At 61.0% G+C, this 52,218-nt stretch carries 66 protein-coding genes and 1 pseudogene (1 of these 67 only partly in view); 47 read left to right on the top strand and 20 right to left on the bottom strand.

The window, feature by feature from the left end:
* From PSEMO_RS18335 to PSEMO_RS18290, 10 genes are all read left to right on the top strand, one after another.
* Positions 1 to 842, top strand: partial view of a phage replication protein gene (locus tag PSEMO_RS18335; protein ID WP_075804388.1) — the 3' portion only. 151 nt of this gene lie to the left of the window's left edge; 842 of the gene's 993 nt are visible here — the last part of the coding sequence; the start codon falls outside the window, past its left edge; its stop codon occupies positions 840 to 842.
* A complete protein-coding gene (locus PSEMO_RS18330) occupies positions 829 to 1,629 on the top strand; it encodes a hypothetical protein (protein ID WP_256721157.1) in 801 nt (266 codons plus the stop codon). The genes PSEMO_RS18335 and PSEMO_RS18330 overlap by 14 nt, the downstream gene beginning before the upstream one ends.
* Positions 1,626 to 1,880 carry a hypothetical protein gene (locus tag PSEMO_RS18325; RefSeq protein ID WP_075804386.1) on the top strand — a complete coding sequence of 85 codons (255 nt, stop codon included), beginning with the start codon at positions 1,626 to 1,628 and terminating at the stop codon, positions 1,878 to 1,880. Before PSEMO_RS18330 ends, PSEMO_RS18325 begins: the two co-directional genes overlap by 4 nt.
* Positions 1,873 to 2,343, top strand: coding sequence for a hypothetical protein (locus PSEMO_RS18320; RefSeq protein ID WP_075804385.1), 471 nt, complete (start codon positions 1,873 to 1,875; stop codon positions 2,341 to 2,343). The genes PSEMO_RS18325 and PSEMO_RS18320 overlap by 8 nt, the downstream gene beginning before the upstream one ends.
* On the top strand, positions 2,343 to 2,945 hold the full coding sequence (locus PSEMO_RS18315; RefSeq protein ID WP_178392019.1) for a recombination protein NinG: 603 nt from the start codon (positions 2,343 to 2,345) through the stop codon (positions 2,943 to 2,945). Before PSEMO_RS18320 ends, PSEMO_RS18315 begins: the two co-directional genes overlap by 1 nt.
* On the top strand, positions 2,942 to 3,628 hold the full coding sequence (locus PSEMO_RS18310) for a hypothetical protein (RefSeq protein ID WP_075804383.1): 687 nt from the start codon (positions 2,942 to 2,944) through the stop codon (positions 3,626 to 3,628). Before PSEMO_RS18315 ends, PSEMO_RS18310 begins: the two co-directional genes overlap by 4 nt.
* Positions 3,629 to 3,919: 291 nt before the next feature.
* Complete coding sequence (locus tag PSEMO_RS18305) at positions 3,920 to 4,429, top strand: acyloxyacyl hydrolase (protein ID WP_075804382.1); 510 nt, start codon at positions 3,920 to 3,922, stop codon at positions 4,427 to 4,429.
* Between the two features lie 62 nt (positions 4,430 to 4,491).
* Positions 4,492 to 4,863 carry a chemotaxis protein gene (locus PSEMO_RS18300; RefSeq protein ID WP_075804381.1) on the top strand — a complete coding sequence of 124 codons (372 nt, stop codon included), beginning with the start codon at positions 4,492 to 4,494 and terminating at the stop codon, positions 4,861 to 4,863.
* Complete coding sequence (locus PSEMO_RS18295; protein ID WP_075804380.1) at positions 4,863 to 5,180, top strand: hypothetical protein; 318 nt, start codon at positions 4,863 to 4,865, stop codon at positions 5,178 to 5,180. Before PSEMO_RS18300 ends, PSEMO_RS18295 begins: the two co-directional genes overlap by 1 nt.
* A 45-nt stretch (positions 5,181 to 5,225) precedes the next feature.
* Positions 5,226 to 5,417 (top strand): hypothetical protein, encoded by a 192-nt coding sequence (locus PSEMO_RS18290; RefSeq protein ID WP_075804379.1) that lies wholly within the window; start codon positions 5,226 to 5,228, stop codon positions 5,415 to 5,417.
* Positions 5,418 to 5,424: 7 nt separating this feature from the next.
* Here PSEMO_RS18290 and PSEMO_RS33870 read toward each other — a convergent pair whose 3' ends face one another.
* Entirely contained in the window at positions 5,425 to 5,667 is a 243-nt protein-coding gene (locus tag PSEMO_RS33870; RefSeq protein WP_075804378.1) for a Pathogenicity locus, read from the bottom strand.
* A gap of 44 nt (positions 5,668 to 5,711) precedes the next feature.
* Between PSEMO_RS33870 and PSEMO_RS18280 the strand changes: the two genes are divergently transcribed.
* The 15 genes from PSEMO_RS18280 to PSEMO_RS18205 all read left to right on the top strand — a co-directional run bounded on the left by PSEMO_RS18280 (position 5,712) and on the right by PSEMO_RS18205 (position 16,485).
* The gene (locus PSEMO_RS18280) at positions 5,712 to 6,362 is read left to right on the top strand and encodes a putative metallopeptidase (protein ID WP_075804377.1); all 651 of its coding nucleotides are present in this window, start codon (positions 5,712 to 5,714) and stop codon (positions 6,360 to 6,362) included.
* A 31-nt stretch (positions 6,363 to 6,393) separates the two neighbouring features.
* Positions 6,394 to 6,870, top strand: a complete 477-nt coding sequence (locus tag PSEMO_RS18275) for a DUF2280 domain-containing protein (protein WP_009397127.1) — start codon at positions 6,394 to 6,396, stop codon at positions 6,868 to 6,870.
* Entirely contained in the window at positions 6,845 to 8,173 is a 1,329-nt protein-coding gene (locus PSEMO_RS18270) for a phage terminase large subunit family protein (RefSeq protein WP_075804376.1), read from the top strand. Before PSEMO_RS18275 ends, PSEMO_RS18270 begins: the two co-directional genes overlap by 26 nt.
* Complete coding sequence (locus PSEMO_RS18265; protein WP_075804375.1) at positions 8,173 to 9,621, top strand: DUF4055 domain-containing protein; 1,449 nt, start codon at positions 8,173 to 8,175, stop codon at positions 9,619 to 9,621. Before PSEMO_RS18270 ends, PSEMO_RS18265 begins: the two co-directional genes overlap by 1 nt.
* On the top strand, positions 9,548 to 10,639 hold the full coding sequence (locus tag PSEMO_RS18260) for a minor capsid protein (protein ID WP_081430277.1): 1,092 nt from the start codon (positions 9,548 to 9,550) through the stop codon (positions 10,637 to 10,639). Before PSEMO_RS18265 ends, PSEMO_RS18260 begins: the two co-directional genes overlap by 74 nt.
* Positions 10,640 to 10,967: 328 nt before the next feature.
* On the top strand, positions 10,968 to 11,741 hold the full coding sequence (locus tag PSEMO_RS18250) for a hypothetical protein (RefSeq protein WP_075804373.1): 774 nt from the start codon (positions 10,968 to 10,970) through the stop codon (positions 11,739 to 11,741).
* Between the two features lie 3 nt (positions 11,742 to 11,744).
* Positions 11,745 to 12,722 carry a major capsid protein gene (locus PSEMO_RS18245; protein ID WP_075804372.1) on the top strand — a complete coding sequence of 326 codons (978 nt, stop codon included), beginning with the start codon at positions 11,745 to 11,747 and terminating at the stop codon, positions 12,720 to 12,722.
* Positions 12,723 to 12,769: 47 nt separating this feature from the next.
* Complete coding sequence (locus PSEMO_RS18240) at positions 12,770 to 13,204, top strand: HeH/LEM domain-containing protein (protein WP_075804371.1); 435 nt, start codon at positions 12,770 to 12,772, stop codon at positions 13,202 to 13,204.
* A gap of 3 nt (positions 13,205 to 13,207) precedes the next feature.
* Positions 13,208 to 13,585, top strand: coding sequence for a hypothetical protein (locus tag PSEMO_RS18235; RefSeq protein ID WP_075804370.1), 378 nt, complete (start codon positions 13,208 to 13,210; stop codon positions 13,583 to 13,585).
* Positions 13,586 to 13,588: 3 nt separating this feature from the next.
* Positions 13,589 to 13,981, top strand: coding sequence for a hypothetical protein (locus PSEMO_RS18230; protein ID WP_075804369.1), 393 nt, complete (start codon positions 13,589 to 13,591; stop codon positions 13,979 to 13,981).
* Position 13,982: 1 nt separating this feature from the next.
* Complete coding sequence (locus PSEMO_RS18225) at positions 13,983 to 14,657, top strand: hypothetical protein (RefSeq protein WP_075804368.1); 675 nt, start codon at positions 13,983 to 13,985, stop codon at positions 14,655 to 14,657.
* Complete coding sequence (locus PSEMO_RS18220) at positions 14,654 to 15,082, top strand: phage tail terminator-like protein (protein WP_075804367.1); 429 nt, start codon at positions 14,654 to 14,656, stop codon at positions 15,080 to 15,082. Before PSEMO_RS18225 ends, PSEMO_RS18220 begins: the two co-directional genes overlap by 4 nt.
* 39 nt (positions 15,083 to 15,121) lie before the next feature.
* Positions 15,122 to 15,778, top strand: coding sequence for a phage tail protein (locus PSEMO_RS18215; protein ID WP_075804366.1), 657 nt, complete (start codon positions 15,122 to 15,124; stop codon positions 15,776 to 15,778).
* Between the two features lie 9 nt (positions 15,779 to 15,787).
* On the top strand, positions 15,788 to 16,171 hold the full coding sequence (locus PSEMO_RS18210) for a phage tail assembly chaperone (protein ID WP_075804365.1): 384 nt from the start codon (positions 15,788 to 15,790) through the stop codon (positions 16,169 to 16,171).
* Positions 16,099 to 16,485 (top strand): DUF1799 domain-containing protein, encoded by a 387-nt coding sequence (locus PSEMO_RS18205; RefSeq protein WP_372239126.1) that lies wholly within the window; start codon positions 16,099 to 16,101, stop codon positions 16,483 to 16,485. The genes PSEMO_RS18210 and PSEMO_RS18205 overlap by 73 nt, the downstream gene beginning before the upstream one ends.
* Positions 16,486 to 16,694: 209 nt before the next feature.
* Here the strand turns inward: PSEMO_RS18205 and PSEMO_RS18200 are convergent, their stop codons facing one another.
* The 3 genes from PSEMO_RS18200 to PSEMO_RS18190 all read right to left on the bottom strand — a co-directional run bounded on the left by PSEMO_RS18200 (position 16,695) and on the right by PSEMO_RS18190 (position 17,721).
* Positions 16,695 to 16,994: a hypothetical protein gene (locus PSEMO_RS18200; protein WP_075804364.1), complete on the bottom strand. Its 300-nt coding sequence runs from the start codon at positions 16,992 to 16,994 to the stop codon at positions 16,695 to 16,697.
* Between the two features lie 64 nt (positions 16,995 to 17,058).
* Complete coding sequence (locus PSEMO_RS18195; protein WP_075804363.1) at positions 17,059 to 17,313, bottom strand: hypothetical protein; 255 nt, start codon at positions 17,311 to 17,313, stop codon at positions 17,059 to 17,061.
* Between the two features lie 108 nt (positions 17,314 to 17,421).
* Positions 17,422 to 17,721 carry a hypothetical protein gene (locus PSEMO_RS18190; RefSeq protein ID WP_075804362.1) on the bottom strand — a complete coding sequence of 100 codons (300 nt, stop codon included), beginning with the start codon at positions 17,719 to 17,721 and terminating at the stop codon, positions 17,422 to 17,424.
* Positions 17,722 to 17,921: 200 nt separating this feature from the next.
* On the opposite strand from PSEMO_RS18190, the gene PSEMO_RS18185 reads away from it, so the two are divergent.
* The gene (locus PSEMO_RS18185) at positions 17,922 to 18,476 is read left to right on the top strand and encodes a Panacea domain-containing protein (RefSeq protein WP_075804361.1); all 555 of its coding nucleotides are present in this window, start codon (positions 17,922 to 17,924) and stop codon (positions 18,474 to 18,476) included.
* Positions 18,477 to 19,001: 525 nt separating this feature from the next.
* Complete coding sequence (locus PSEMO_RS18175; RefSeq protein WP_075804359.1) at positions 19,002 to 19,430, top strand: hypothetical protein; 429 nt, start codon at positions 19,002 to 19,004, stop codon at positions 19,428 to 19,430.
* Between the two features lie 118 nt (positions 19,431 to 19,548).
* On the opposite strand, the gene PSEMO_RS18170 is transcribed toward PSEMO_RS18175, so the two are convergent.
* From PSEMO_RS18170 to PSEMO_RS18160, 3 genes are all read right to left on the bottom strand, one after another.
* A complete protein-coding gene (locus PSEMO_RS18170) occupies positions 19,549 to 20,310 on the bottom strand; it encodes a hypothetical protein (RefSeq protein WP_144443592.1) in 762 nt (253 codons plus the stop codon).
* Positions 20,311 to 20,382: 72 nt separating this feature from the next.
* Complete coding sequence (locus tag PSEMO_RS18165; RefSeq protein ID WP_075804357.1) at positions 20,383 to 20,682, bottom strand: hypothetical protein; 300 nt, start codon at positions 20,680 to 20,682, stop codon at positions 20,383 to 20,385.
* A 99-nt stretch (positions 20,683 to 20,781) separates the two neighbouring features.
* The gene (locus PSEMO_RS18160; RefSeq protein WP_075804356.1) at positions 20,782 to 21,231 is read right to left on the bottom strand and encodes a helix-turn-helix domain-containing protein; all 450 of its coding nucleotides are present in this window, start codon (positions 21,229 to 21,231) and stop codon (positions 20,782 to 20,784) included.
* A gap of 133 nt (positions 21,232 to 21,364) precedes the next feature.
* On the opposite strand from PSEMO_RS18160, the gene PSEMO_RS33030 reads away from it, so the two are divergent.
* The 14 genes from PSEMO_RS33030 to PSEMO_RS18095 all read left to right on the top strand — a co-directional run bounded on the left by PSEMO_RS33030 (position 21,365) and on the right by PSEMO_RS18095 (position 34,260).
* Positions 21,365 to 21,532, top strand: a complete 168-nt coding sequence (locus PSEMO_RS33030; protein ID WP_144443591.1) for an Arc family DNA-binding protein — start codon at positions 21,365 to 21,367, stop codon at positions 21,530 to 21,532.
* Positions 21,496 to 22,482 (top strand): phage antirepressor N-terminal domain-containing protein, encoded by a 987-nt coding sequence (locus PSEMO_RS33865; protein WP_081430276.1) that lies wholly within the window; start codon positions 21,496 to 21,498, stop codon positions 22,480 to 22,482. The genes PSEMO_RS33030 and PSEMO_RS33865 overlap by 37 nt, the downstream gene beginning before the upstream one ends.
* Before the next feature lie 98 nt (positions 22,483 to 22,580).
* The gene (locus tag PSEMO_RS18150; RefSeq protein ID WP_075804355.1) at positions 22,581 to 22,886 is read left to right on the top strand and encodes a hypothetical protein; all 306 of its coding nucleotides are present in this window, start codon (positions 22,581 to 22,583) and stop codon (positions 22,884 to 22,886) included.
* Between the two features lie 56 nt (positions 22,887 to 22,942).
* Entirely contained in the window at positions 22,943 to 25,672 is a 2,730-nt protein-coding gene (locus tag PSEMO_RS18145) for a phage tail tape measure protein (RefSeq protein WP_075804354.1), read from the top strand.
* Between the two features lie 16 nt (positions 25,673 to 25,688).
* Positions 25,689 to 26,273: a hypothetical protein gene (locus PSEMO_RS18140; RefSeq protein ID WP_075804353.1), complete on the top strand. Its 585-nt coding sequence runs from the start codon at positions 25,689 to 25,691 to the stop codon at positions 26,271 to 26,273.
* The gene (locus PSEMO_RS18135; protein ID WP_075804352.1) at positions 26,273 to 26,875 is read left to right on the top strand and encodes a hypothetical protein; all 603 of its coding nucleotides are present in this window, start codon (positions 26,273 to 26,275) and stop codon (positions 26,873 to 26,875) included. Before PSEMO_RS18140 ends, PSEMO_RS18135 begins: the two co-directional genes overlap by 1 nt.
* Positions 26,876 to 26,877: 2 nt before the next feature.
* Positions 26,878 to 27,276 (top strand): DUF6950 family protein, encoded by a 399-nt coding sequence (locus PSEMO_RS18130; protein WP_075804351.1) that lies wholly within the window; start codon positions 26,878 to 26,880, stop codon positions 27,274 to 27,276.
* Positions 27,276 to 30,626, top strand: a complete 3,351-nt coding sequence (locus PSEMO_RS18125; RefSeq protein ID WP_075804350.1) for a phage tail protein — start codon at positions 27,276 to 27,278, stop codon at positions 30,624 to 30,626. Before PSEMO_RS18130 ends, PSEMO_RS18125 begins: the two co-directional genes overlap by 1 nt.
* A complete protein-coding gene (locus tag PSEMO_RS18120) occupies positions 30,626 to 31,684 on the top strand; it encodes a hypothetical protein (RefSeq protein WP_075804349.1) in 1,059 nt (352 codons plus the stop codon). The genes PSEMO_RS18125 and PSEMO_RS18120 overlap by 1 nt, the downstream gene beginning before the upstream one ends.
* A gap of 10 nt (positions 31,685 to 31,694) precedes the next feature.
* The gene (locus tag PSEMO_RS18115) at positions 31,695 to 32,456 is read left to right on the top strand and encodes a phage tail protein (protein WP_075804348.1); all 762 of its coding nucleotides are present in this window, start codon (positions 31,695 to 31,697) and stop codon (positions 32,454 to 32,456) included.
* Positions 32,456 to 33,052 carry a tail fiber assembly protein gene (locus tag PSEMO_RS34055; RefSeq protein WP_305955597.1) on the top strand — a complete coding sequence of 199 codons (597 nt, stop codon included), beginning with the start codon at positions 32,456 to 32,458 and terminating at the stop codon, positions 33,050 to 33,052. Before PSEMO_RS18115 ends, PSEMO_RS34055 begins: the two co-directional genes overlap by 1 nt.
* 58 nt (positions 33,053 to 33,110) lie before the next feature.
* A complete protein-coding gene (locus PSEMO_RS18105; RefSeq protein ID WP_075804347.1) occupies positions 33,111 to 33,542 on the top strand; it encodes a lysozyme in 432 nt (143 codons plus the stop codon).
* Positions 33,539 to 34,042: a DUF2514 domain-containing protein gene (locus tag PSEMO_RS18100; protein WP_075804346.1), complete on the top strand. Its 504-nt coding sequence runs from the start codon at positions 33,539 to 33,541 to the stop codon at positions 34,040 to 34,042. Before PSEMO_RS18105 ends, PSEMO_RS18100 begins: the two co-directional genes overlap by 4 nt.
* Positions 34,043 to 34,056: 14 nt before the next feature.
* On the top strand, positions 34,057 to 34,260 hold the full coding sequence (locus PSEMO_RS18095; RefSeq protein ID WP_075804345.1) for a hypothetical protein: 204 nt from the start codon (positions 34,057 to 34,059) through the stop codon (positions 34,258 to 34,260).
* Here PSEMO_RS18095 and PSEMO_RS18090 read toward each other — a convergent pair.
* The 3 genes from PSEMO_RS18090 to PSEMO_RS18075 all read right to left on the bottom strand — a co-directional run bounded on the left by PSEMO_RS18090 (position 34,244) and on the right by PSEMO_RS18075 (position 36,359).
* Entirely contained in the window at positions 34,244 to 34,909 is a 666-nt protein-coding gene (locus PSEMO_RS18090; RefSeq protein WP_075804344.1) for an SOS response-associated peptidase, read from the bottom strand. The two genes, PSEMO_RS18095 and PSEMO_RS18090, sit on opposite strands and share 17 nt — an antisense overlap.
* Positions 34,910 to 34,937: 28 nt before the next feature.
* Positions 34,938 to 35,342, bottom strand: coding sequence for a hypothetical protein (locus PSEMO_RS18085; RefSeq protein ID WP_075804343.1), 405 nt, complete (start codon positions 35,340 to 35,342; stop codon positions 34,938 to 34,940).
* An 801-nt stretch (positions 35,343 to 36,143) separates the two neighbouring features.
* The gene (locus PSEMO_RS18075; protein WP_075804341.1) at positions 36,144 to 36,359 is read right to left on the bottom strand and encodes a hypothetical protein; all 216 of its coding nucleotides are present in this window, start codon (positions 36,357 to 36,359) and stop codon (positions 36,144 to 36,146) included.
* A 145-nt stretch (positions 36,360 to 36,504) separates the two neighbouring features.
* Here PSEMO_RS18075 and PSEMO_RS18070 point away from each other — a divergent pair, with 145 nt between their 5' ends.
* Entirely contained in the window at positions 36,505 to 36,708 is a 204-nt protein-coding gene (locus PSEMO_RS18070; RefSeq protein WP_075804409.1) for a hypothetical protein, read from the top strand.
* Between the two features lie 248 nt (positions 36,709 to 36,956).
* On the opposite strand, the gene PSEMO_RS33530 is transcribed toward PSEMO_RS18070, so the two are convergent.
* Both PSEMO_RS33530 and PSEMO_RS18060 read right to left on the bottom strand, forming a co-directional pair.
* Positions 36,957 to 37,127, bottom strand: coding sequence for a hypothetical protein (locus PSEMO_RS33530; protein WP_178392017.1), 171 nt, complete (start codon positions 37,125 to 37,127; stop codon positions 36,957 to 36,959).
* A 99-nt stretch (positions 37,128 to 37,226) separates the two neighbouring features.
* Positions 37,227 to 37,916, bottom strand: coding sequence for an SOS response-associated peptidase (locus tag PSEMO_RS18060; RefSeq protein WP_075804408.1), 690 nt, complete (start codon positions 37,914 to 37,916; stop codon positions 37,227 to 37,229).
* Between the two features lie 101 nt (positions 37,917 to 38,017).
* Here PSEMO_RS18060 and PSEMO_RS18055 point away from each other — a divergent pair, with 101 nt between their 5' ends.
* Positions 38,018 to 38,446, top strand: coding sequence for a LexA family protein (locus tag PSEMO_RS18055; RefSeq protein WP_075804339.1), 429 nt, complete (start codon positions 38,018 to 38,020; stop codon positions 38,444 to 38,446).
* Positions 38,436 to 39,713 (top strand): translesion error-prone DNA polymerase V subunit UmuC, encoded by a 1,278-nt coding sequence (gene umuC, locus PSEMO_RS18050; RefSeq protein ID WP_075804338.1) that lies wholly within the window; start codon positions 38,436 to 38,438, stop codon positions 39,711 to 39,713. Before PSEMO_RS18055 ends, umuC begins: the two co-directional genes overlap by 11 nt.
* Before the next feature lie 158 nt (positions 39,714 to 39,871).
* Here umuC and PSEMO_RS18045 read toward each other — a convergent pair whose 3' ends face one another.
* The 4 genes from PSEMO_RS18045 to PSEMO_RS18030 all read right to left on the bottom strand — a co-directional run bounded on the left by PSEMO_RS18045 (position 39,872) and on the right by PSEMO_RS18030 (position 41,219).
* On the bottom strand, positions 39,872 to 40,306 hold the full coding sequence (locus PSEMO_RS18045) for an HIT family protein (RefSeq protein ID WP_075804337.1): 435 nt from the start codon (positions 40,304 to 40,306) through the stop codon (positions 39,872 to 39,874).
* A gap of 3 nt (positions 40,307 to 40,309) precedes the next feature.
* Positions 40,310 to 40,639 (bottom strand): DHCW motif cupin fold protein, encoded by a 330-nt coding sequence (locus tag PSEMO_RS18040; RefSeq protein WP_075804336.1) that lies wholly within the window; start codon positions 40,637 to 40,639, stop codon positions 40,310 to 40,312.
* Between the two features lie 128 nt (positions 40,640 to 40,767).
* Positions 40,768 to 40,974 (bottom strand): DUF6434 domain-containing protein, encoded by a 207-nt coding sequence (locus tag PSEMO_RS18035; RefSeq protein WP_075804335.1) that lies wholly within the window; start codon positions 40,972 to 40,974, stop codon positions 40,768 to 40,770.
* A gap of 8 nt (positions 40,975 to 40,982) precedes the next feature.
* Positions 40,983 to 41,219, bottom strand: coding sequence for a hypothetical protein (locus PSEMO_RS18030; RefSeq protein WP_075804334.1), 237 nt, complete (start codon positions 41,217 to 41,219; stop codon positions 40,983 to 40,985).
* Positions 41,220 to 41,531: 312 nt separating this feature from the next.
* Between PSEMO_RS18030 and PSEMO_RS18025 the strand changes: the two genes are divergently transcribed.
* Positions 41,532 to 41,714 (top strand): hypothetical protein, encoded by a 183-nt coding sequence (locus tag PSEMO_RS18025; protein ID WP_075804333.1) that lies wholly within the window; start codon positions 41,532 to 41,534, stop codon positions 41,712 to 41,714.
* On the opposite strand, the gene PSEMO_RS18020 is transcribed toward PSEMO_RS18025, so the two are convergent.
* Positions 41,705 to 42,148, bottom strand: a complete 444-nt coding sequence (locus tag PSEMO_RS18020; protein WP_075804332.1) for a hypothetical protein — start codon at positions 42,146 to 42,148, stop codon at positions 41,705 to 41,707. The genes PSEMO_RS18025 and PSEMO_RS18020 overlap by 10 nt on opposite strands.
* 70 nt (positions 42,149 to 42,218) lie before the next feature.
* Here PSEMO_RS18020 and PSEMO_RS18015 point away from each other — a divergent pair.
* Positions 42,219 to 42,860: pseudogene (locus PSEMO_RS18015) on the top strand (response regulator); the annotation flags it as partial.
* 256 nt (positions 42,861 to 43,116) lie between these two features.
* On the top strand, positions 43,117 to 45,864 hold the full coding sequence (locus PSEMO_RS18010; protein WP_075804330.1) for an RHS repeat domain-containing protein: 2,748 nt from the start codon (positions 43,117 to 43,119) through the stop codon (positions 45,862 to 45,864).
* Between the two features lie 193 nt (positions 45,865 to 46,057).
* Here PSEMO_RS18010 and PSEMO_RS18005 read toward each other — a convergent pair whose 3' ends face one another.
* The 3 genes from PSEMO_RS18005 to mexE are packed head-to-tail and all read right to left on the bottom strand — an operon-like array spanning position 46,058 to position 51,918.
* Positions 46,058 to 47,467 carry an efflux transporter outer membrane subunit gene (locus PSEMO_RS18005; protein ID WP_075804329.1) on the bottom strand — a complete coding sequence of 470 codons (1,410 nt, stop codon included), beginning with the start codon at positions 47,465 to 47,467 and terminating at the stop codon, positions 46,058 to 46,060.
* 11 nt (positions 47,468 to 47,478) lie between these two features.
* Positions 47,479 to 50,658 carry an efflux RND transporter permease subunit gene (locus tag PSEMO_RS18000; protein WP_075804328.1) on the bottom strand — a complete coding sequence of 1,060 codons (3,180 nt, stop codon included), beginning with the start codon at positions 50,656 to 50,658 and terminating at the stop codon, positions 47,479 to 47,481.
* 15 nt (positions 50,659 to 50,673) lie between these two features.
* The gene (gene mexE, locus PSEMO_RS17995; protein WP_075804327.1) at positions 50,674 to 51,918 is read right to left on the bottom strand and encodes a multidrug efflux RND transporter periplasmic adaptor subunit MexE; all 1,245 of its coding nucleotides are present in this window, start codon (positions 51,916 to 51,918) and stop codon (positions 50,674 to 50,676) included.
* Positions 51,919 to 52,218 lie beyond the last annotated feature (300 nt).

The raw sequence follows: 52,218 nt of genomic DNA, 5'->3' as shown, positions 1-52,218 counted from the left end.
CGAAGATCATCGAGGAACTGCCGCTGCTGACCGACAAGCCTGACACTGCGTACCGCCTCTTGAAGGCGCTGAGCGAAGTCGGCTTGATCGAACTATCGAGCACTTCCAGCGTCACGCTGATCAGGCTGACCGCGAAAGGGAAGGAGTGGAACCGAAAGCAAGATGGGTCGGAAAAATTTCCGACCTCTAAGAAGGCGAGGGTCGGAAAAAAATCCGAGGTGGTAGGTCGGAAAAAAATCCGATCAGGGTCGGAAAAATCTCCGAGCGAGGTCGGAAAAAATTCCGATCCAAGGTCGGAAAAATCTCCGACAAATCAGGATACCAGTGATCATGGTACCAATCAGGGTACCAGTCACAATTTGCAGGACGCTCCGGCTGCGCCGCAGCAACCTGCCGTGCTGGCGGTCGTTCCGGTCGAGACGCCACGGTGTGAAATCCCAGCCGACATGCCGGGCCCGAAAGATCCATCCTGCAAGACCTACAAGTCCTGGGCCAACTACGCGATGGCCTACCGCAAGCGCTATGACGCCTGGCCAGTATGGAACGCTCGGGTCGCAGGACAGATGGGTCAACTCGTCGACCGCTTGGGCGTCGCTGTCGCGCACCACGTCGCTGCTTTCTTCGTAGGCATCAACGACTCCAAGCTCATCAACGGCTGCCATGGACTTGGCGACTTGCTTGCGAGGGCTGAGGCCTACCACACCCAGTGGGCGACCAACCGCCAGATGAATTCGACGACGGCCCGTCAACTGGAGCAGACCCAAGCCAACCTGAACGCCGGCCTCGAGGCCGCGCAGCGAATCATGGACCGCGCCGGAGGTCAGTCGAATGAGTTCCTCTAACCGCATGGCACCTGACCAGATCGCCCGTCTCGCCCTGGCCATCTGCGCAACCGCCGAGGCTTTGGGGCAAACCGTCACGCCGACGGCAGCCGAAGTCATGGCCGACGACCTGGCTGACTTCCCTCCGGATGTCGTCGCCGCTGCGCTCAAGGCCTGCCGCCGGGAGCTGACGAGCAGGCTGACCATGGGGGCGATCCTGCAGCGCATCCAGGCTGCTGACGGTCGCCCTGGGAAAGACGAGGCCTGGTCCATCGCGCTCTCCGCGAGCGACGAGTTCGAAACCGTGGTGCTCACTCCGGAGATCCGCCAGGCCATGTCCGCTTCGAGCCCGATCCTTCGCGCCGGGGACAAGGTCGGAGCGAGGATGGCGTTCATGAGTGCCTATGAGCGCTTGGTGACCTTCGCGCGCTCCGAGGCTGAGCCGGTGAAGTGGGAGGTTTCTCTGGGATGCGACCCCCAACGGCGAGTCACCGCGATCGAGGGTGCGGTTCGTTCGCAGTTAATCAGCCACGAAACCGGAACCCGGTATCTGGCTGACCTTCGCCTGGAACCGATCACCAGCGAAGGGCAGGCCATCGCTGGCTTGCTCACCGGCGAGGTGCGCCCGCAGGTGTCGCCTGAGCTTCGCGCAAGGCTGGACCAGGTCCGCGCAATTCTCTCGGCGAGCAATATCCGGAAGGACCAAGCCCGTCGCAAAGAGGCCCAGCGCCGCCGGGTCGAAATATACCTACGCAAGCGCAAGGCTCGTGAGGCAATCGAGGCCAAGGGCCTGAAGGTGAAGCAATGATCATCCTGAACAGCATGTCGCCTGCAGCCAGGTCCGCAGCAATGCGCGGAGGCATGGGTGGCTGGGGCCAGATCGGCGGCCTGCCGGGCCAGATCCGGTATCACGAGCCCGTCGACGCAAAGTCTCGCCGCCGTTGCGGCTGTGGCTGCCGCCGGCGCGCCACACACCGCGGCATGGCCAATGGCGTCTGCCTGACTATGGGTTGCGACCTATCGATGCGCCGCTGGGTGAAGGAGCCGAATCGTGACTGAAAAGATCAGCGTCAATAGCCAGGCCAAGCTGTCCGAGGCCGTGACCATGCTCACCCGCATGTTCCGCGACAAGAAGTTCGTCGTGGTCAGCATGCGCCCGGGCAAGGACCGCACCCTGGACCAGAACGCTCTTTGGTTCGCGATGTACGACCGGATCGCGAAGTCCACCGAGATGGGTGATGTGGAGGACGTCCGCCGGTACTGCAAACTTCACCACGGTGTGCCGATCATGCGCTCGGTCAGCGCCGAATTCCGTGAAGGCTACAACCTGGCGCTGCTGCACCTGCCGTACGAGATCAAGCTCCGCTGGATGGGCGCTTGCGCCATGTTCGGTCCCGACGGGTTCCCGGTGACTCGCCTATTCAATCGCGAGCAGGGTTGCATGTACACCGATCGCATCGCTGTCGAGTTCACAGCCAAAGGCGTGTTCTTCGGCGATCTGCTAGGGGAGGAGGCCGCATGATCCTTGCCAAGGAGATCAAGCCGAAGAAGTGCAGGGCGCCAGGTTGTGGAAAGCCCTTCAGGCCAACCATGAGCACCCAGAAGGTGTGCAGCATCGCTTGCGCCCGAGCCATAGCCAAAGACCCGAAGCTCCAGAAGATCGCGGCTAAGGCCATCACCAGGCAGGCCCGGGAAGACCTCAAGGAGAGACGGGAGAAGCTCAAGGATCGGCGCGAGCATATAGCCGAAGCACAGAAGGTGTTCAACGCGTACATCCGCGAGCGAGACGCTGGCCTGCCATGCATCAGCTGCGACTCGCTCCCAAGCGACCAAGACCTCATCACCGGCAGCCGTTGGGATGCCGGCCATTACCGGTCGGTAGGCGCTTGCCCGGAGCTGCGCTTCGAGCCGCTTAACGTCCACCGGCAGTGCGTCAAGTGCAACCGGAACCTGTCGGGTAACGCGATCGAGTACCGCATCCGCCTGGTGAAGCGTATCGGCGCCCACCAGGTCGACTGGCTAGAAGGGCCTCATAAGCCCCAGCGCCTGACCATCGAAGACCTGCAGGCCATCAAGGCGCTGTACAGGCAAAAACTTAAGGACCTTAGGAGGGCAGCAGCATGATCTACTCGAGTGTATCCGGAGCAGTGGTTGCCGCCCTGGCGGCAGGTGAGAAAGGCGCGGCGAAGGGCCAGGCCTGGCAGAAGCTTTACAACCCGAACGAGGAGGAGGGCGGCTGCCTCGCTTCGCTGTCGTCCACCAGTGGAGATCTGGACCGAACCCAAGTCGACTACTGGTTGGCGGCGCGCATTCACCACCAGCTGATCCCGCGTCACTGGGACGCCTTGGTGGCGAAGTACGGCACCAGCAAAGCAATGAAGGTCAAGGCGATCGCTGCGGTGAAGCCGTTGATCCCGAGCCCCGCCAAGCCACTGTTCGTGTTCAAGGCAGTCACGGCCTGGGCCATTCCTAAGCTACCAGGGGCATCGCGAAAGGGTGCCAAGGCGGTATCTGTGGACATTCCACTGGATACTCCGGCATGGCGTCGAGAGGCCCTCATCAGGGCCGCGGTTGCTGCTGGAGTCGCTGGCAAGAAGCGCGTCGAGGCCGTGGAGGAAGATGTGATCATCCTGCCCGACAGTTTCTACGACATGAACACATGGGATCTGGATGCCGCACCTGAGTCCACCCGGCGGCGCTGGAGGGCAGATATCAACGAGAGGTTGAACGAGCTGGTGGCAGAAGCGCTAGGGGAGGTTCAGCGCATTCTGGAAGCAGAAGGGTTGCTCATGAGTCACGCCGCGTAATTGGCTGTTGACACCGGTGAGCGATTGAGCGAAATTATCACCATCCTGTCATTCCTGCGCGTGTTGAGGAGTGGCACACATAACCCGGCCATCGTGTCGGGTTTTTTGTTGCCCGTAGGAAAGCGCATGCGGTTGTCTACCACGGCTATTTCAAGCATCTTCGCCGCTGATCGCTATAACAGCCAAACCTCGCGGCATAGACGCCAAAAAAGTGGTTCAAAGGTGCTGAACGTTTTGATCTCACTTTGCTTCTGATAGCTTGCTAACAAACAACCATGGAAGACCGTGATCATGAAAACATGTATCGCTGCGGCGATTTTCAGCCTCTTTGCCGCCTCAGCTGGCGCGGCCGAACTCTCTGGCGCCATCGGCGCAACTGGCCAAGGTGGCATCACTGCCCGCATAGGCCTTGGCTTCAACTGGGATAAAACCTGGCTCGAGTCGAGCACCGGGCGCCTAACTGGCTACTGGGATGCAGGTTACACCTACTGGGAAGCAGGCGATGCTTCTGGTGGTGCGCATTCGCTGTCCTTCTCCCCGGTCTTTGTTTATGAATTCGGCAGCGGTAACGTGAAGCCATTCGTTGAGGCTGGCATCGGCCTTGCGGTCTTCTCTGGTACATCTGCAGGTGACCAGGACTTTGGTTCGGCCTTCAACTTCGAAGACCGCATCGGTGCGGGCTTGAAGATCGGCGAGACGCAGAAGGTTGGTATCCGAGCGGTTCACTACTCCAACGCTGGTATCAAGCAGCCGAACGACGGCATCGAGTCGTACTCCCTCTTCTACAGCCACCAGATTTAACATTTTCTGCGTAGCTCCCGTTGCCCGCCTTGTGCGGGCTTTTTCATTTCTGGAGATCTTGGATGGACCCGACCGACCTCGGCCCAGGCACAGCCACCTGGCTGGGCGGCACGGGCACTGTATTGCTGGGTGGCTTCCTCTGGCTGCGCAAGTGGCTATCCCGGGATGCCACCGACAGGGCGATGGAGACCGCCGACATTGGTGTCGTCCGGCGTCTGAACGAGCTGCTCGACATCGAGCGCGGGGCCCGGAAAGAGGCCGAGGCCCGTGCTGACCAGTTCGCCAAGGAGCGAAATGACCTGGTAGCGACAGTGGGGCGCCTGGAGGGGAAGATCGAAGCCCTGTCCAGCCAGGTCGGCCAGCTCAACGAGCGTGTAGCCGCGCAAAGCGATGAGATCGCCCGTCTGCGCGGAAAGCTGGGAGGTGCTTCCTGATGGACAGATGCGCACTTGAATTCATCGCCCGCCGCTGGTGGCGCCGAGCAGAGGTCTGGATCATTGCCGCACTGCTGGTCAGCGGTGGAGCGGTGCTGGGCTGGCAGTCGGCCTACTGGGCCATGACCAGCACCCAGGCCAACCAGGTAAAGCAGATCCGCGAAGCCTATGACGCTGCCATGGCTGAGCGCGACCAGCGCCTGGATGAACTGACCTGGAAGGCGGAGAACGCCGCAGCCAAGGCATCCAAGGCCGCAACGACCGCCAACCAGGCAGCCGATAAGGCGGACGAGGCCCTCAATCGGGTATCGCCGTAGTCGCGCCACATTCCAAGCAGGCGCCGTTCGTGGCGCGGAGATCCTATGACGAATATCACTCGCCTCCAACACGCCTTGCCGCTCTCGTCCGATGTGGCTGCCGCAACCAATGAGCTCGATTCAGCGCTGATCAAGGCGATTGATTCAGCCAAGGAAGCCGGGCTGCCTCAGGGCCTGATCGTCGCCATCCTGCACGGGCATGCCCATGCCGAGACGCACAGGATGGTGATCAAGTGATGCTGCGCTATTCGCTAAGTGAGCTTTTCGCAAAGTCGACGGCGGCGGTAATTGCTGCTTTTGCTTGAGGGCTATTTCTCCAGCATGTCGAACCCAATGCGGCAGATGCCCGGATCAGGATGTCGTTAACGCTGGCCCTGCTTAGCTCAGACAGGGATTCAATTCCCATCTGCTCAAGCCGGGTAATGACCGTTGGCCCTACGCCCTTGAGCTCCAATAGTGCAGCACGTTCCTTCGGTGGAAATGGCATTAGTGAAATCCTTATCTGATTAATGGGCTCCGGAAGATTGCCTCATGTTGGAAGTTGCTGCCACAACCGGCTGGAGGACAAGCACTTTGGTTAGACCATTACCACCGGTTGACCTGCTCGAGTCACTGCAGCTCGTGCTTCGCCCGGCTCCCGAGGTATGGGGGTGGATACAGCGCGAGATCCTCGCTGACACCGGAAGCATCCATAACCCTGAGCATGCCCATCTGATTGACGCCAACATCGGCGTGCTCTGGGCATCGACAGGGTTCGCTAAGCAGGGGCGGGTGGTTCTGGGGCAAGCCGAACAGCTGATGTTCCGCGCCGGTGGATGGCAGAAGGCCCGGCAAGAGCAGCAGATGCGCCAGTGGTTCGGTGAGGAGCCGACCTACCTCATCACGCTGGCAGCCGACTACTGCGCCCAGTGCACCGACGCTGAGTTCTGCGCCCTGGTCGAACACGAGCTGTACCACATAGCCCAGGCGACTGATGAGTACGGCGCCCCCAAGTTCACCCAAGACGGTATGCCCAAGCTCTACCTGCGCGGCCACGACGTAGAAGAGTTCGTCGGGGTGGTTCGCCGCTACGGTGCCAGCGATGACGTACAGCAGCTGATCGACGCTGCAAGCCGGTCGCCCGAGGTGGCCAAGATCAACATTTCGAGGGCCTGCGGAACCTGTCTGCTCAAGTCGGCCTGATGTGAGACAGGCATGAGACGGAACCCAATCTATGGCAGCCCTGAAAAGCGATGTGAAAGCCTTCATCGTTCAGGCTTTAGCGTGCTTCGACACGCCCACCCAGGTCTCACAAGCTGTAAAGCAAGAGTTTGACATCGATGTGACCCGCCAGCAGGTGGAGCAACACGACCCGACCAAGCGCGCCGGAGCCAACCTGGCAGCTAAGTGGCGGACCTTGTTCGAGGACACTCGCAAGCGCTTCCGGGAGGAGACGGCGGAGATCCCAATCGCCAATCGTGCATTTAGATTGCGTGCCTTGGGTCGGATGGCTGAGAAGGCCGAGAGCATGAGGAATATGGCGCTGACTGCCCAACTGCTGGAGCAGGCCGCCAAGGAATGCGGCGACATGTACGTCAACCGCAAGATCGAACCCGACAAGCCCCTGGGCTCCCAGGCGGACCAGCAGCACGCAGTTGCTGAGTACAAGCTGGAGCCAGACGAAGGTGTCCCGACTACCCCGTACCTATGACCCGCCGGTAAAGTTGACGCCGAAGCAGGCGAACATCTACGTCTGGGGCTTTCAGCCTGAGGCGCGCTTTCGTGATGCGGTGTGCGGGCGTCGATTCGGCAAGACCTTCCTCGGTAAGGCGGAGATGCGCCGCGCGGCCCGGTTGGCTGCGGAGTGGGGTGTGAGCGTCGAGGACGAGATCTGGTACGGCGCGCCGACGTTCAAGCAGGCCAAGCGGGTCTTCTGGCGCCGGCTGAAGCAGGCCATCCCTGAAGCGTGGCGCGCGACCCGGCCGAACGAGACCGAGTGCTCGATCACACTGAAGTCCGGGCACATCATGCGTGTGGTCGGCCTGGACAACTACGACAACTTGCGGGGCTCCGGCCTGTTCTTCGTCCTGGTGGACGAGTGGGCGGACTGCCCGTGGGCAGCCTGGGAAGAAGTGCTCAGGCCAATGCTCTCGACCTGCCAGTACACGATCCCCCAGACCGGGGAGTCGAGAAAGGGCGGGCATGCGCTGCGGATCGGTACGCCGAAAGGGTTCAACCACTGCTACGACACCTATCGCGACGGGCAGCCGGGCGGCGAGCCGGACCACAAGAGCTGGCAGTACACCTCGCTGCAGGGCGGCAACGTCCCGGCCGATGAGTTGGATGCCGCCCGCCGCAAGATGGACCCACGAACATTCCGCCAGGAGTATGAGGCCGGGTTCGAGAACTACGCCGGGGTGGTGTACTACACCTTTGATCGGGCCGAGTGCCGCACCAGCGAGCGCGTCAAGCCGGGCGAGGCGGTGCACATCGGCATGGACTTCAACGTCATGAAGATGGCTGCGGTCGTGTACGTGGTCCGGGACGGCCTGCCGCTGGCGCTGGATGAGTTCCACTCGGTCCGGGATACGCCCGAGATGATCGAGAAGATCAAGGTTCGCTTCTCCGGCCACAGCGTCTCCGTGTACCCCGACGCCAGCGGGCAGAACACCAGCAGCAAGAACGCCAGTGAATCGGACCTGTCCCTGCTCAAGAAGGCCGGCTTCACTGTGGTGGTCGACTCGCAGAACCCCGGCGTCAAGGATCGCATAAACGCGGTCAACTCCATGTTCCTCAATACCTACGGGGAGCGGCGCCTGAAGGTCAACATTGACCAATGCCCGCAGCTGACCCAGTGCCTGGAGCGGCAGACCTACACCGACAAGGGTGAGCCGGACAAGGATCCGAAGAAGGGGCACGACCATATGAACGACGCCGCGGGCTACTTCATCGCCAAGCGGTTCCCGATCAAGACTCAGTCCGCCGGCACCCGCCGCATCGGAGGTTTGGCGTAATGCCTGTTCAATCCAGCAACCCAGACTACGACGCTCACATCGAAGAGTGGCGGATGATGGACGACGCCCTGGAGGGCGAGGGCGCTATCAAGCGCAGTCCGCGCAACCTGCCCAAGCCCAGTGGCATGGTCGAGGCGGAGAAGCTCGATGGCCAGGCCAATGCCTACCTGTACCAGAACTACACTGCTCGGGCGCAGTACGAGCATTGGGTGCGGGATTCGCTGCGTTCGATGATGGGCCTGGTCTCGCGGCTGATCCCCGAGGTGAAGCTGCCTGCGGGCCTGAAGGGTCTGGAGGACAACGCTACGGCCGACGGCTTCGGGCTGACCCAGCTGTTCCTGCGAATCGTGCGTCAGGCCATATCCCACGGCCGAGTGCCGCTGGTGGTCAACATCGACGATGCCGGCCAGCCGTACTTCGCCACCTACGCAGTACGCAACGCCATCAACTGGGATACCGCCGATCAGGGTGGCCGTCAGGACCTGGTGCTGTCCGTCTTCCGCGAGTTCCGGCGCAAGGAGCAGGACCGCTACAGCCACGAATGTGAGACGGTTTACCGCGAGTTCTACATGGACGGAGCGGTCTGCCGCACAGGTGTGCGCAACGAGGCTGGCGAGCTGATCGAGGACGACCGCCCGCTGGGTACCGTCGATGGCAGTAACAACCTGGTGCGCGGCCTGGACTACATCCCGGTCATCTACTGCGGATCCACCGACAACTCCCCGGACGTGGACGAGATCCCGTTGCTGACCATGGCCCGGGCGGCGCTGAAGTCGTACCAGCTCAGCGCCGACTACTTCACGGCGCTGCACCAGACCAGCCACCCGCAGCCGTGGGTGTCCGGCCTAGACGAGAGCGTTGAGCTCAGCGTCACTGGCCCGTCGGCAGCCTGGGACTTGGGCCCCAGCGGGTCGTGCGGCTACTTGGAGTTCCAGGGCGCTGGCATCCAGGCCGTCCGCACGGCGATGGAAGACCAGAAGAACGCAGCCCTTGAGGCTGGCGCCAAGGTCATGGACGTGTCCGGCACGGAATCGGGTGAGGCCCGCAAGACCCGGCAGAACGACCAGCACGCCACGCTGCACAGCATTGTCATCACTGCTGCGGCCGCGATCGAGCAGGCCCTGCGGTATGCGGCGGAGTGGACAGGCTACGACCCGGACGACGTCGTCTTCACGGTCAAGCCCGAGTTCGTGATCCCAGAGGTCAACGCCCAGGTCCTGGCAGAGCTGCAGAAGAGTGTCATGGCCGGCACCATCAGCGCCGAGACTTACTGGCAGTACCTCACCACTGGCAAGCTGCCCGAGCGCCCCTACGACGAAGAGGCTGAACTGATCGGCGACGAGCACGGCGCGGGCGTCAATCTGGACAAAGACGATGACGACGAAACCGGAGCAAACGGCGGACGAGAAGCTGCTGGAGCAGGTCAGCCGCCACTCGGTGCTGCTTGAGCGGCTCAAAGCCGGCGAGGTCAAGAAGTTCGAGACCTACCTGCGCCGCGCTGACACCCATGTTCGCGACCAGCTCACCCGCAAAGAACTGACCACCTATGGCCGGAGCCGGCTTGAGGAGTTTCTCGGACGGGTGGGCGGCAAGCTTCTGGAGATCTACAAGGCCTTCAGCGACCGGATGCAGTCTGACCTCGTCGACATCGCGCAATACGAAGCTGCATTCGAGGGGCGCAGCCTGGCGAAGGCGCTGCTGATTGACGCGGTCATGCCGGCGGACTCGCTGCTCAGGGCGGCGATCAACACGCAGCCCCTGCAGGTGGCCGGGGTAGATGGCGGCAAGCTGCTCAAGCCATTCCTGAATGGATGGACGCGCATCGAAGCGGACAGGGTAACCAACACCATTCGAATGGGGGTCGTCCAGGGCCAGACCAACGCCGAGATCACCCAGGCCGTGCGCGGCACTGCGGCGCAGAACTTCACCGATGGCGTGCTGGCCGTCACGAACCGGAGCGCCCGGGCAGTCGTCCAGACCGCAGTCCAGCATGTGGCCACCACGGCGCGCATGGAAACGCTCAAGGCGAATGCCGAGGTGGTACCTGGCTATCGGATCGTCGCCACCCTGGACCGGAAGACCAGCGCGCAGTGTCGGAGCCTCGATGGTCGCGAGTTCGAGATGGGCAAGGGGCCGGTGCCTCCGTTCCACATCCACTGCCGGACCACCATCACGCCGATTACCAGGTTGTCGGCGCTGTTCGGGCAAGGCGCTACGCGGGCGGCCGTTGGAGCAGGCGGTGGCGGGCAGGTCTCGGCAAGCCTCAGCTACTACCAATGGCTTAAAACGCAGCCTGCGGCGTTCCAGGACGCTGCGCTGGGGCCGGTGCGGGGCAAGCTGTTCCGCGATGGCGGGCTGACGGCCGAGCGCTTCGCCGCCTTGCAGCTGGACAAGAACTTCAAGCCACTGACGCTGGACCAGCTGAAGGAGCTGGCGCCGCTGGCCTTCGAGATGGCAAGGTTGTAGCCTATTGGATCCAACCTTTTGAGGTCCCACAATGTATATCCCGTTCAAAGCCAATGACTCCGACGGAAACATCCATCACCTGCGCGTAGAGTACGCTAACACTGACGAAACTCTCAGCAACATGCTGCGCGTGGTCGATCGAATGGAGCAACCGGTCCAATTCAACCGATCCGTGCATGGCATCGGAAGATTTGTTCTACAGGATGGGACCAAGTTGGACTCTAACGATAAGTACAGCCCCACCTGATAGCAGCTTCAACAAAAACCCGCTTCGGCGGGTTTTTTTATGCCCGCAAGGCGGGCCCATCAGTCCCAAGGGGATAGCCACATGCCTTTTGACTTTGACCCGGCCGCCCACGGCCTCACCCTCGACGAAGCCCAAACCGCCGCGCTGAAAGCGGCCCTGAGTGGCGACGTACAGAAGTACCTTGACAGCGAGGTCTCTGGCCTCAAGGCCAAGAATCAGGAGCTGATCGGCTCCAACAAGACCATCAAGACCGAGCTGGACAAGCTGAAAGGGCAGTTCGATGGCCTGGACATCGACGCGGTCAAAGGCCTGCTGGCCAAAGCCGGCCAAGATGAAGAGACCAAGCTGATCGCCGAGGGCAAGCTGGACGAGGTCATCAGCCGCCGCACTGAACGCCTGCGCACCGACCTGGACAAGCAGGTGAAAGCCGCCAACGAGCGCGCTGACAAGGCCGAAGCCTTTGCTGCCAAGTACAGCGACAAGGTGCTGGCTGACTCCATCCGCGCTGCCGCCATTAAGGCCGGCGCGCTGCCCGAGGCTGCCGAGGACATCATCCTTCGCGCCCGCGGCACCTTCAAATTGAGCGAAGACGGCGAGCCCGTTGCCACCGACCGTGCCGGCGAAGTCGTGTACGGGAAGGACGGCAAGACCCCGCTGTCTCCCCTCGAATGGGCGGAATCGCTGCGCGAAACCGCTTCCCACCTGTGGCCAAGGGCGCAGGGTGCCGGGCAGACCGGCGACAACGGTGGCAAGGCCACGAAGAAATGGGGCGAGTACACCGAGGCGGAGCGCGCTGCGATCGCCCGTGACAACCCTGAAGCGTACAAAAAACTTCAAGCCACCCGAGGGACCTAACCCATGGCATCTACCCAACTGTCGGACATCTTCGTTACCGACTACTACAGCACCCTGGAGCCGGTGAACTCTCCAGAAAAGACCGCCGTTTACGAGTCGGGCATCATCACCCGCTCGGCCACCCTGGATAACATTGCCAAGAACGGCCAGGGCACTTCCGAGATCAGCTACTGGCAGGATCTCGACGCCGACGAGGCGCCGAACATCTCCAACGATGACCCTGATGACCAGGGCGCTGTCGGCAAGGCCGAGCAGGGCAGTATGCGTGCTCGAACCCTGTATCTCAACAAGGGCTACGGCGTATCCGACCTGACTGCCGAGCTGGCTAACTCCGAACCGATGCAGCACGTCCGCAACCGTTTCGGCACCTACTGGACCCGTCAGTGGCAGCGTTACCTGATGGGCGCCGGCCGCGGCATCATCGCAGCCAACATCGCCCAGAACGGCGGCGACATGGTCAAGGATGCGGGTGCCTCGATCAGCGCCAATGCCTTCCAGGACGCTGCCTTCACCGCAGGCGATGCGGCCGACATGTTCGGCGCGATCGGCGTGCACTCGGTGGTCATGAACCAGATGGTCAAGCAGGACATGATCGAATACCTGCGGGACTCGCAGGGCAAGATCATCCTGGCTACCTACCTGGGCAAGCCGGTGTTCATGGATGACGCCCTGACCTACGCGCCTGGCCAGTTCCTCTCGCTGTTCTTCGGCCAAGGTGCTTTCGGCTACGGCGTTGGTAGCCCCAACAAGCCTGAAGAGCTGGAGCGCAAGCCCGGCGGCGGCAATGGTGGCGGTGCCGAGGTCCTGTGGGAGCGCAAGACCTACATCCTCCAGCCGGCCGGTTTCAGCTGGCAGGGCAGCGAGAACCTCAACCTGAGCCCGACCGCTGTCCAGTACGCGTCGGCAGCCAACTGGAAGCGCGTCTTCGACCGCAAGCAGGTTCCGTTCGCCGCCGTCATCAGCGGCACCGCCACCCCTTGACCCCATGATGCGGGGCGTCGGCCTGGCGCCCTGCGCAGGAGATCAGCATGAAAGTCATCTACACCAACACCCCGGGCAGCGAGCGCGGCACCTGCTATCGCCGCCTGGATCAGTTCTTCGGCGTGATCGACGGCGCAACGTCGGTGTCCGTGCAGGGCGATGCTCCGCACATCGGCGAGGCGTACCAGCGCCAGGGCATCAGCGTGAGCGAGATCGAGGAAGGCCTGCGCCTGGACGGTCCAACCGTCGCTCAGTGGGTTGCGGAGGGCTATAAGGCGTCGGCCTACCCGCCGAACGGCTATGCCCCGGTAAGCTGCCAGGCTGAGATCGACAAGGCGATCGAGGAAGAGGGCGGCGACGAGACCGACCCTCACAAAATGAAGGTGCCGGAGCTCAAGGAGTGGCTGACCGCCCAGGGCATCACCTTCGACTCCGCCCTCAACAAGCCCGATTTGCAGGCCCTGATCCCGTCGAAGGAATAAGCCATGACCGACTTCATCACCGTCGCTGACGTCGACCAGAAGCTCGGGCAGGGCTGGGCAGGTGACGGTGATGCAGTCCTCGCCGTTACCATGGCGAATGCTTGGCTCACGGCCAAGATCAAGCGAGCAGTGCCAGAGCCGGTGCCGGACGCAATCACCACCGCCGGCGCTCAGGTCGCGAAACTTGCGGCCGAGGGAAAGTTGTACAAGGACACTCAGCGCGAGATCCAGAGCAAGACAGTCTCGGCCCAGTCTGGCACGTCGACCAGTAAGACCTATGTTGCGGGCTCCGTCGATAGATCCACTGGCGAGAACTTCGCCCTCGATCTGGTTGCCCCATGGATGCGCCGCTCAGGCACCGTGATGCTCAAGAGGATTTGACCTATGGGCATGCGCGAAGAGATCCAGGCCGACCTGGCGGAAGCGTTTGATGATCCTGACGGCCTAGCTGATGCCGTGCGACCAGTAGCGGGCAGTCGGACCATTAAGGGCGGATATGACCCGGAGATCGGCGGAACGGTGCCAGCGTCGACCATCCATTACACCGGGCGCGGGGTGTTCGGCAGCTACTTAGCCAAGGAGATCGACGGCACACGCATCCAAACAGAGGACGTGAAACTTCTGATGCTCCAGAACGAGCTGGTTTTGGCAGTGGACGGATCTCCGTCCGAGACCACGGCCACTCCCAAGATCGGCGACCAAGTTAGCGGATACCGCGCCCTGAACGTGTCCGAGGACCCGGCCCAGGCGACCTGGACTATTCAGCTGAGGAAGTGATATGGCGCGCGGCTCACACATGGCCCAGCGGTACGGCGGGCAGCAGGGCGGCTTTGCTGAAGCAATACGGGCATTCGCCGAGCAGGCGGAGCAAGCCCTGGACGCCACCTTCCGCGAGATTGTGATCGAGATCGGCAGCAGCGTGATCCGCATGTCGCCGGTCGGTAATCCGGAGCTGTGGGCGGCCAACGTGGCCCATCGGGCCAAGGCCAACAAGGCTGCCGATGACTACGACTTCAAGGTCGCGGTACGCAACACTCTGATCAACCTGAACCAGGACAACTTCACCAAGGCCGGCAATCTGCGCAAAGGCGTGAAGTACGCCAAGCCCCTGACCAAGACCGAGCGCGAGCAGAACTTCGCCACCAATGGATTGGTAGCGGGCCAGGGCTACGTCGGCGGACGGTTCCGCGGCAACTGGCAGTTCTCCATCGATTCGCCGGCGACCGAGGAGCTCGACCGAATAGACCCGTCGGGCAGCGAGGCTATTACCGCACTCATTACCCAGGTGCAGGCGCTCACCATCGGCCAGACCGCGTACATCGTGAACAACTTGGTATACGCGGTTCCATTGGAATATGGACATTCAACCCAGGCGCCGGCCGGCATGGTCAGGGTGACCCTGGCCAACTTCCAGCGCATCGTCGACGAAGCCATCAGGAACAACAGCGTATGAGCCAAGCACGTGCCAGGCAGGCCATCGAGATCAAATTGATGGCCTGGGCCTCGGCGCGCCCGATCCGGGTCGCGAACTTCGAGCAAGGATTCGAAGCCGGGCCCGACGAAACCTATCTGCAAGCATTCCAACTGCCGGCGGGCACCACCTGCCGCTACCTGGGCGGCGAGGCCTATGAGTACACCGGTGTCTACCAAGTGAGCATCGTCTGCCCTGCGGGCCAGCCACTGGCAACCGCGGAGACCCTGGTCGATGAGCTTTCGAGCCTCTTCCGGGTTGATTCGGCGCTCAGTCGCAACGGTTTCGAAGGCCTGGTCACCGAGCCAGTTGACCAAGGACCAACCATCACCGAGACGGCGACCTACACGGTCCCGACCAGCTTGACTTACCGCGGTGTCGCGGACCAACCGCCCGCTGGGGCATAACCAACCGCCGCCCGGCGGGCTTTCAAGAGGAACCACACCATGGCCGCACGTTTCCCGCTGCCGAACGGCGCTATCGTTGAGATCGCCGCGACCCTGGGGGCCGCCGTCCCCTTCACCGCAATCACCAACGCTGCGCCGCCAGTGCTGAGCACCGTCGGCCACGATCTCACCGCGCAGGATGTCGTGCTGATCGACTCCGGCTGGGCCAAGCTCACCGACCGCGCAGCGCGCGTGGTTAACCCGCTGACCGACAGCTTTGGCCTGGGCAGCATCAGCACCGCCAACGCCGAGATCTACACTCCGGGAGCCGGCCTGGGCTCGGTGATCCCGGTCACCGACTGGGTGCAGATCTCGAAAGTCACCGGCTTCACCCCCTCGGGCGGTGAGCAGCAGTTCGCCACCGTCGGCTACCTAGAGGACGATGACGACCGCCAGTTCCCGACCAACCGCAACCCGCTGAGCCTGGCCATCGTGGTCGAGGACCAGCCGGCGGCTGCATACGTGGACGCCGTCGAAGGCTTCGACGAGTCCAAGGAGCTGACCGTGGTCCGCCTGAAGCTGCGCAACGGCGATCAGATCCTCTACCCGGGCTACGTCAGCATCACCACCACTCCTACCATGGAGCGGAACAACATCATGACCCGTACCATTAGCGTCGGCCTGTCCGGTCGTCCGCTGCGCTACCTGGCCGCCTAAGGAACCACCATGCCGAAGATTAAGATCGCGCAGAACCCGACGTTTACCGCCGAGGTGAAGATCCCTCGAGTGGGTGCCGAGCCGGTGGCGGTGGCGTTCACGTTCCGGTACTTCGATCGCACAGCACTGTCCAAGCTGTACGACGGCTGGAATCAAGCCTTCGAGGCGCATGCCGAGAAATGCAAGGCTGAGGGCGCAAGCCTCGAGCAGTTCACCGCTGGCCAGGTCCAACTGCAGGCCGAGCAGGTTAAGGCCATCACTGCCGGCTGGGGCTTTGACGACAAGTTCACCGATGAGGCAATCCTCGACTTGGTGATCACTTGCGTCGGTGCGCCGCAAGCCGTTCTCGACGCCTACCAGGAAGCCTACAACCCGGCTCGCCTGGGAAACTGAAGGCGGCGGCGCGAGCCCTGTACGAGCAGGGTCCGTCCGCCGAGCAGCTAGCGTTTCTGGGGCTCACCCTGGACGACATTGACACCGAGGATGTGGAGGTCTGGCCGGATGTATGGCCGGCCTTCTGCCTATTTGAAGCGCTGGGCACCCAGTGGCGCTTGGGGCCGGGCGGGCCGTCAGGGCTCGATTACGCCGCTATCCCCGGAACCGCCAAGATGCTCGGCCTGAAGCGGCGTGATTTGTCCGAGGCGTTTCACGACCTTCGCTTCATGGAGAACGAGGCGCTGGCAGTGATGGCCGAGGCAGCGGAGTAGGGCAGGCCAGCAAATCACCCTGTGCGGCGCACCCTGGTTCAATCGGACGCGTCTTGCGTTGCGTCATCGGGACGCAAAATGAAGCGGCTTGGCCGCAGGAGAGAGTGAGATGCAGCAGGCCACAAAGGAAAGCCATGATCCGTTCGTGCTGGTTTCGGTTCATGGCTTGCGTATCGATTTACGAAAAGGAACGATGACCTTCCCTGGAATCACTTCCCGCGGAAAAACGAGCGCGCCTCTTGCTGATCATTCAGCAGGAATCGAAGCGGAGCGGAAAACGCTGTCTCCGTTACTTCGTTGTTCGGGATGTTCGTAAGCGGCCACCCATGCTTAAGGGTATGGGTAAGCATCTGCTCCATGACCTTTGGTGAATAGCCTGGGATTTCACGAAGGGCCGCTGAAATTGAGGCGAGAGCTGCTGCGTTGCCGGCCTTCAATGCTTCGAATTCATCCTTCAGGCTGCTCAACTCAGCTTTCAGCTGAGCGATTTTCCCATTTTCGTCTTGCACATTGACCTCCTAGGTCATCGTTCCCCAGTCCACGGGCTTTCCGGCAACGAACCGGGGCGTTTGGTTAGTTCGTGACGGCCATCCCTTCATAAGGGAGCAGAGTGATATCTATCTGCTGGAGATGCCCGTCTTCGCCTCTTACGATTTCGAGAGGTACACCTGGATGCAGAATCTGGGTTACTACCCATCCGCCGTTGAAGGTGTATTTCACTTCAACGGGTGTTGGCACCCCTCGGAAATTCATCGTCAGTTTCTTGCCGACCGGAGTGTTGTGCAGCGCATTCGCAATCTGAACGGACATATCTTCGTTGCGATTCATGGTTGGCTCCTACTGAGTAAGGCACAACGCTACTACGCCGCTTGCCGGGCCGGTTACTGGCTTTCCATCCACGCTGGATGGGTGGACAGCGAGGCGAACGGCAAGGCTTTACCTATAATGCCGCTGGTATAACAGTTCGGAGCAACGTTGCGCGATTTTCAAAAAATGCCAGCCAGCCACTGCCATCAATCCAGTGGCGCTGTAAGCTGCGATCCCTAAAGCAGTGAGCCCAACCTGGTCCGTCGCATGCATGAGGTCAGGTGTTACCTTAACTGCTCCAGCGGCATAATAGCTTCCAATCACAAAGCTTGGACCGCCAATGAGCGCAAGCGCCCAGCTGTTGACTTCCGACCAAGGCCGCTTGCTTTCGTTTCGGATCAACTGGACTGCTTTCTCGAGCATCTTCACTTCAGCCTCCAAACATCTCTAGTCGTCTTGAAGGCCAAACGCTACTACGGCGGCGGTCGGGCGGGTACTGGGTTTCCGTCCAGGGTGGATGGGCGGACAGCGACGAAGTTGCGATGCTCGAAGATCAAACCGTCTGACAGCCTGTCGCTCAAGCATGAGGGCCTATAGCCATCAAGCGTCCTAAGAGCTATGCTCAGCCCATGCTAATCGAACACGAACGGGAAAAACTGATCCAGGCGGTCAAGTTTTTTGCCAAAAACACACGCAAATTAGGGAAGGTGAAGCTTTTCAAGCTTCTCTATTTCCTTGATTTCACTCATTTTCGCGATACAGGACGTCCGGTTACCGGTCTTGACTACTTTGCATGGAAGATGGGGCCGGTGCCAAAGCTTTTGTTTGAGGAGCTTGCGGCCCCCCACGGCGATTGGCAGGGCCATTGCTCGTTCAAAACGATCAAGACCGCTAAAGGTGACATGCTGTCGGTAAACGCTATTGGTGAGTTTGACTCTACTCATTTTTCAAAGCGTGAGCTTCGCCTGCTGCAGCAGTTGTCCACCGAATTCAAGGACAGTGATGCAGAAGAAATGGTCGAAAAAACCCATCTGGAAAACCTGCCTTGGCATCAGATTTATGAGGTTGAGCGGCGTAAACAGGCGCAAATCCCCTACTTGATGTCACTCAGAAAGCAAGAGTACGAGCTTATGCTCGAGTCGGTCCGCGACCGTGATCTGGTGATCTCAAGCTTGGGGCGTTAATGTGAAGCCAGGGACGATAATATTTCACAAGGATTTCAAATTTTCCGACGGCGCCACAAAAGACAAATATCTTGTGGTTTTGGGGCGTCGGGACGACGGTGTCGTTCTAGTTGCAAAAACGACCTCTAAAGGTCACCGATATCGTTTGGATTTCGGCTGTCAGAGCGGTAACCGTTACCCAGCATTTTATCTTTCCCAAGGCTCATGTTGCTTTCCAGTATGTACCTGGATATGTTTGGACGAATTCTATGAGTTAAAACAGGCGCTGCTGATGCAGAGCATGGTCGCTGGAAGCGTGTTTCGGTTTGGGGAAATAGAAAGTACTCTAGCGCGTGACCTCCAGTTTTGTGCCAAAGACTCAGATGACATTTCTACTCATCAGGAAGCGATCATAGATGGAGATCTATCTCCTGTATGACCTAAGGCAAGCTCAATACGCCCAGCCCCGCGCTGGGCTTTTTGCATCTGACAGCGCGCGGATGGCGCTTGTGATATCGTTTTGCCTCTAAACAATGGAGGCGATCGATGAAAGTCAAAAATTGGGAAGGCTGGGAGCCTGAGTGGCTGAAACTTGTAGATCACTATCAGAGTGCGCCTGCAGTGCCTGGTGTCTACATCATCTGTGCTGACCGCGCGATCACCCGTGCGGTCGGGATTGATGACAACGGTATCCTGACTGTTGGTGAGTCGGATAACTTGAAGCGTCGGCTTGCAGACTTCGTCCGCTGCGCGAGAACGAATGGAGCGACAGGGCACATGGCCGGCTGGCGATTCAGCTTCGCGTCGTTCGAGAAAATGTTCCCTCTGGACACGCTTTATGTGAGCTGGTGCCCCACCGTCGACAAGGCAACTGCTTATACAAAGGAGGGTGAGATGCTTGGTCTGTACTTAGCCGATCATTACGAGTTGCCACCGCTCAACTACAAGTTTAACTGGTCTCCCCAAGAGCAGTAATCGCTAAGCCCAGTCCCGTGCTGGGCTTTTTGCACCCCTTGGGCGGTAGGAATTAGCTCGATTTTGTCGGCTAATGTTTTTAACTGATAACAGCCCCACTCTGAAGCAGACTAGAGTGTTATTCTAATAGCAGCTTTCCATTGCTAGCCCAGAGCATTGCCCAAAACTGCTGCCCCCAGTCAGTGGAGTGGCCATCTAAATACTCCGACTTGCCGAGGGCTTCCCCGAGTCTGAATATTAATGCCGAAAACTCAGTGTCCTGGGGGTTTGCTGCGATCCAGATTCTGCCTAGCGCAAAGGTCAAAATAGCGTGGAATAATGAGATTCGAGTTGCTTTTTGAGGATCGTATGCTCGTGGCGCGATCTCTATTTGTGCAGTAATAGATCCATCACTCTCACTAGTTACGGTTTTTAAAAGCTGCTGCCACTGTGCTAAGTCCCTGCAATAGTGAGCGTATGGTTGAATTGCTTTAGCGAATTCTCTCATGAATTCGCTCCAAGGCTCGTTCCATAGTCCGGGTCCGTAGGTCTGCCAGACGTTATTTTGGAGCCAAGCTCTTAGATTTCCAGGTTTTAGATTGTCGCCGTTCCATTTGGCTAGAGCCTCTTCAGCACCTTCTTTCTTGCAGATACCCAGTTCCACCACACCCAAGGCTTCAATGGATTGGCGCGTGAGTGCGAGAGCGTTGGCATGCATGCCCTTCTGGTTTACTTCACAGGCAAGGTAGAACGAGTCACACATAAACCAATAGGCGAGCAAGGGAGAATATTTCGTTTGCATGCTTAGCTGACTGTTCTCAACTGCATCGCCGATACGTGAAAATGTTTGAGGGGTGAGTACCTCAGTTAGACGAAACCATTCTGGGACGGTGTATTCCATTTAAGTTAGGCCTGAGTTGTGGCGGTAAAGTGCTTATGCGTCGCATAGCCAAGCGTTTGGCTAGGCTTGGAGCTACTTAAAATTACGTTCGTAGATCAGTTCATAGCAGCGGCGCGCGACGGTCGCGAAATATAGGCCGCTCAAGCTGAGAAGGCCTAGAAAACCTAAGGCTATGACTGCGTCGAGCGTCATGGCATGGTTTCGTGACCAGTTGAGCATCTCAACGGTCATGTTTCCCGAGATCCACAAATAGTAGGCGCCCACCAAGAAGCTGGAGATCCCGATGAGCGATAGCATCCAATCGTTCAGCTCTGCATAGGTGTATTTTTTGCGATTACGGAAAGCGGTAGCCATCTTCTTCAGTAGCTTCATGTACTTACCCTGTTTGCCATACACGAATTGGGTTGAAGCAAACCTGAACCCGCGAAATATCTTGGGTTAAAAAATGATTTGAATTGAGTGGCCGAGAGCTCATTCGTGTAGGTCCACGCCGTAGTCCTTGACTACCGATTTGAGTACTTCCTCGAAGGGTAGTGGAGTACCGCTTTTCTCAGCCATAAACCAACGCATTACAGTCATAAGCATCACATCTGGTGATACGCCATACCTTTCTGACTCGCTGATCATGTACTCATACATCGCGCGAGGCATGGCAATTGGCTCATCTGGGTAGCCTTCAGTCACTAAGGTGATTTCTGTAATTGCTTCTTCTTCAGCAGCATTTTCTAGATCTGAAACCTCACAACCCAAGGCACTGGCTAGCTTCACTAGTGCAGTCATGCGTGGCTTGGAGGTACCCATTTCGTATCGGCCAATTTGAGGCAGGCTTATGCCGCTAGCCTTGGCCAGGTCGCGTTGAGTCATTCCCGCGTCTGCGCGCAGCCGAACGAGCTTAGAAGGAAAACCTGTGGGGTGATGCATGAGTGCTCCGATTTGAACTCCAGTTCAATCATCTATGGTAACGCCGAGCCGAGCAAGAAAATGATTGGAAATGATGTTGACCAAGGATCTAAAATGATGCTTAATGATGTCAAATGATTGGTAAGGAGGCTAAATGATGACCATCAAGGCTAGGTATCCATTGAGTATTGAATTTCAGGTTAAGGAGCAGGTGGCAAAGGAGGCGAAGAAACATCGTAGAAGCCTTAACGCAGAGCTTGGGCTTCTCATTGAGGAGGGTTTGAGATGGCGGGAGATGCAGAGCAAGCAGGCTGCGGCCTGAAACGAAGAAGCCCCGACGAGGTGAGAGTCGTCAGGGCTTCGGGAAACGAGATCAACTTCGGAGAAGAAATCGTCATGGCGAATAGTAGCACAGCTGTATCCAGTGTCATCCCGTTCCGTTCGGCAAAACTTCTGCTCATCGAGCGCGATGGCCAACCTTTCATCCCAATGAAGCCTGTTGTAGAAGGGATGGGACTGGACTGGAAAAGCCAGCACGCGAAGCTTCAAGGGGGGCGATTCAATTCAGTTATGGTGATGATCACCACAACTGGCTCCGATGGAAAACGGTACGAAATGGCATGCCTCCCCCTGCGCAAGCTCGCGGGTTGGTTGATGTCGATTCACGCCAGTAAGGTCCGGCCCGAGCTTCGTGATGGTGTGATCGACTACCAGAACGAATGCGACGACGCACTATGGTCATACTGGAATGAAGGGCGCGCATTAAATCATCGCGAGACGAACCAATCGATGACGCTGCTCGGTCAGACCATTGGTACCGATGGATTCCACATGCTTGGCGCGATTGTTAAGGGCAAGGTGGCAGCTTTACCTGTGCCAATTCAACGCCGGGCAACGGCTAAGATTTGGTCTCAAGTTCATGCGGCTTTCGGAGTTCGATCAGCCGCAGACATTCCTGCCGAGCACCTAGATGGCGCTCGAAACTTCATTGCCTCGTACTCGGTGGTTGAGGGTGAGTTTTTGCCCAAACGCAACCAGGCCAAGATCGTGGGTAGTCCGCATAAGCGTTATTTGGTAGCGTTCAACCACAACGGCGAGCAGAGCATTGAAGAGGTCCCGGACGACGCTTGTGTCATGTCCCAGCAAGAGCTGATGGCTGGGATGGTCGCAACCCCTGGCGATATCGCTGTTTCGCACATGGACATGTTCCGCTTCATGGAGGCCGGCTTGGCCAATCTTAAGTCGCGCGCTGTGGCGTTGTCCCGAAGGTAAGATTTCTCTCCTGACAGTCACTCGAGCCCCGCAACCGCCGGGTTTTGGCGCTTCTTGCTGATGGTGGTAGATTGCCCCCATCAACAAGGAGGGCGCGCATGAAGCGTTTGGCATTGGTGGCTCTGGCCGGGCTGGTCCTGGCAGGCTGCGGGAAGAGCGATATCGACCGGGCTCGGGAGGCGGTTGCTGAGCAGCTCACTGACCCGTCGTCTGCTCAGTTCAGAAATGAGCGGAGCAAGAAGGATGGCTGGGTGTGTGGCGAGGTGAACTCGAAGAACGCCATGGGCGGCTATGTTGGCTTCAAGCGCTACACCGTCACGTGGATGCCGGATGGCGCAAACGTGGTTGCCCTGGAAGGGGAAAATGAAACCTCAGTGGACCGCATAAACTGCGGTATCCAATGAGCAAATGAATAAACTGGAACCCGCCTCGAGCGGGTTTTTTTACGCCTGGAGCAAGCATGAGTCAGGGTGATATTGCGGTCCTCGGCATCAAAGTCGATTCAGGTGAGGCAGTCTCAGCCGCGGAAGATCTCGATAAGCTGACAAAAGCAGGGGAGCGCGCTGAGGCCGCTACAGGCAGCGTTGGCATCCAGGCAAAAAGCTCCGGCGTGTCCATCAAGGACCTCGCGGCAAGCACTCAATCGGCAGAACAGGCCGTAGACAGGTATGCCCGGCAGGCGCAGGCGGCCGGTATGTCGACCAAGGCATACACCGCAGCCCTGCGCGGTGTACCTGCTCAGTTCACCGACATCGTAGTCTCCCTGCAGGGCGGGATGAACCCGTTTACCGTTCTGCTCCAGCAGGGCGGACAACTGAAAGATATGTTCGGCGGGATCGGCCCAGCGATGCGAGCGTTGGGCGGTTACGCTGTTGGTTTGGTCAACCCATTCACTGTCGCAGGCGCGGCGGCAGCTGGCTTGGGCATTGCCTACTACAAAGGCTCGCAAGAAGCGGACGAGTTTCGGAAGGCTCTGGTGCTTAGTGGAAATGCTGCAGGCAGCAATGTCGGGGAGATGGCTGATCTTGCGAGGCAGATCAGCACTACGGTGGGTACGACAGGTGCAGCCGCAGATGCTCTGGCCCAGGTAGCGAACAGCGGAAAAATTGCTGGTGATAGCTTCGGTGTCGTCACTGCTGCCGCTTTGCAGATGAAAGATGCAACTGGTCGCGCGGTAGAGGAAACAATTGCCGATTTTGTGAAGATCGGCAAGGACCCAGTTGCTGCGGCGCGAGAGCTGAACGATCAGTACAATTTCCTCACTGCCAGCACATATACCCAGATCCAGGCGCTCAAGGATCAGGGGGACACCGTCGGCGCAGCCAAGCTGTTGACTGACACCTATGCCCAGACTATCGATACAAGATCGAAAGAGATTGTTGAGAATCTTGGATGGGTCGAGAAGGCCTGGCGCGGGGTTTGGGGGGCAACGAAGGCCGCTGGCGATGCTGCTGTTAACTTCGGCCGAACTCAGGGCATTGCAGGCCAACTGTCGGATGCCCAGAAGGAACTGGCCGAGATCGATAAGCGCATGCAGAACCCAATCGCTGCGCGCAGCAAACAGAACCAGGATGCGCGCGAGATAGCCCAGAGCCGCATCAATGCTTTGCAGGACCAGTTAAGAACGCAGCAAGCCATCGACCAGGCTCAGGAAAACTACCGGCTGCGCCAGCGCGACTCGATCCTTTCTCAGGAAACGCTGAACGGCCAGCTCCGCGCCACGGATGACAACCAGAAGAAGCTGGCATCGCGCTTAAAGGAGATCAACGAGCTCGCCAAGAAGTCTGCCGCCGGCGACGGTGGTCGCGTTTACAGCGAGGCAGAGCTGAACCAACTGCGGGATGCCGCCCGCGAGCAGTTCAAGGACAAGCCAGGGCCGAAGGGGCCGGTCTACCGCGAAGACGCGGGAACCAAGGCTCTGGACCAGGCCCGGCAGCAGTTTTCAGTGCTCCAGCAGCAGAACGGCCTCATCGGCGCCCAGGTCGGAGAAATGCAGAAGCTAGGCGAAGCTGGCCAAGCCCTGGTGCGGTGGGAGCAGCAGCTGGCCGACATCAAGGACAAGAAGGTCCTGACCGCCGATCAGAAGTCGCTGCTGGCGAACCAGCAGCAGATCACTGCCCAGCTCAAGAAGAACGCCGAGCTGGAGAAGGAAATGCAGCTGCGCAAGGTGGCCACCGAAGAGGCGCAGAAGCTTGCTGCCTTCCAAGCCAACCTGAGCAGCCAGTTGCAGCGATCGTCGATAGGGCTGAACAGCAACCTGGCCGGCGCAGGCTTGGGAGACCAGGCCCAGCAGCGCCTGCAAGAGCGCTTCAGCATCGAGCAGCAGTATCAGCAGCAGATGGACAACCTGCTGCAGCAGCGTAACGAGGGCCGCATCAGTGAGGGCCTGTACCAGAAGGAAAACGCCGCCCTGCAGAGCGCGCTGGATCAGCGCCTGGCCATGCAGGTGCAGTACTACCTGCGCGTCGACGAGCAGCAATCTGACTGGTCGCTGGGTGCGCGCGCAGCGTTCAACACCTACCTTGAGCAGGCGCAGAACGTTGCGGGGCAGACGAGAAGCCTGTTCACCAACGCCTTCAGCAACATGGAAGACGCGGTGGTCACCTTCGTGAAGACCGGCAAGTTATCGTTCAAGGACTTTGCTGACGGCGTAATCGAGGACTTGATCCGCATCCAGGTGCGCCAGGCTGCAGCGGGCTTCTTGGGTTCAGCATTCGGTTTCCTCACCGGCGGCAGCCAAGCGCTGGGGCAGGGCACCATGACTGGATTCAGCGAAACGATCGCGTCGTCCGGGTTCTCTGGCGGCGGCTACACCGGCGACGGTGGCAAGTTCGAGCCGAAAGGCGTTGTGCACGGCGGCGAGTTCGTCCTTCGCAAGGAAGTGGTGGCCCAGCCGGGCATGCGCAATTACCTGGAGGGTCTCAACGTGAGGGGTTATGCCTCCGGAGGCTTTGTGGCGCCGCGTGTCGCCTCAAACGCAGCGTCCTATGCTGGCGGCCAGTCGGATACCTCGATCGGCTCCATGCCTGCGATCAAGCAAGAAATCACCGTTCAGGGCACTGCCGACGACGCCACCCTGGCCCGCATCCAGCAGGCTGCTCAAAAGGGTGCACAGGACGGCTACAACCTGGTGCTGCGCGACTTCAAGATGAACGGGCCGGCGCGGCAGCTGATCGCCCGCAACCGATAGCAAGAAGGAGTACTGCATGGCTATCCAATGGCCGGCATCGCTGCGCCCGTCTGAAATGACGTGGGGCTTAGTCAACAACAGCCGCGCCTTTACCTCGACGCTCTCGAACGCCCAGCAGATCGTCGGGCAGCCGGGAGCGTACTGGCAGTGCACGATCATCTTCGGGCTTCTGACCAGGCGGCAAGAGCGCGAGCTTTCCGCCTTCCTCGGGCGCCTGGATGGGATGTTCGGCACGGTAAACCTGCCGGCGTTCACCAGGCGACGGGCGAACAACGTCGGCGCACTGAAGGTGGTGAGCGGGCCGGCGCAGGCCCGGGCCATTCAGATCAACGGAGCCACTGCAAACGCACAGGTGTTCTCTATGGGGGACTACCTGACGATCGCCGGCGAGATGTTCGAGGTGGTTCAGCCGGCGACGGCGAACGCCCAGGGCGTGGCAGTGGTGCAGATCAATAAGCGCATTCGGCGCTCAATTACGGCCGGAACGGCAATTGAGTACCTCAACCCGTACTCAGAAATGCGCATGACCCAGGACACCTGGAGCATGACCGTGCGCCAGGCCGTGTCGAACGGCAGCTACCAGTTCAGGGAGGCCTTCTGATGCCCTCGACGTTTCCATTCAGCCAGAGCGTGGTCGATATCATCGCCACCGGCAAATTCCTCAGCGTGTACGCCTGCCAGCTCGACTTCGAGGATGGCCCGGTGTACGCCCACACCGGCACCGGTGACTTGGTCATCGACGGGATCACCTACCTCGGGGTTGGCCAGTTCGGTGAGGTAGGGCAGTCGCAGGAAAGCGACAATTCCAATTCGCCCATGTCCGTCGACCTGGCTCTGACCGGCCTTGATGCCTACATCATCACTGAGACCAACATCCGGGGATGCCGCGGGCGGTCGGGCAAGCTGCTGTTCGTGGTGTACGACGAGCATGGCAACTACGCCGCCGACATCCTTTTCTCAGGGCGGATGGACGCCGCCACCTTCTCTTACGCAGGCAATGGCGAGGACGGCAACAAGATCACCGTCCCGATCGTTGACCGGATGGCCGAGTGGAGCCGAACCGGCACCGAGCGCTTCACCGACGAAAACCACCGCGCCCGGCACCAGGGCGACCGATTCTTCTACGCCGTAGCCCAGATGTCCGAGTGGCCAATCTACTGGGGGTCCAGCAAGGACGCGCCGGTGTTCACCTACGAGAAATAGCCATGCGCAACCGAGACTGGACCACACGCCTCAGCGAAGTGATCAAGGCCGCCCTAGAGCGGCCTTTTTCATGGGGCGAATTTGACTGCTGCCTGTTCGCCGCGGACTGCACGGTGGCGGTGTGCGGTACCGACCCGGCCGAGGCCTATCGCGGCACCTACAAGACCGAGGCCGGCGCCAAGCGGGCGCTGAAGAAGCGTCACGGCAGCCTGGAGGCTGCATGGGACGCCTGCTTCACCCGGGTGGCCCCGGCCTACATCCAGCGCGGCGATGTCGCGATGTACGAGGCGCCCGGCGGCAAGTCCATGGCGGTCTTTTGGGCTAATGAATTCTGGGCGGCCACTGACGACGGGGTGGCTCGCGTTGTGTGCGATCCGCTTGCTGTCTGGAGAGTTGAATAATGTCAGGTGGGGTCAGGAAACTCGCTCAGGTCGTGGTCGGCGCGGTAATCGGCTTCGTGCAAGGCGGCCCATGGGGCGCAGCTATCGGTGCTGGGTTGGCCTTCTACGCCGCCGAGCAGCAGGAAAAGCTCAACACCAAGTCGCCTCTGCGCGACAACGAACCATCGGCGCAGACCGTGCGCTCGTCCAAGGCCCCGGCCCGGTTCATCCTCGGTCGCGTAAGCACCGGCGGTGTGCTGGTCTGGGCCCAGGAGCAGGCCGGTGCCCAAACCGACGGGGAATGGCTGCACTTGGTCTACGTCCTGTGCGAAGGCGCTGTCGACGGCCTGGAGAACATCTACTTGGGCGAGGAGGAAATCGCCACCTACGGGGCATACGCCTCCTACGAACTGGTAGTCAATCCGACGACGGTGAATGCTTTCCTGAGGACCAACTGCCCGGACTGGAAGGCAGAGCAGATTGGTCGCGGTCTGTCGTTCGTGCGTCTGTCTCTGCGCTACAACGCTGAGAGGTTTCCGGCCGGCGTCCCCGACGTGCGCTTCATCATTCGCGGGCGAAACGACATCTACGATCCGCGCACCGGGATGTCCATCTATACCGAGAACACCGCGCTGCACATCCTGTGGTTCCTGCGGAACCGCTGCGGCGTGCCAGACGACGAGATCGTGTTCGAGACCTTCGCCAGCGGCGCGAACGTCTGTGACGAATCGGTCGGAAATCCGGACGGTACCACCAGCCCGCGCTACCGCAGCAGCTGCGTCATCGGCGCCGACGAGCAACGCACCAACGTATTGCAGAAACTCGAAACCGCGTGCGGGGGCAAGGCCATCCGAGTGGGCGGCCGCTGGATGTTCCAGGCCGGGGCCTACTACGGCCCCTACGACTTCGAGATTACCGAGGACATGGTGATTGGCACCATCACCGGTAGCACCGAGCCGACCAATGACGCGGCGATCAACACTGTGCGTGGCACGTTCATCGATACCTCGCAGTCTTGGACCGAGACTGACTACCCGGAGGTGAGCATAGCGGAGTGGGTGGTGGCTGATGGCGGCGAGGCCGCAGAGACCCTGACCTTCTCCTATGTCACCGATGCGTATCAGGCCCAGCGCCTGGCCAACATCGAACTGCGCCGCCGGCGCTCCGGCGGTACCATCAACGTGCCCATGAACTTCCTGGGCTACAACTGCCGGCCGGGCCGAGCCGTGCGAGTGAATCTGCCATCGCTGAACATCCTGGGTGAATTCGTCGTCACCAACTGGAGCATGGGGGGTAATGAAGGCTGCACCGCATCGCTTCAGCAATACGACGCAGCGCAGTTCGACGATGCGGTGGGCCAGCCGTACAACCCGATTGGGTTCATCAACCTGCCAAGCGGTGGTATCGGCAGCCCGACCAACTTGGCCTGGGTGCCAGACGAGACTGCGGAAGTCGCTCAAGGCGTGCTGACCTGGGTGCAGCCAATTGGCATCGTCACCGGTTATGCGATCACAGTGCGCCAGGCTGGTATCGCAGTGCAGGCCCAGCAGGTCCCGGAAACGACCTTGCAACTGCCGATTGCCGGGCTGCCGTCGGGCAGCTACACGATGAGCGTGGCGGCCCTGGGGCCGCTGACCAGGTCTGGTGAGGCAAGCATCACTGTGAGCATCAACGGGCCTTCCATCCCGGAATCATGCACGGTGCAATCCACGATCGATACCATCACGCTGGTACCGAGCAATCTCCAGCATGGGCTAAACGGGGGGACCTACGAGTACTTCTTCTCGATGAACCCTGAGGCGACGCAGGGCGACTACATCGGGCAAGGCCTGAGCTTTACCCATACTGGGCTTGCGTTCGCTACCAACTATGCCTACTTCATCCGCTCGAAGAGCGCCTACGGGGTGAGCGCTTTCCTCAAGGTGGTGGCATCCACGTCGAATGACGTGACCGCGTTGTTGGCGGCATTGGCGGAAAAGATTGGCAAGGGGCAGCTTGCGCAAGAGTTGCTGGGGGAGATCGAGAAGATTTCTGGCCAGGGACCGGAGTCGGTAAACGGCCGCATCGAGGAAGCCAAGCAGGAGCTGTACGAGCGAATCGACGAACTGACCGATGCGCTGGCGTACGACGAGTCCAAGGCCTACGCCATGGGCGACGTTGTGCGCGTTGGGCAGCGACTGTTCCAGGCCCGCGCTGATGTGGCAGCTGGCGCCGCCCCGCCGAACCCAGCCTACTGGACGGATATCGGCACGATCGCCCAGACCGTTGACGCCCTCGCAATGCAGGTCGAACAGCAGGGCGCGGCGATCGATGAGCTGGATGGCGTTGTAACTGCCCAGGCCACCAGCATCCAGTCGCTGCGCGCAGCCGCTCGCCCACAGGACGCCAGTGGTGACCTCGCCGATGTAATCAGTGGGTGGTCCGCGGAGTCCGGCATTGCCGAGCAGCGCAAAGCGACCGCCACCGAGAAGCGAGCAACTGCCGAGCGATTCCTGGACCTGAATGCACGGGTCGACGGCAACATAGCGGGGCTGAGTACCCTTGAGAGCGTTGTGGCGACAGATCGCCAGGCGACCGCTACGCGGCTCGACCAGCTACAAGCCGGGGCCTCTGGCAACACTGCCGCGATCCAGTCGGCAAACGAGGCGCTGGCAGACACTGACCAGGCCGTTGCATCGCTCAGCACATTCGCCTCGGCGACGTTCAATGCTCAGCGCGACAGCAGTGGCTCTGGAGCGTTGGCAAATGTCATCGAGGGGTGGGAGTCCGCCGCAAAATACTTCTCTGAGATCAAGCTGCAGGCTAACGCGACGCGATCCCTTGCTGAGAAGTCAGAGCAGTTGGATGCCGCAATTGGGCAGACCGGGGCGAGCGTGCAGCAGGTCAGCAAGGCCGTCGTGGACCTGGATGGAAAAGTGTCTTCGCAGGTGACTATCAAGGCGCAGACCGCTGTCGGCGGCAGGAAAGTCATGGCAGGGCTGGCGCTCGGGAGCGATGGGGAAACGTCGGAGATCCTCGCGTTCGCCCAGCGCTTCGCGATTGTCGATGAATCCACGGGGCAGTTGACGTTGCCATTCGTTGTCCAAGGCGGCCAGGTCTTCATCAACACCGCGATCATCAGCACGGCGTTTATCCAGCAGATCGTCGCCGGAATGACGATCGTGTCTGCTGCGAAGAACGCGCAAGGCCTTCCGCTCCTGGAGATCAACTTCGCCGCCGGCACATTCGTGTTGCGCGGCCAGGACGCCAACGGCTCTACGTTGCTGAACAACGGAGGGCTGTACGTCTACGACGCCGCCGGATTGGAGCGCACGGCTGTGGGGAGGTTGACGCAGTATGTATACAGCCTCAACTACTCAGGAGGGGCGTGATGGCAGACCTGTACGGGCTCCGCACGCGCGATGCGGCAGGAGTCGTCACACTGGACACTACTGTCACGCCCATTCGATCCCTGAAGATGATGACGGTCACAGGCAACGGGGCATTTGATCAGTATTTCTCGGTGCCAGAGATCACCGCCGGATCATTTGTTGTTGTCGACACACTTGAGGATCGGAACGAATTCACGTTCTCGCCGCAAGCGTGGTACAGCCCTGGCCAGCTTCACTTGCGGCAGCCCAGGACCATGACGTGGCAGCTGATGATTCTCTCGCTCGGCAGCGATGCACCGGCCGCGGGAGGGGCTTACGGCATTCGCACATATAACAACAACGCGCTGACCCAGATTGACGCGGTGAACAGGGTGTTGTCCGTGCGATACAACGGTATCTTCAACATCGGCTTCCAGGGGCCTAACAGCGGAACGCAGATCGACTGGGGGGACGTTACATTCCCGGCGCCGATCACGACATATGAGCGCCCACTGGTGTTCTTGAACGCCGCGGACTACATGATGGTCGGGAATTTTTCGATAAAAGGAGGGCCAGGCAACTGGACAGGGTTCAGGCTCAGGGCCTGGAACAACCAAACCTTTCATGGACCGACCGCGTTGTACCCCATGTGGATCAACTGGTACTGCGCAAGCTATCTGGCTCCGACTTCGCCGGCCGGCGCCTACGGCGCTTCAGTGAGGGATGCTGCCAACAACAGGACGTTTGTCACGACCGCAAACCTCGCGCTTCTGAACAGCCAGCCTGCCGCAGACAAGTTCGTGCTGACCGGCACGCCGATCACCAGGCCGAACTACTACGCGCCCAGCGCGCAGATGCCTTGGACCGGTTCGACGGCAGACTACGTTCTCGCCAACGCGCTTTTCTCATGCACGAACATCGGGCAGACAACGCAACCCTTTCGGGCGAACTTCGGCGGCTTTCTGCCGGGTAATCGCTCGATCTTGCAGATGTATTGCGATAACGCAACCAGCGGTGTCGACCCTCTCACATCCAACGGCCGAACTCTTTTTGCATCGCGGCCAATGAAACCTCTATAGGAGCACCTCAATGTCCTGGTACAGAACGGGAAACGTAACGATGACGCCCGGGTCCACGACTGTCATTGGCGTCGGCACCGCCTTCGTCGCCAACTGTCGGGTGGGTGATGCATTCATCGCGCCGAACGGTGCAGTGCACGAAATCACGAACATCGCGTCCGATACAGCGCTGTCGATCTACCCGGCGTACGGCAGCACCAACGCATACGCGGTCGGCCCAATGCAGGGCTACGACAAGATGCTGGCGGACAAGGCCGGCGCGATTCTCCAGCAGTGGGGCTCGACGCTTGCCGGGCTCGGGGACGTTGCAAGCCAGGACATCGTCCCTGTCGCTATGGGAGGTACCGGCGGAGCAACGGCTGCAGCAGGTCGGGCAGGCCTCGGCCTCAAGAGTGCCGCCGTGGCTGATGTTATCGGTACAGTCGCCGCTGGCGCGATTATCGAGCGCGGAGAAAACTCCAGCGGCAGCTACACGAAGTACCTCGACGGCTCGCTGACGTGCTGGAGCACGCGGCGTGTACCGAAGACAATGAACGCCGCGTCCGGCTCGCTGTTCTTCAGTGCTATCGAAGCAGCGCTCCCTTACCCGACGCCGTTCTCGGCAATACCCACGGTCAGCATCACTGCAACCGGCGAGTTCGAGTGCTTCACCGTGCCTGCCGGGCTCTCAAACCAGTCGAGCTGGCCAGGCGTCTACATCGCAAGCCAGATCTCGAGGTCGACGACAGCGACAATCGATATTTGCTATATGGCTCAAGGGAGGTGGAAATAATGCGCATCAAGTTCAGTCCTCAGCGCCGCGATGATCAATTGAGCATTGAGCGCGCTGGAGACGCGCTGACAGTCAACGGAGTGAAGTTCGATTTCGCCAATCTGCCGCTCGGCGCAACACTGCCTGCCGGCGCCGCCGACTGCCCATGGATCTTCGGCGACATCGAAAGAACTGCTGAGGGCGTGCATGTGATGATGCTCCTTCCGCACGCCGCCGACGCCCCCGAGTCGGCTCGCTTCCCGCGTGACATCGTCAATCCGGCCGATGGCCCGATACTGCTGCCCGGCACAACAGCTCAGGTTTACGCATCTTCGGTACCAGGTGTCATCGAGTGGTCTCGGATGATTACCGCCGAGATGAAGGCCGAAGCAGATGCTGCGCGCCACCTTGCCGACGTAGTCGCCGACACCGCGTCGCGCCGCGCGGCGGCAGACAGCGCGATCGCTCCGCTCCAGGACGCTGTTGATCTCGACGAAGCCACGGAGGAAGAGGCAGCACGGCTGAAAGAGTGGAAGCGCTACCGCGTTGCGCTCAATCGTCTGCCGGAACAGGCTGGCTATCCGACAGAAATCGACTGGCCAGCGCCGCCGGCCTGATTCGCAATCAACCCCACCGACCGCCGCCTGGCGGTATTTTTTTGCCTGGAGAAACCCCATGCGTACATCGCAACGCGGCTTGAACATGATCAAGTCGTTCGAAGGCCTGCGCCTGCAGGCGTACCAAGACTCGGTCGGCGTCTGGACGATCGGCTACGGGGCGACCCGTGGCGTGAAGGCCGGCATGTCCATCACGAAGGAGCAGGCCGAGCGCATGCTGCTGAACGACGTGCAGCGCTTCGAGCCGGAGATCGAGCGCCTGGTCACCGCCAAGCTGAGCCAGAACCAGTGGGACGCCCTTATCTGCTTCACGTACAACCTGGGCGCCGCGAACCTCGAGTCATCCACGCTGCGCCGCCTGCTCAACGACGGCGACTACGCCGGCGCCGCTGCACAGTTTCCACGCTGGACCAAAGCCGGCGGGCGTGAGCTGCCTGGCCTAGTGCGCCGCCGAGCAGCTGAGCGCAACCTGTTTCTGGGGGCGGCATGATCTCCGCTCGCACCGGCGGCGCCGCGGCAACCCTGTTGCTTGTGCTGGCCTCTTACTGGGGCGCATATCAGCATGGCCGTACAGTCGAGCGGGCGGACTGGGAAAAGGCATGGGCCACGCGCGATGCGGCAGACAGCGAAGCGAGTGCGCAAGCCGAGGCTGATGCCCGGGAGGAAGAACAACGCCGCCAGTCGGCGCAACAGGAGGCGAGAGCCCATGCACAGAAAGAACAGAGGGATGCTGATGCCGATGCTGCTGGCGCTGATATTGCTGGCCAGCGGTTGCGCGACGAAGCCAGCAATCTCGCCGCCGCTGTCGGTTGCCCCGGCACGGATCCCGCCGCTGTCGCCCGAGGCCAGGCAGCCACCCGCGCCGCCCTGGTGCTCTCCGAATTGCTCGAACGGTCTGTCGCTACGAATACAGAACTGGCGGCAGCGTATGACCGAGCGAGAATAGCCGGCCTAGCCTGTGAGGCGTCCTATACTGGGCTGACCAAATAGGCGAGGGCGCAGTCATGGAAGGCTTGGAGGGTGTGCTTACTGAGGGAGAACCACTGCTCGAGCGAGCAATGCAGGCTGTTCGGCGGTTCCATGAGGCCCGCGACTCATCGACTCCACGCGAGGAGGTCGAGCGCCTTAAGGATGAGGCTGAGGCCCTAATGAAGGAGCTCAGCGTCCTCCAGATGGATGCGCTTGAGCGGATCATCCCAAAGGCCTGATCAGCTCCTGGCCTTGGTTGCGGACGTTGCCCACAGCGCTGCTCACGCGATACCACTCAAACTCAGCCGGGCCTTCGCCAAGGTTCAGGGCAAGCTGCTCGGCTTGCTCCTTCGGAAGTGCAGGGTCAACCCATTGGCGAGCCAGGCTTGGCGAGAGCACAACCGGCCTTCGATCGTGTACATCGACCATCCCACCTTGAGCATCAGCCGTGATGATCACAAAGCCGTCATGCTCGCCGCCGGCGAACTGGCCGATGCTGGCGCACAGAGATGGCTGCCCATCGCGCCTCCGGATGTAATAGGGCTGCTTCTTCGGCCCGCCTTCATCTACCCACTCATACCACCCATCGACTGGCGCTATCGCCCGATGCGGCCATATCGCACGAAAGAACGCTCCATGCGCCACCTTCTCGACCCTTGCATTGATCGGCGCTGCCCGATCTGTCGCCCAGTGCGGTCGCCATCCCCACTTCACCAGGTCTGCGCGCAGGCCGGAATCTTCCTGTCGTAGTACCGCAACAGGCGTTGTCGGCGCGACGTTGTAGCGCTCCAACTGCTGGCCACCAACATTGTTCTGCAGAGCGCCAGGCATGCTCAGCGCGGCGACGAAGTCGTGTATCCCGCAGTACTGCGTGAGTCTTCCGCACATCATCAAATCCTCTGGCAGAGCACTCAGCTTAGCTGTCCGGCATCAGTCCATGAGGTCTCGGCAATGATGGCCGCCGCATCGGCTCGTCAATCGACGCCCGGACCTTGTCCTTCAATCGCTCATTTAGGCGTCGAGCGCGCTCGCGCTCCTCGTCGTCCCGAGCCAAGTCGATCCCATAGCTCCATCTGGCGTAGTTGTAGAGGTTTACGTAGTCCACGTATGCGGCATTCGCCCGCCTGTACTCGGCGGTGATCCTGTCGTTCAGCTCCTGATTGATCTCGACCAGGGTCTTGACGAGCTCCTTTGTGTGGGCCAGCTCCAGTTGGAGGCGGTGGATCTCAGCGCAGAGCATGCCGCTTTGATGCTTAAGCGTTTCGATGTAGGTGGGTGATCCGAGCTCGAAGCCGGTCGTGTCAATGTCGTAGTCGTTCATGTGCGTCGGCTCGGATTGCTGTATGTATATACAGTATTTCGTGGGAGGCGATGAGGCCAGTGCGGGCCGACGAGGTGTAGCTTCGGGAAGGGGATTTTGTTCGGCAGAACGCCGAGAGGAGGGGTGAAAATCAGTTCCAAAATTGAGAGGTCGAGCCTTGTAGAATGCGGGCTGCGCGATAGGAAAATCCAGAAAGTTTTGGAACGGTTAATCGCTCAATGGCAGCGTAAAGCGCGGCTTTCACCATCGGATTGCAAATCCGTCTACGCCGGTTCGATTCCGACCTCGGCCTCCACTATTCAAAGCCCCGCAGATTACGGTCTGCGGGGCTTTTTAGTTTGCGCGGGATAATCTGGAAGTCCTGAACTAGAGTCGTTCTCACCCTGGCGCCTGTAGGTTCCTGGCCGGATATCAGCGGCGATGTCATATTTAAGGAAGAGTACAGCGACTATATGGATGAGGTAACCAAGGCGCGTTTGCAGTGGCTAGATGAGTCAGCCGATGATCACGGTTGGAACAATCGGGAAGAGATTGGTGCCAGCGATAGATGCATTTGCAGCGCTTGTGGCCAATGGTCTCTGCCAAGCCAGATCACGAAATGGTATCTGGAGAAGCATGCTTGTTGTCCTCACTGCGGATTGACCGGCGTCGTCGTGGGCTCTGAGTCAGGGTTGCCGCTTGAGGAGTACGAAAACGGTCGTTTTCCTGATTAGCGAAAACTTTGAAGAGGGTCGGTCCCCTTGGTATGGGTCCCCTTGGTATGGCGGGAAGCGCGGCAACAGCGTGCCGAACCGGCCAACCTTACTTCAACACCCCCCGCACCTTCTCCAACACCAGCTTCTCAAGCTGCGCATAACTCATTTCACTAGCACCCTCAACCTCGAAGTTAATCCCGATTCCCGCTCCCCCATAACACCCATCGACATCAAAATCGAGATCTACGTGGCTCGATACCAACTGCAGCTTTTCATCATCGGACTCGTCTGTGACGGAGATGCTGGTGACCGTGAGCTTCATGTTGGACCTCATTCCTTGGGTTGGAGCTTCTATCCTAGACCGAATCGCCGGGGCGCGGCTGCGTCATCGCACGATATGCGTCCACTGGGTTACGCTTACCCAGGATCGAATATCCCGGGATGGAACCAGAGTGCTGGACTTGTTGATGACCTACGTGCTGGCCCCAGTGGCGGCAGCCGTTTTCTTTCCGATCGGTTGGCCGATCGTCAAGCTGGTCACCTGGGGGCGCTACCCCAGAAAGGGCATGTGGTTCAAGGATACGCCCGAGTCGAACTGGACAATCGGGGCAGGCATGGCTGTCTTGGTGATTGCCATGATGGTGGCGCTGCAACAGTTCCAGATGCTGTAGTCGTCACAGGTCCTGCGGGACATAGGTGATTCCAGCAGCACGCTGTAGGTCCGGTGGCCGAAATGAAGTTTTGCGAGGGTTAAGTTCGTATGTCGTGTAGCTGTTTGAGCGCAGAGAGTTGCGTCAGCTTCGGTGAGTCGGAAGAGGCGTTTTGCAGGGGCTGTGCGTTCATCAGCCAACGCCCCGACCTCAATTTGTACCAGTGCCGAAGCTGCGGAACTCATTGGCAGATCGATACCGATGGCAGGTCAGACCTGGCAATCAAGGTCGAGCATCCAGACCACTGGGCTACCTTCAATGATTTGCCCCTCAGGCGCGATTTCTTCATCCGTTTCCATGGTGGTGAGGATCGGACGAAATGCCTGTGGGCGAACTGCCCGAATTTCGCCCTGAAGAATATGGCGATCTGCGTTGATCACGCCTATCCGGAGTTCTCTCCCGGCGGCGAGTAACAGGGAACAGCAATTAAGCCTTGAAAGGCCGTTCAAGCCACTCCATCAATACCCGATCGGAGCGCATTACCCCAAGGGCCTGATCAGCTCGCCCCCCTGATTGCGGACGTTACCGACACCCCTGCCCACCGCAAACCAGCGAAAATCCTCTGCCGGCCTGCAGCCCTCCCGCACGATTTCAGCCGCTCGCCCAGGCGCAGTACCAGGATCAAGCCATTCCACCGCCATAGCCGCCGTCAGCACCAACGGCTTGCGCTCATGAATATCCACCAGCCCTCGATCAGCTTCAGCGGTGATGATCACAAACCCGTCCTGCTCGTCAGCCTCAAGCCCTGAATGAACGTGCGCCAACGCCGCGAAATACAATGGTGCACCGTCCACCGGCGTGATGTAGTAGGGCTGCTTGCGCTTCACATCCTGCGCATCCGCAGTCCACTCGAACCACCCATTCGCCGGCACCAGCGCCCGCCCATTGGGCCACAATGCCTTGAAGAACTTCCCCGTCATGACCGTCTCGGCCCGGGCATTGATCGGATCCGGCCGCGTGCCCTTCGCCCAGAACGGCGCCCATCCCCATTTCACCTTGTCGACCCTGACGCCACCCGCAGCCGGGGTGATGATCTCGACCTTTGTACCCGGTGCGACGTTGTAGCGCTCGATCGGCTCATGGTCGTAGCCATCGATCACGACCAGGTCGAGCGACAGCTGGCGCAGATAGTGGTCCATCGACTCGTAGAGCGAGTACCTGCCACACATGGCCATTACCTCGTTTGTCAGAAATTTCCTACGCGTCATTGACCGGGCGATTTACGCCGGATTAACTGTATATGCATACAGTTTGCATCGAGCCCGCAATCATGACTATCACCATCCTGGGTACGCCGACCGGCGGTACCGAATCCCTTCCGCTGTATTCCTTCCGTGTTCCGGCGGGTTTTCCGTCGCCTGCGGCCGATCATCTTGAAGGCCATATCTCGCTCGATGAGTTGTTCGATATCCGCGCGCCCCATGTGTATGTGGTGAAGGTTGAAGGCGACAGCATGGAAGGCGCCGGTATCTACTCGGGCGATCTGGTCATCGTCGACCGCGGCCGCGAGGCCGAGCACGACGATATCGTCATTGCTGCCGTGAACAGCGAGCCGGTGTGCAAGCGCCTTTATCGGCGCGACGGGGTGGTGATGCTCAAGTCGGAGAACGTCAAGTACCCGACCCGCTACATTCTGGAAGGCGACGAATTGCTGATCTGGGGTGTCGTTCGCTATAGCGTGCGCGACCATGCGCAGTGACCAGGTGTTTGCGCTGATCGATTGCAACGCGTTCTATGCAAGCTGCGAGCGCGTGTTCAGGCCGGACCTGGCCAGGACCCCTATCGTGGTGCTGAGCAACAACGACGGTTGCGTGATCGCGCGAAGCTACGATGCCAAGCCGTTCGTGAAGATGGGCGAGCCATACTTCCAGGCCAGGGAAAAACTGCGCCGGCACGGCATCGTGGCGTTCAGCAGCAACTACGCGCTGTATGGCGACATGAGCGAACGGGTGATGACGCTGATCGAGTCGAGGGTGCCGAGCGCCGAGGTCTATAGCATCGACGAATGCTTTGCCGACCTGACGGGTATCGCGGGTGATCTGAGCGTGTTTGGTCGTCAGCTTCGATCGCGGGTCCTGCAATGCACCGGTATTCCTGTCGGGGTGGGAATCGCCCGGACCAAGACCCTGGCCAAGCTGGCCAACCACACCGCCAAGCGCTTGCTCGCGCACACCGGCGGGGTGGTGGATATAACCGCTGATTTTCAGCGTGACTGGGTGCTGCGCAACACCGAGGTCAAAGAGGTATGGGGCATCGGCAAGCGCATGAATGCACACCTCGCAGGCATGGGGATCCGGACCGCCATGGACCTGGCCAGGGCCGATCCGCGGCTGTTGCGCGAGACATTCAGCGTGGTCGTTGAAAAGACGGCCCGTGAACTCGCCGGTACGCCTTGCCTGGAACTTGAGGAGGTGGAACCTGCGAAGCAGGAGATCTGCTGCAGCAGAATGTTCGGCAAGCGCCTGAGCGAGATCGAGCCCATTCGGCAGGCCGTGGCTACCTATGTGGGGCGTGCCGCGGAAAAGCTCCGGGCCCAGGGCTCGCTGTGCAAGCGCATGCGGGTGAGCATTCGCACCGGCATGTTCAATCCCGATGAGGCGCACCATGCCCAGGGTGCCTTGGTGGAGCTGCCGTACCCCACCAATGACACCTTGCTGCTGACGCGACTCGCGGGCAAGGCGCTGGAGCAGATCTACCGGCCCGGCTATCGATACAGCAAGGCCGAGGTGCTGCTCGTCGATCTGCGCCAGCCGGGAGCGTTTTCGGAGGACCTGTTCGCGGCAAGGCAGACGCTGTCCTGCGATCGACTGATGCAGGTAATGGACACTATCAACGGACGTTGGGGCCGGGGGACCATGCGCGCCGCCAGCGTGCCATTGGCACCGGACTGGGGCATGAGGCGGGACATGCTGAGCCCGTCGTACACGACCAGGCTTGATCAGTTGTGGACCGTTCGCTGCAATTGATTGAATGACGGCGGGGCGTCCATGGGAGCTGGCTCATTGGGCCTGCTGCCGTGTTGTTTACGAGTGGCTGCATGCCCGGAGCGATCGGAAAACGCTAACCCTGGAAAAGGGGGCCGAAAAGAGAAAGCAATGTGATGCGCCCGGCTCAAACAGGGCGATCACTTCACCTGAAGTGCCAAAGCCAGCGCACTTCGAATGCCTCCATGCTTCTCCTCGACATACAGCGGCGCCGTTTTCCAGTCGTAGAACCAGGCAGGCATTCGGCGTTTCTCATCCGGCTCGTTGGCGAAGCGAGGAAACAGGTGGCAATGCAGCTCGGGCTCTGAGTTTCCAAGGATTTCATAGTTGATCCTCGCGGCACCCGTGACCTGCAGCAGCGCATCGCCCAGTCGGGCCATGTCGAGGAGGTAGGCGGCCCTGGCGTCCGTGTCGAGATCGTTGAGGCTGGGTACCACAGGGTCAGGCAGCAGTAGGCAATACCCCTCAAGAAACTGCAAATCGCCCATCACCGCCCAGCCCGAGGGCATTCTGCAGATGACTTTGTCGTTGGTGCCGTTGCGCGCCATTTCCACACGTTGGGTAATCAGAGACATGGGTCAGTCCACAATGAAGAGTTTGGCGCCGACAGGCGTTGATGAACGGTGCGCCTCGGCGTTGTCGCCGACCTGATAGCTCATGCCCGGGTGGAGCGTGAAAGTGCGACCATCTTCCAGTTCGGTGTCCAGTTGCCCTTCGAGGCAGAGCAGAATATGACCCTTCCGGCACCAATGATCGGCCATATAGCCCGGGCTGTACTCAACCAGGCGAACCCGTATTTCCCCAAACTGGCAAGTGCGCCAATACGCCGTACCGGTCTCGCCTGGATAAGCAACGGCATCGATCGTTGACCAGTCTGTGGTTGCAAAGGGAATTGCGGTCAGTTCCATGACACTCTCGTAGCAAACAGTGGGGCTCGAACCATACCGATGGCGCCGCTCTGTCGATAGGCACAGACTGCGGGGAATTTGAACATACAGAGCGAAGTAGGGGTTGCCTCCACTACTCGCAAAACTACTCAGCCGCGCCTGCGCAGCCATTCATCCGCGACATCGCCCATATTGGCTGGCGCGCCACTCTTGATCCAGGCCATGAAGGCCCGGTCGAACTTGAACCCTTCGCCACATTCGCCCAACAGAAACTGCCGGACCTTCTGCGTGTTGCGGTAACGGGCGTCGATCAGGGTAGTGCGAGTGATGGGCCCGGCATGCCAGTCGAAGTTCATGTTATTCGTTACCCCTCCGGCGCAGTCACGCCGCTGATAAACTCATCCGTCCCAAGTCGGTGAGAACCATACTCTACGACGTAATCCCCACCCCGACGATCCGCCTCGGCCCTGGCGGTTTTCTGGTCGGCATAGACATCGACGAAGTGCCACGGATGCCGGTCCCGCAAGACACCCCAGCCCAGCACACAGCCCTCGTTATCAGGATCCGCCGGCAGGTTTTTCGCCAGGCTGCGAATAGTCATGTCGTTCTCCTGATGGATGCAAACCACGACGGAAACAACCGTCACCTGCAAACATGGCTCAACGATGGAGCACTGGCAATACAGACCGACCCATCATCAGCCGCCGTGGCGGCCGTGTAATCCGCCTGGTTATAAATCCCGTGATTACGGTAGTGAATTCAGCATCGCAATCGCGGGTGAACCCGCTCCCACAATGATCGCGGCACGGCTCAATAACTGTTCTCTGGGCGACGGCAATGGCGGCGGGCAGCGCTGCGCGCGCGCAACCTGTACCATCGGCGACCTTGTTCACATGACCACGAGGAGCCTGAAATGAGAGGCCTGGAAAAATTCGTATCGCTGCGCTTTGTCGTGCTGATGCTGTTCATCGCGTTGGGCGCAGCGTTGCACGGCGCCGGCAAGGTCGGTTTCTGGGGCATGCTGGCGATCATGATGGCGCCAAACGTGTTCTTTGCGCTGCTGCGAGCAAGAAAGTCGAACGACGCTCAGGGCTGAGAAGGGCGGGTTGCTGCGGCGCGGGAGTGATCCGCAGTGCGCTCGCGCCACAGGAGGACGCCCAGCATGAGACTCGTGCTGACACCCGGCATCAGGAACAACGCAGTGATCTTCGGCACCTCGGGCCAGAAGGCTCCACCCACCACCACGCTCCACACCAGGCAGGCCACCCCGCCGGCAATCAGCAGCCAGCGCTTGGGCATCACTGGCTCACTGGCCTTGGCCAGTGCATAAATGCGCCACCCGGACCACAGGCTGAAGGACGAAATGGCGCAGATCCCCAGGGCCCAGGTGACGCTGCGCACGTTCGGCTCGATGAATGCCATCGGAATGAACACGGCGACGATACCGTAGAGGAACAGCAGGGTCACCGGCAGCAGGCCGACCAGTGCGACGAGGGTGAGGGCGATGCGAGGTGCGGTAAGCCTGTTCATTGCGCTCCTTGGCGATTCGAGTGCCATGTCCTGGCGATTGACCCTACATTGAACGCTCGAACCCTGAGAAATCGGCCAGCTGAGCGGTGGGATCGCCCATGACTTCAACAACCTGCTGACACCGATCATGGGCACCCTTGACCTGATCCGCCGACGCTTGCCCGACGAGCGCTCCCAGGCCCTGGTCGAAGGCGCGCTGCATGCGGCAGAGCGGGCCCGCAGCCTGGTCGGGCGCCTGCTCAGTTTCGCCCGGCGGCAGACCCTCAAACCGCAGGCGGTGGACCTGCTGACGCTGGTCAATGGTATGCGCGAGCTGATCGAGCGCTCTCTCGGGCCGCGGATCAAGGTGGTCATCGCCATTGAGGAGGGTTTGCCGGCGCTGCTGGTCGATCCCCATCAACTGCGTGAGCTGGGTTATCGGGTTGTCGAGGCGGATTCGGCGAGCAGCGCGTTGCAGTTGATTATCCAGGGCGTGCAGGTCGATGCCCTGGTCACCGACCAGTTGATGCCGGGCAAGGCCGGGGTCGAATTGGCCCGGGAGCTGCGTGAACATCTGCCCGGATTGCCGGTGCTGATCATCACCGGCTACGCCAACCTGTCGCCGGAGCAGTTGCAGGGCTTCGAGGTGCTGGCCAAGCCGTTTCGCGGGCGGGAGCTGGCGGCGGCGTTGGGGCGCTTGCTGGACGAGGCGCCGGGCCTGGTCGCTAAATAGTGCGTCACCACGGACCCTGTGGGAGCTGGCTTGTCGGGTCGCCGCACCGCAGCGATTTGGCCAGATCAGACAACATCATTGCCCATACTGGTCTCATCGCTGGCAAGCCAGCTCCCACAGGGTTTTGAGTCGGCCGCAGGACCTGACGAACTGCACCACGCCACGCATCAAGCCTCGCTAGACTTTCCCTATCCGCCCAGCCACTCCCTAGCAGTGATCGCGCCGGGATCCGCAAGCACCCGGCCGGGAGATCAGGATGAGCCCATCCCTGTTCCAGCAGACGCCGTCGATCACCGCGTTCGACAGTCGCGGCCTGAGCGTGCGCAGCATCGAGTACCTGCGCCACCCTGATACCGAACCGGCCACCACTGCCCTGATTACCCGGCACCACTACGGCGCCATGGGCTTTCTGGCCAGCAGCAGTGACCCCAGGTTGCATGCGCTGGGCCGCTCCAGCCTCGATTGCGTGACCGACCTGGCCGGCAAACCCCTGCGCACCCGCAGTGCCGATGCCGGCACCGAGGTCAGGCTGCACGATGCCGCCCGCCGCGAGGCCTTCGCCGTCAGCCGGATCCGTAGCGACGGCCCGCGTGCCGATGACCTGACCGAGGCGGTGACCAGGACCTGGCAGTACGAGGATGACACCCTGCCCGGACGCCCTCTGGCCCTGACCGAACAGGTGGCCGGCGAGCCACCGCGTATCAGCGAGCGTTTTGTCTGGGGCGGTGTATCGCCGCAGGAGCAAGACTTCAACCTCGCCGGGCAATGCGTCAGCCACTATGGCACCGAAGGTTTGACGAGCATCGACAGTGTCAGCCTGAACGGAGTGTCGCTGCAGCAAACCCGGCGCTTGCTGGCGCAGGCCGATATGGCCGGGACGCTTGCCGACTGGCAGGGCACGGGCCCGGACAACTGGAATGAATGGCTGGCCGAGCAAGCCTGGGTCAACCTGAGCGTTGTGGATGCCTGCGCTGCCACCCTGGCGATTACCGATGCCCAGGGCCATCGCCGCCGCTTTGCCTATGATGTCGCCGGGCTGCCGAAGGCCAGCTGGGTTGCAGTGGCCGACGGCCCCGAACAGATCGTCGTCAAGGCTTGCAGCTACTGCGCCAATGGCCACAAGCTGCGTGAGGAGCACGGTAACCAGGTCCTCACCACCTACGGCTATGAGGTGCAGACCGAGCGCCTGGCCCGGATCCGTACCGAGCGCCCGGCGGGGCACCCGGCTGGGGCCATGCTCCTGCAGGACCTGCACTATGAATACGATCCCTGCGGCAACGTCCGGCGGGTGACGAACGAGGCGCAGGCCATCCGTTTCTGGCGCAACCAGCGGGTCGCGCCGGAGACCGTGCTGGAGTATGACAGCCTCTATCAACTGGTCAGTGCCACTGGCCGGGAGATGGCAGCGATGTCGGCGGCGGTCGATGACGTCACCTACACCCGCTATCAGCGCAGTTACAGCTACGATGCAGCGGGCAATCTGTTGCGTATCCACCACACCACGCCGGCTACCGGGCATGCGTTCAACCTGTCCCTGGTAGTCAGTGAGTGCAGCAACCGGGCACTGTCGGACTCGCTGGTGGGGTCGCCCGCCGAGGTGGAGGCGCTGTTCACGGCGGGTGGGCAGCAGAAGGTGCTTTCGCCGGGACAAACCCTGGCCTGGACGCCGCGCGGACACCTGGCGGAGGTGACCTCGGCTGCCGGGGATCTTGATGAGCACTATCGCTACGATAGCCGAGGACTGCGGGTACTCAAGACCGGCACGCGAGGCAATGTGAGTGGCGAACGCTGTCACTACCTGCCGCAACTGGAACTCAGGACCTTGCATAACGGCGCACGGGCCAACGGCCAGTTGCAGGTGCTGCTCTGCGATCAGGGCCAGGATGCCCAGGTGCGTCTGCTGCACTGGGTTTCCGGCAAACCCGACGAGGTCGCCAATGACCAGCTGCGTTTCAGCTACGTCGATCGCCTCGGCAGCGGCATGCTGGAACTGGACCAGCATGGGCTGGTGCTGAGTCGCGAGGAGTATTACCCCTATGGCGGCACCGCCGTGTGGGCGGCGTCGAGCCAGGTCGAGGGTGAAGGCAAGACTATCCGCTATTCGGGCAAGGAGCGGGATGCGACCGGGCTGTATTACTACGGCCAGCGCTATTACCAGCCCTGGCTAGGGCGCTGGCTGGGTGCGGATCCGGCTGGGACGGTGGATGGTTTGAATCTGTTCCGGGCAATGCGCAACAACCCGGTGACGTTCGAGGATGTGGCGGGGTTGGTGCCGGTGGCGCCAGAGCAGGTGGAGGAAAAGAGTACCGAGGTAGTGGCGCGTGGCGGGCCTGATGTTCTGTCCTTGCCCCACCGCGAGATCAGGCACCTGGACCCATATCACCAGAAGGAATACGCCTTCATCGCGGCTGACCTCGGGGAGCATTATCGGCTCTATATGGACAAGGGCGGCCCATCGGACAACCTGGTCATCACAGCTGACGGTGCAACTGCGTTCTGGCTTCGCGACATACCCGTCGAGAAGGGGCAGCGGTTCGGCTTTTTCACCCAGCATGGTCAACTGCTCGAGGATCCCGGGATCGGCAAGCTGATGCGTGGCAGCAACAAGGTCTTTGTCCTGACCGATGGCACTGACTTCGAGCCCAGAAAGCAGGAGGCGCAGGATCTGCTTGCAGCAGGCAGGACTGGCAAGCTTTCCGGGAGCCGGAAGGCAGGCTTCATTGCGGACTACAGCCTTTTCAAGTTCGCGGATGACAACGCTGACGTGCTGGCTACCGTCTTGAGCTTGAACCGTTCTGAGCAAAGCGACTTCCGATTCGATGTGCTGACGGTCAGAAGGCGCCGGGCGCTTCCTGCGATGTTGAAAATGGCTAGCCTGAGTGGTGCGTTGAGTGTCTTGAAGAAGAACGGCTTCAACTACAGCACTGTGTATGCTTCATTTTGTCGTGGGGTGTTTCTACACCGGGCCAAGTCGTTCGATCCGACGCGGGCGAAGGACATCTGATGGGTGGGGTTTTTCAGGGCCTCATCGCTGGCAAGCCAGCTCCCACAGGTTCAGCGGTGCACGCGGATCACTGTGGGAGCTGGCTTGCCAGCGATGAGGCCTTGGAATCCAGCATAAAAAAGCCCCGCAAGGCCGAAGCCTGCGGGGCAAAGCGGTCGGTGTGAACCAACCAAAGGAGCCTCAATAATCCAGTTCAGCGAGACGCCACCGCCTCGCTCTGCCAGCCACCACCCAAGGCTTTGTAGATCGCCACGATCCCGCGATACAGTTCGACCTCGCCCTGGGCCTGGGCATCTTCAGCGGCCAGGCGCTCGCGCTCGGCGTCCAGCAGCACCAGATAATCCACCGTGCCTTCGCGATAACGGATCGACGCCAGGTCCGCCGCCTTGCGGCTGGCCTCGCTCTGCTTCAGCAGCGAGATCAGGCGCTGCTGGCGCTTGCCGTAGTCGCTGAAGGCGTTTTCCGATTCTTCCAGGGCCAGCAACACCTGCTGTTCATAGGTCGCCAGCGCACCTTCCGCCTCGGCATTGGCGCCGCGCAGACGGGCGCGCACGCTGCCCAGGTCAAAGGCCGGCCAGGTGATGCTCGGGCCCAGGGCCCAGGCCGAGGCCGCCGACGAACCCAGTTGTGAACCCCGCCCGGCAGTGAAGCCGAGGAAGCCACTGAGGCTCACCCGCGGGAACAGGTCCGCCGTGGCCACGCCGACATTGGCCGTGGCCGCCGCCAGCTGGCGCTCCGCCCGGCGGATATCCGGACGACGCTGCAACAGCTCGCCCGGATCACCGATCGGCAGGGCCTTGGCAATCGCCGGCAACTGCTTCGGCGCCAGGTCGACACTCAGCGCATCCGGCCGCTGGCCGAGCAGGGTAGCGATGCGATTGCGTGCCCGTACCTGTTCCGCCTGCAATTGCGGCACGCTGGCTTCCACCGCCGCGAGACGGGCATCGGCCCGCACCACATCCAGCTCGTTGCCGACCCCGGCTTCACGCAGGGTTTCGGTAATGCCGCGGGAATCCTGCTGGGTCTTCAGGTTGGCCAGGGCGATTTTCTCGCGCTCCTGGGCGCCGCGCAGTTGCCCGTAGGCATCCACCAGCTCGGCGATCAGGCTGACCTGCAACTGCTGCAGATCGGCCTGGGCCGCCGCTTCCTGCGCCTCGCTGGCTTCCAGGCGACGCTGGATGCGGCCGAACAGGTCCAGCTCCCAGGCCATGTCCAGGCCCAGGTCGTAGCGTTCGCTATTGACCCGGTCCTCGGTCTGGCCAGGAATCTGGCCCTTGCCGAGGTTGCTGCTGGCGCGGCTGGTCACGGTCGGGAAGGCGTCGTTGTCGACGTTCTCGCGGATCGAACGGGCCGCCTTGAGGCGGGCGAACGCCACCCGCAGGTCACGGTTGCCGTTCAGCGACTGGCTGACCAACTGGTCCAGCACCGGGTCTTCGAACTGGTGCCACCAGGCGCTTTCGAAGCGGCTGCGGTCCAGGCCGGCCTGGCCGTCGGTGGCGGCCAGGTGCGCGGCGGCGGTGTCCGGGGCCTTGTAGTCCGGGCCCACGGCGCAGGCGCTCAGGGCCAGGACCAGCAGGCTCGGCAGCCACAGTTTGCTACTCATTTCTAGACGGCTCATGCGTGGCTCCCTTGCGCGGTCAGACGGGCGGCCTTGCGAGCCTGGTTGCGCTCGACGCGGCGACGGATCAGGACGAAGAACACCGGCGTCAGCAACAGGCCGAAAATGGTCACCCCGATCATCCCGGAGAACACCGCTACGCCCATGGCATGACGCATCTCGGCACCGGCCCCGGAGGAGAACACCAGCGGCACCACACCCATGATGAAGGCGAACGAGGTCATCAGGATCGGCCGCAGACGCAGGCGGCAGGCTTCCAGGACCGCAGCCAGCGGGTCGAGCCCTTCGGCCTGCTTGTCCTTGGCGAACTCGACGATGAGGATCGCGTTCTTGCACGCCAGCCCCACCAGTACGATCAAGCCGATCTGGGTGAAGATGTTGTTGTCGCTGCCCGACAGGATCACCCCGGTGATCGCCGAGAGCAGGGTCATCGGTACGATCAGGATCACCGCCAGCGGCAGGCTCCAGCTTTCGTACTGGGCCGCCAGCACCAGGAAGGCCAGCAGCACGCAGAGCGGGAAGACGAACAGCGCGGTGTTACCGGCGAGGATCTGCTGGTAGGTCAGCTCGGTCCATTCGAAGGTCATGCCGTTGGGCAGTTCTTCCTTGAGCAGTTTCTCGATGGCTTTTTCCGCCTGGCCGGAGCTGTAGCCCGGGGCTGCGGCACCGTTGATCTCGGCGGTGATGAAGCCGTTGTAGTGCATCACCCGGTCCGGGCCGGAGGTGTCGCTGACCTTGATGAAGGTCGCCAGCGGGATCATCTCGCCCTGGTTGTTGCGCACCTTCAACTGGCCGATCTGCTCGGCGTCGAGACGGAACTGCTGCTCGGCCTGGACGTTGACCTGGTAGGTACGGCCAAAGCGGTTGAAGTCGTTGGCGTACAGCGAACCCAGGTAGATCTGCAGGGTGTCGAAGATGTCGCTGATGGCCACGCCGTGGGTCTTGGCTTTCTCGCGGTCGATGGCGGCATCGACCTGGGGCACGTTCACCTGGTAGCTGGTGAACAGGCCGGCCAGTTCCGGCACGTTGTGGCTCTTGGCGATGATGTTCTGGGTTTCCTTGTACAGCGCTTCATAGCCCAGGTTGCCACGGTCCTCGATCTGCAGGCGGAAGCCGCCAATGGTGCCCAGCCCCTGTACCGGCGGCGGCGGGAAGATCGCGATGTAGGCGTCCTGGATATCGGCGAACTGCGCGTTCAGCGCGGCGGCGATGGCGCCGGCCGACTGGCTCGGGTCCTTGCGCTCGTCGAACGGCTTGAGCGGGGTGAACACGATGCCGCTGTTCGGGCTGTTGGTGAAACCGTTGATCGACAGGCCCGGGAAGGCCACCGAGTCGGCCACGCCCGGCTGTTTCAGGGCGATCTCGCTCATGCGCTTGATCACCGCCTCGGTGCGGTCGAGGCTGGCCGCGTCCGGCAACTGGGCGAAGGCCACCAGGTACTGCTTGTCCTGGGCCGGCACGAACCCGGTCGGGGTCGAGGAGAAGCCCATCCAGGTCAGGACCATCAACCCGGCATAGACGAACATGGCCACGCCACTGCGGCGGATGACCCGGCCGACGGTGCCGACATAGCTATGGCTGGCGCGCTCGAAGAAGCGGTTGAACGGACGGAACAGCCAGCCGCCGAGCAGACGCTCCAGCAGCCGCGAGAAACGGTCCTTCGGCTCGTGGTGACCTTTGAGCAGCACGGCAGCCAGGGCCGGCGACAGGGTCAGCGAGTTGAAGGCCGAGATCACCGTGGAGATGGCGATGGTCAGGGCGAACTGCTTGTAGAACTGCCCGGTAAGACCGGAGATGAACGCCGCCGGAACGAACACGGCGCACAGCACCAGGGCGGTGGCGATGATCGGGCCGGTCACTTCGCCCATGGCCTTTTTCGTCGCCTCAAGAGGCGGCAGGCCGAGCTCGATGTTGCGTTCGACGTTCTCCACCACGACGATGGCGTCGTCCACCACGATACCGATGGCCAATACCAGGCCGAACAGCGACAGCGCGTTGAGCGAGAAGCCGAACAGGTGCATCACCGCGAAGGTACCGATCAGCGAAACCGGAACGGCCACCAGCGGGATGATCGAGGCGCGCCAGGTCTGCAGGAACAGGATCACCACCAGCACCACGAGGATCAGCGCTTCGAACAGGGTATGCACCACCGCCTCGATCGAGCCGCGAACGAACACGGTCGGGTCGTAGACGATGCTGTAGTCCATGCCTTCGGGGAAGTTCTGCTTCAGCTCGGCCATCTTCGCCCGCACTTCGTCGGAGATCTCGATGGCATTGGAGCCCGGGCGCTGGAAGATCGGGATGGCCACCGCCGGCTGGTTGTTCAGCAGCGAGCGCAGGGCGTACTGGCTGGAGCCCAGTTCCACCCGGGCGATGTCCTTCAGGCGGGTGATCTCGCCGTTTTCGCCGGAGCGGATGATGATGTTTTCGAACTCTTCCTCGCTGACCAGGCGGCCCTGGGTGTTGACCGACAGTTGGAAGCTGGTGGCACCCGGCGCGGGCGGCGCACCGAGCTGGCCGGCGGCGACCTGGCGGTTCTGCTCGCGGATGGCGCTGACCACGTCGGCGGCGGTCAGGTTGCGCGAGGCGACCTTGTTCGGGTCGAGCCAGACCCGCAGCGAGTAGTCGCCCATGCCGAACAGCTGCACGTCGCCGACGCCGCCGAGGCGGGCCAGTTCGTCCTTGATGTTGAGGATCGCGTAGTTGGACAGGTAGAGCATGTCGTAGCGCTGGTCCGGCGAGGTCAGGTGCACGACCATGGTCAGGTCGGGCGAGGCCTTGTCGACGGTGATACCGATGCGCGTCACTTCTTCCGGCAGCTTCGGCTGGGTCCGCGTCACGCGGTTCTGCACCTGGACCTGGGCGTTGTCCAGGTCGGTGCCCAGGGCGAAGGTGATGGTCAGGGTGATCTTGCCGTCGGCGGTGGACTGCGAGGACATGTACAGCATGTTCTCGACACCGGTGATGGCCTGCTCCAGCGGCGCGGCGACGGTCTCACCGATCACTTTGGGGTTGGCGCCGGGGAAGTTGGCGCGCACCACCACGGTGGGCGGGACCACTTCCGGGTATTCACTGATCGGCAACTGGAACAGCGAGATCGCACCGGCGATCAGGATCAGCAGGGAAAGCACCGCGGCGAAGATCGGCCGGGTAATGAAGAACCGGGAAAAATTCATTGGAGTCGTCGTCCCTTAACCGCGTGGGGTCGCGGCGCTGGCGAGCTTGACCGTGGCCTTGCCGGTTTCGGCAGGCTGACGGTTGGCGGCTTCCAGGGCCTGGCGCTGTTGGGCGAGGGCGGCGAGGGTGGCATCGCTCGCCATCGGCGTTTCTTCAGGGGTGACCGGCGAGCCCGGGCGTACCCGTTGCAGGCCCTTGACCACGATACGGTCTTCCTTGGCCAGGCCGCTGCGCACGATGCGCAGGCCTTCCAGTTTCGGGCCCAGCTCGACGGCGCGGTAATCGGCCTTGTTGTCCTTGTCCATGACCAGCACGAACTTCTTGCCCAGGTCGGTGCCCACGGCTTCGTCGTTGATCAGCACGGCGGAGTAGGTGGCGCTGCCTACCAGCTTCAGGCGGGCGTACAGGCCCGGGGTGAACTGGCCGTCGCGGTTGTCGAACACGGCGCGACCACGGATGGTGCCGGTCTTCGGGTTGACCTGGTTGTCGACGAAGTTCATCTGGCCCAGGTGCGGGTTGCCGGTTTCGTTGGACAGGCCCAGGTACACCGGGGTGGTCTGGCCGCGCTGGCCTTCGCGGGCCAGCTGGGTGTACTTGAGGTACACGCGCTCGTCGGCATCGAAGTAGGCGTAGACGCGGTCGGTGGAGACCACGCTGGTCAGCGGGGTGACGTCGGCGGTAACGATGTTGCCGGCGGTGAACTGGGCACGGCTGACCCGGCCGCTGATCGGCGCGGTGACCCGGGTGAAGCTCAGGTTCAGTTTGGCCAGGTCCAGTTGCGCCTGGATTGCGGCGACACCGGCGCGGGCTTCGGCGGCGGCGCTGGTGCGCGACTCGGCGAGTTCGGCGGAAATCGCGTTGCTGTTGCGCAGGCGTTCACCGCGCTGGGCTTCGTTTTCCGAGCGGATGGCGGTGGCGCGGGCTTGTTGCAGCTGGGCTTCGAGGCGGCGGACCTCTGCCTGGAACGGGCGCGGGTCGATCTGGAACAGCAGATCGCCTTTCTGCACCTGGGCGCCTTCGGTGAAGGCGACCTGGTCGATCTGGCCGGAGACGCGAGGACGCACCTCAACGGTTTCCGGCGCTTCGAGGCGGCCGGTGAACTCGTCCCATTCATTGATCGGTTGCTCGATCACCTGGGCCACGCTGACTTTCGGTGCCGACGGAGCCTGCACCGCTTCCGGGGTGCGACCGCAGGCACTCATCACCAGAAGGGCCAACGCAGCAAGGGGATAGCGCAAGGGTTTGAGTGACTGCTCCATGGAAAACTCCGCCAATGTATTGATAGTGGGCGGATTCTGCGTTTTGCCGCGGGCGGGCACGAATCGAACGAAGCGAAGGTGACTATCACGGGGAATGATGGAAGTCGGGGATTATCGTCTGGCGTTGATAGTTGCAGCTTGTGGAGCCTGTGCGGGCTTCATCGCTGGCAAGCTGTTCTGGTCAAGTTTTTCCGGACACCGATTACGGTGATCAGGCCGCCTGCTGCTCCATAGCTATCGGCGACAAGTAATTGTTGTGGCTGTGGAGCCTGACTCGGTTGTATCGCATGAAGAAGCTGG

This window comes from Pseudomonas putida, from assembly GCF_001941965.1.
Lineage (GTDB): Bacteria > Pseudomonadota > Gammaproteobacteria > Pseudomonadales > Pseudomonadaceae > Aquipseudomonas > Aquipseudomonas putida_L.
This window is presented reverse-complemented; position numbering and strand designations above follow the sequence as displayed.

Excerpts from the sequence above, each read along its gene's own strand:
- PSEMO_RS18330 (WP_256721157.1), top strand. The coding sequence starts at position 829 with ATGAGTTCCTCTAACCGCATGGCACCTGACCAGATCGCCCGTCTCGCC.
- PSEMO_RS18325 (WP_075804386.1), top strand. The coding sequence starts at position 1,626 with ATGATCATCCTGAACAGCATGTCGCCTGCAGCCAGGTCCGCAGCAATG.
- PSEMO_RS18310 (WP_075804383.1), top strand. The coding sequence starts at position 2,942 with ATGATCTACTCGAGTGTATCCGGAGCAGTGGTTGCCGCCCTGGCGGCA.
- PSEMO_RS18305 (WP_075804382.1), top strand. The coding sequence starts at position 3,920 with ATGAAAACATGTATCGCTGCGGCGATTTTCAGCCTCTTTGCCGCCTCA.
- PSEMO_RS18300 (WP_075804381.1), top strand. The coding sequence starts at position 4,492 with ATGGACCCGACCGACCTCGGCCCAGGCACAGCCACCTGGCTGGGCGGC.
- PSEMO_RS18295 (WP_075804380.1), top strand. The coding sequence starts at position 4,863 with ATGGACAGATGCGCACTTGAATTCATCGCCCGCCGCTGGTGGCGCCGA.
- PSEMO_RS18290 (WP_075804379.1), top strand. The coding sequence starts at position 5,226 with ATGACGAATATCACTCGCCTCCAACACGCCTTGCCGCTCTCGTCCGAT.
- PSEMO_RS33870 (WP_075804378.1), bottom strand. The coding sequence starts at position 5,667 with ATGCCATTTCCACCGAAGGAACGTGCTGCACTATTGGAGCTCAAGGGC.
- PSEMO_RS18280 (WP_075804377.1), top strand. The coding sequence starts at position 5,712 with ATGTTGGAAGTTGCTGCCACAACCGGCTGGAGGACAAGCACTTTGGTT.
- PSEMO_RS18275 (WP_009397127.1), top strand. The coding sequence starts at position 6,394 with ATGGCAGCCCTGAAAAGCGATGTGAAAGCCTTCATCGTTCAGGCTTTA.
- PSEMO_RS18265 (WP_075804375.1), top strand. The coding sequence starts at position 8,173 with ATGCCTGTTCAATCCAGCAACCCAGACTACGACGCTCACATCGAAGAG.
- PSEMO_RS18260 (WP_081430277.1), top strand. The coding sequence starts at position 9,548 with ATGACGACGAAACCGGAGCAAACGGCGGACGAGAAGCTGCTGGAGCAG.
- PSEMO_RS18250 (WP_075804373.1), top strand. The coding sequence starts at position 10,968 with ATGCCTTTTGACTTTGACCCGGCCGCCCACGGCCTCACCCTCGACGAA.
- PSEMO_RS18245 (WP_075804372.1), top strand. The coding sequence starts at position 11,745 with ATGGCATCTACCCAACTGTCGGACATCTTCGTTACCGACTACTACAGC.
- PSEMO_RS18240 (WP_075804371.1), top strand. The coding sequence starts at position 12,770 with ATGAAAGTCATCTACACCAACACCCCGGGCAGCGAGCGCGGCACCTGC.
- PSEMO_RS18235 (WP_075804370.1), top strand. The coding sequence starts at position 13,208 with ATGACCGACTTCATCACCGTCGCTGACGTCGACCAGAAGCTCGGGCAG.
- PSEMO_RS18230 (WP_075804369.1), top strand. The coding sequence starts at position 13,589 with ATGGGCATGCGCGAAGAGATCCAGGCCGACCTGGCGGAAGCGTTTGAT.
- PSEMO_RS18225 (WP_075804368.1), top strand. The coding sequence starts at position 13,983 with ATGGCGCGCGGCTCACACATGGCCCAGCGGTACGGCGGGCAGCAGGGC.
- PSEMO_RS18220 (WP_075804367.1), top strand. The coding sequence starts at position 14,654 with ATGAGCCAAGCACGTGCCAGGCAGGCCATCGAGATCAAATTGATGGCC.
- PSEMO_RS18215 (WP_075804366.1), top strand. The coding sequence starts at position 15,122 with ATGGCCGCACGTTTCCCGCTGCCGAACGGCGCTATCGTTGAGATCGCC.
- PSEMO_RS18210 (WP_075804365.1), top strand. The coding sequence starts at position 15,788 with ATGCCGAAGATTAAGATCGCGCAGAACCCGACGTTTACCGCCGAGGTG.
- PSEMO_RS18195 (WP_075804363.1), bottom strand. The coding sequence starts at position 17,313 with ATGAATCGCAACGAAGATATGTCCGTTCAGATTGCGAATGCGCTGCAC.
- PSEMO_RS18185 (WP_075804361.1), top strand. The coding sequence starts at position 17,922 with ATGCTAATCGAACACGAACGGGAAAAACTGATCCAGGCGGTCAAGTTT.
- PSEMO_RS18175 (WP_075804359.1), top strand. The coding sequence starts at position 19,002 with ATGAAAGTCAAAAATTGGGAAGGCTGGGAGCCTGAGTGGCTGAAACTT.
- PSEMO_RS18170 (WP_144443592.1), bottom strand. The coding sequence starts at position 20,310 with ATGGAATACACCGTCCCAGAATGGTTTCGTCTAACTGAGGTACTCACC.
- PSEMO_RS18165 (WP_075804357.1), bottom strand. The coding sequence starts at position 20,682 with ATGAAGCTACTGAAGAAGATGGCTACCGCTTTCCGTAATCGCAAAAAA.
- PSEMO_RS18160 (WP_075804356.1), bottom strand. The coding sequence starts at position 21,231 with ATGCATCACCCCACAGGTTTTCCTTCTAAGCTCGTTCGGCTGCGCGCA.
- PSEMO_RS33030 (WP_144443591.1), top strand. The coding sequence starts at position 21,365 with ATGATGACCATCAAGGCTAGGTATCCATTGAGTATTGAATTTCAGGTT.
- PSEMO_RS33865 (WP_081430276.1), top strand. The coding sequence starts at position 21,496 with ATGGCGGGAGATGCAGAGCAAGCAGGCTGCGGCCTGAAACGAAGAAGC.
- PSEMO_RS18150 (WP_075804355.1), top strand. The coding sequence starts at position 22,581 with ATGAAGCGTTTGGCATTGGTGGCTCTGGCCGGGCTGGTCCTGGCAGGC.
- PSEMO_RS18145 (WP_075804354.1), top strand. The coding sequence starts at position 22,943 with ATGAGTCAGGGTGATATTGCGGTCCTCGGCATCAAAGTCGATTCAGGT.
- PSEMO_RS18140 (WP_075804353.1), top strand. The coding sequence starts at position 25,689 with ATGGCTATCCAATGGCCGGCATCGCTGCGCCCGTCTGAAATGACGTGG.
- PSEMO_RS18135 (WP_075804352.1), top strand. The coding sequence starts at position 26,273 with ATGCCCTCGACGTTTCCATTCAGCCAGAGCGTGGTCGATATCATCGCC.
- PSEMO_RS18130 (WP_075804351.1), top strand. The coding sequence starts at position 26,878 with ATGCGCAACCGAGACTGGACCACACGCCTCAGCGAAGTGATCAAGGCC.
- PSEMO_RS18125 (WP_075804350.1), top strand. The coding sequence starts at position 27,276 with ATGTCAGGTGGGGTCAGGAAACTCGCTCAGGTCGTGGTCGGCGCGGTA.
- PSEMO_RS18120 (WP_075804349.1), top strand. The coding sequence starts at position 30,626 with ATGGCAGACCTGTACGGGCTCCGCACGCGCGATGCGGCAGGAGTCGTC.
- PSEMO_RS18115 (WP_075804348.1), top strand. The coding sequence starts at position 31,695 with ATGTCCTGGTACAGAACGGGAAACGTAACGATGACGCCCGGGTCCACG.
- PSEMO_RS34055 (WP_305955597.1), top strand. The coding sequence starts at position 32,456 with ATGCGCATCAAGTTCAGTCCTCAGCGCCGCGATGATCAATTGAGCATT.
- PSEMO_RS18105 (WP_075804347.1), top strand. The coding sequence starts at position 33,111 with ATGCGTACATCGCAACGCGGCTTGAACATGATCAAGTCGTTCGAAGGC.
- PSEMO_RS18100 (WP_075804346.1), top strand. The coding sequence starts at position 33,539 with ATGATCTCCGCTCGCACCGGCGGCGCCGCGGCAACCCTGTTGCTTGTG.
- PSEMO_RS18095 (WP_075804345.1), top strand. The coding sequence starts at position 34,057 with ATGGAAGGCTTGGAGGGTGTGCTTACTGAGGGAGAACCACTGCTCGAG.
- PSEMO_RS18090 (WP_075804344.1), bottom strand. The coding sequence starts at position 34,909 with ATGTGCGGAAGACTCACGCAGTACTGCGGGATACACGACTTCGTCGCC.
- PSEMO_RS18085 (WP_075804343.1), bottom strand. The coding sequence starts at position 35,342 with ATGAACGACTACGACATTGACACGACCGGCTTCGAGCTCGGATCACCC.
- PSEMO_RS18075 (WP_075804341.1), bottom strand. The coding sequence starts at position 36,359 with ATGAAGCTCACGGTCACCAGCATCTCCGTCACAGACGAGTCCGATGAT.
- PSEMO_RS18070 (WP_075804409.1), top strand. The coding sequence starts at position 36,505 with ATGACCTACGTGCTGGCCCCAGTGGCGGCAGCCGTTTTCTTTCCGATC.
- PSEMO_RS18060 (WP_075804408.1), bottom strand. The coding sequence starts at position 37,916 with ATGTGTGGCAGGTACTCGCTCTACGAGTCGATGGACCACTATCTGCGC.
- PSEMO_RS18055 (WP_075804339.1), top strand. The coding sequence starts at position 38,018 with ATGACTATCACCATCCTGGGTACGCCGACCGGCGGTACCGAATCCCTT.
- umuC (WP_075804338.1), top strand. The coding sequence starts at position 38,436 with ATGCGCAGTGACCAGGTGTTTGCGCTGATCGATTGCAACGCGTTCTAT.
- PSEMO_RS18045 (WP_075804337.1), bottom strand. The coding sequence starts at position 40,306 with ATGTCTCTGATTACCCAACGTGTGGAAATGGCGCGCAACGGCACCAAC.
- PSEMO_RS18040 (WP_075804336.1), bottom strand. The coding sequence starts at position 40,639 with ATGGAACTGACCGCAATTCCCTTTGCAACCACAGACTGGTCAACGATC.
- PSEMO_RS18035 (WP_075804335.1), bottom strand. The coding sequence starts at position 40,974 with ATGAACTTCGACTGGCATGCCGGGCCCATCACTCGCACTACCCTGATC.
- PSEMO_RS18030 (WP_075804334.1), bottom strand. The coding sequence starts at position 41,219 with ATGACTATTCGCAGCCTGGCGAAAAACCTGCCGGCGGATCCTGATAAC.
- PSEMO_RS18025 (WP_075804333.1), top strand. The coding sequence starts at position 41,532 with ATGAGAGGCCTGGAAAAATTCGTATCGCTGCGCTTTGTCGTGCTGATG.
- PSEMO_RS18020 (WP_075804332.1), bottom strand. The coding sequence starts at position 42,148 with ATGAACAGGCTTACCGCACCTCGCATCGCCCTCACCCTCGTCGCACTG.
- PSEMO_RS18010 (WP_075804330.1), top strand. The coding sequence starts at position 43,117 with ATGAGCCCATCCCTGTTCCAGCAGACGCCGTCGATCACCGCGTTCGAC.
- PSEMO_RS18005 (WP_075804329.1), bottom strand. The coding sequence starts at position 47,467 with ATGAGTAGCAAACTGTGGCTGCCGAGCCTGCTGGTCCTGGCCCTGAGC.
- PSEMO_RS18000 (WP_075804328.1), bottom strand. The coding sequence starts at position 50,658 with ATGAATTTTTCCCGGTTCTTCATTACCCGGCCGATCTTCGCCGCGGTG.
- mexE (WP_075804327.1), bottom strand. The coding sequence starts at position 51,918 with ATGGAGCAGTCACTCAAACCCTTGCGCTATCCCCTTGCTGCGTTGGCC.